The organism is Crossiella sp. CA198, assembly GCF_052078295.1.
Classification (GTDB): Bacteria; Actinomycetota; Actinomycetes; order Mycobacteriales; family Pseudonocardiaceae; genus Crossiella.
Map to the genome: position 1 here is coordinate 113,689 of NZ_JBQJIM010000011.1, position 55,200 is coordinate 168,888.

The 55,200-nt window shown below is 70.7% G+C and carries 56 protein-coding genes (2 of these 56 cut by a window edge); 28 read left to right on the forward strand and 28 right to left on the reverse strand.

All coding sequences use genetic code 11. From position 1 onward, the window contains the following. On the forward strand, positions 1-479 hold the 3' end of the coding sequence (locus ACTOWY_RS19685) for an FAD-dependent monooxygenase (protein ID WP_441311101.1). The gene continues 991 nt to the left of window position 1, outside the view; the window shows 479 of its 1,470 coding nt (coding positions 992-1,470); its start codon lies off the left edge, out of view; the stop codon is at positions 477-479. Positions 480-588: 109 nt separating this feature from the next. On the opposite strand, the gene ACTOWY_RS19690 is transcribed toward ACTOWY_RS19685, so the two are convergent. Next, positions 589-1,152 carry a CGNR zinc finger domain-containing protein gene (locus ACTOWY_RS19690; RefSeq protein ID WP_441311102.1) on the reverse strand — a complete coding sequence of 188 codons (564 nt, stop codon included), beginning with the start codon at positions 1,150-1,152 and terminating at the stop codon, positions 589-591. A gap of 98 nt (positions 1,153-1,250) precedes the next feature. On the opposite strand from ACTOWY_RS19690, the gene ACTOWY_RS19695 reads away from it, so the two are divergent. After that, a complete protein-coding gene (locus ACTOWY_RS19695) occupies positions 1,251-1,706 on the forward strand; it encodes a DUF1348 family protein (RefSeq protein ID WP_441311103.1) in 456 nt (151 codons plus the stop codon). Positions 1,707-1,754: 48 nt separating this feature from the next. On the opposite strand, the gene ACTOWY_RS19700 is transcribed toward ACTOWY_RS19695, so the two are convergent. From ACTOWY_RS19700 to mptB, 3 genes are read right to left on the reverse strand one after another with little or no spacing between them, the layout of a single operon-like run. After that, positions 1,755-2,540, reverse strand: coding sequence for an ABC transporter permease (locus ACTOWY_RS19700; protein WP_441311104.1), 786 nt, complete (start codon positions 2,538-2,540; stop codon positions 1,755-1,757). Next, on the reverse strand, positions 2,537-3,475 hold the full coding sequence (locus tag ACTOWY_RS19705) for an ABC transporter ATP-binding protein (protein ID WP_441311105.1): 939 nt from the start codon (positions 3,473-3,475) through the stop codon (positions 2,537-2,539). The genes ACTOWY_RS19700 and ACTOWY_RS19705 overlap by 4 nt, the downstream gene beginning before the upstream one ends. 46 nt (positions 3,476-3,521) lie before the next feature. Beyond that, a complete protein-coding gene (gene mptB / locus ACTOWY_RS19710) occupies positions 3,522-5,063 on the reverse strand; it encodes a polyprenol phosphomannose-dependent alpha 1,6 mannosyltransferase MptB (protein ID WP_441311106.1) in 1,542 nt (513 codons plus the stop codon). A 138-nt stretch (positions 5,064-5,201) separates the two neighbouring features. Here mptB and ACTOWY_RS19715 point away from each other — a divergent pair, with 138 nt between their 5' ends. The 9 genes from ACTOWY_RS19715 to ACTOWY_RS19755 all read left to right on the forward strand — a co-directional run bounded on the left by ACTOWY_RS19715 (position 5,202) and on the right by ACTOWY_RS19755 (position 13,190). Beyond that, complete coding sequence (locus ACTOWY_RS19715; RefSeq protein WP_441311107.1) at positions 5,202-6,005, forward strand: helix-turn-helix transcriptional regulator; 804 nt, start codon at positions 5,202-5,204, stop codon at positions 6,003-6,005. Then, positions 6,002-7,447, forward strand: coding sequence for a Fe-S cluster assembly protein SufB (sufB, locus tag ACTOWY_RS19720; RefSeq protein WP_185003645.1), 1,446 nt, complete (start codon positions 6,002-6,004; stop codon positions 7,445-7,447). Before ACTOWY_RS19715 ends, sufB begins: the two co-directional genes overlap by 4 nt. Next, the gene (gene sufD / locus ACTOWY_RS19725) at positions 7,447-8,622 is read left to right on the forward strand and encodes a Fe-S cluster assembly protein SufD (RefSeq protein WP_441311108.1); all 1,176 of its coding nucleotides are present in this window, start codon (positions 7,447-7,449) and stop codon (positions 8,620-8,622) included. The genes sufB and sufD overlap by 1 nt, the downstream gene beginning before the upstream one ends. After that, positions 8,619-8,945, forward strand: a complete 327-nt coding sequence (locus tag ACTOWY_RS19730; protein ID WP_247763442.1) for a Rieske (2Fe-2S) protein — start codon at positions 8,619-8,621, stop codon at positions 8,943-8,945. Before sufD ends, ACTOWY_RS19730 begins: the two co-directional genes overlap by 4 nt. Positions 8,946-8,973: 28 nt before the next feature. Then, on the forward strand, positions 8,974-9,744 hold the full coding sequence (gene sufC / locus ACTOWY_RS19735; protein ID WP_247763443.1) for a Fe-S cluster assembly ATPase SufC: 771 nt from the start codon (positions 8,974-8,976) through the stop codon (positions 9,742-9,744). Between the two features lie 84 nt (positions 9,745-9,828). Next, the gene (locus ACTOWY_RS19740) at positions 9,829-11,106 is read left to right on the forward strand and encodes a cysteine desulfurase (RefSeq protein WP_441311109.1); all 1,278 of its coding nucleotides are present in this window, start codon (positions 9,829-9,831) and stop codon (positions 11,104-11,106) included. Beyond that, positions 11,106-11,570, forward strand: a complete 465-nt coding sequence (gene sufU, locus ACTOWY_RS19745; RefSeq protein ID WP_441311110.1) for a Fe-S cluster assembly sulfur transfer protein SufU — start codon at positions 11,106-11,108, stop codon at positions 11,568-11,570. The genes ACTOWY_RS19740 and sufU overlap by 1 nt, the downstream gene beginning before the upstream one ends. Next, on the forward strand, positions 11,567-11,959 hold the full coding sequence (locus ACTOWY_RS19750) for a metal-sulfur cluster assembly factor (RefSeq protein WP_185003651.1): 393 nt from the start codon (positions 11,567-11,569) through the stop codon (positions 11,957-11,959). The genes sufU and ACTOWY_RS19750 overlap by 4 nt, the downstream gene beginning before the upstream one ends. Before the next feature lie 100 nt (positions 11,960-12,059). Beyond that, positions 12,060-13,190 (forward strand): hypothetical protein, encoded by a 1,131-nt coding sequence (locus tag ACTOWY_RS19755; protein WP_441311111.1) that lies wholly within the window; start codon positions 12,060-12,062, stop codon positions 13,188-13,190. Here ACTOWY_RS19755 and ACTOWY_RS19760 read toward each other — a convergent pair. Further along, positions 13,187-13,708: an EF-hand domain-containing protein gene (locus tag ACTOWY_RS19760; RefSeq protein ID WP_441311112.1), complete on the reverse strand. Its 522-nt coding sequence runs from the start codon at positions 13,706-13,708 to the stop codon at positions 13,187-13,189. The two genes, ACTOWY_RS19755 and ACTOWY_RS19760, sit on opposite strands and share 4 nt — an antisense overlap. Positions 13,709-13,778: 70 nt before the next feature. After that, on the reverse strand, positions 13,779-14,567 hold the full coding sequence (locus ACTOWY_RS19765; protein ID WP_441311113.1) for an alpha/beta fold hydrolase: 789 nt from the start codon (positions 14,565-14,567) through the stop codon (positions 13,779-13,781). Positions 14,568-14,652: 85 nt separating this feature from the next. On the opposite strand from ACTOWY_RS19765, the gene ACTOWY_RS19770 reads away from it, so the two are divergent. From ACTOWY_RS19770 to ACTOWY_RS19780, 3 genes are all read left to right on the forward strand, one after another. Continuing rightward, positions 14,653-15,972, forward strand: a complete 1,320-nt coding sequence (locus ACTOWY_RS19770; protein WP_441311277.1) for an aminotransferase-like domain-containing protein — start codon at positions 14,653-14,655, stop codon at positions 15,970-15,972. A gap of 55 nt (positions 15,973-16,027) precedes the next feature. Continuing rightward, positions 16,028-17,134, forward strand: a complete 1,107-nt coding sequence (locus ACTOWY_RS19775) for a calcium:proton antiporter (RefSeq protein WP_441311114.1) — start codon at positions 16,028-16,030, stop codon at positions 17,132-17,134. A gap of 672 nt (positions 17,135-17,806) precedes the next feature. After that, complete coding sequence (locus tag ACTOWY_RS19780; protein WP_441311115.1) at positions 17,807-18,319, forward strand: DUF4232 domain-containing protein; 513 nt, start codon at positions 17,807-17,809, stop codon at positions 18,317-18,319. Between the two features lie 30 nt (positions 18,320-18,349). Here the strand turns inward: ACTOWY_RS19780 and ACTOWY_RS19785 are convergent, their stop codons facing one another. Beyond that, entirely contained in the window at positions 18,350-18,877 is a 528-nt protein-coding gene (locus tag ACTOWY_RS19785; protein ID WP_441311116.1) for a hypothetical protein, read from the reverse strand. Between the two features lie 180 nt (positions 18,878-19,057). Between ACTOWY_RS19785 and ACTOWY_RS19790 the strand changes: the two genes are divergently transcribed. The 4 genes from ACTOWY_RS19790 (at position 19,058) to ACTOWY_RS19805 (ending at position 22,300) form a co-directional block, all read left to right on the forward strand. Further along, positions 19,058-19,504 carry a nitroreductase family deazaflavin-dependent oxidoreductase gene (locus ACTOWY_RS19790; RefSeq protein ID WP_441311117.1) on the forward strand — a complete coding sequence of 149 codons (447 nt, stop codon included), beginning with the start codon at positions 19,058-19,060 and terminating at the stop codon, positions 19,502-19,504. Positions 19,505-19,550: 46 nt separating this feature from the next. Further along, complete coding sequence (locus tag ACTOWY_RS19795; RefSeq protein ID WP_441311118.1) at positions 19,551-20,129, forward strand: TetR/AcrR family transcriptional regulator; 579 nt, start codon at positions 19,551-19,553, stop codon at positions 20,127-20,129. An 82-nt stretch (positions 20,130-20,211) separates the two neighbouring features. Continuing rightward, positions 20,212-21,114: an alpha/beta fold hydrolase gene (locus tag ACTOWY_RS19800; protein WP_441311119.1), complete on the forward strand. Its 903-nt coding sequence runs from the start codon at positions 20,212-20,214 to the stop codon at positions 21,112-21,114. Between the two features lie 163 nt (positions 21,115-21,277). After that, positions 21,278-22,300 (forward strand): helix-turn-helix domain-containing protein, encoded by a 1,023-nt coding sequence (locus ACTOWY_RS19805; protein ID WP_441311120.1) that lies wholly within the window; start codon positions 21,278-21,280, stop codon positions 22,298-22,300. A gap of 24 nt (positions 22,301-22,324) precedes the next feature. On the opposite strand, the gene ACTOWY_RS19810 is transcribed toward ACTOWY_RS19805, so the two are convergent. After that, on the reverse strand, positions 22,325-22,549 hold the full coding sequence (locus tag ACTOWY_RS19810; protein ID WP_441311121.1) for a hypothetical protein: 225 nt from the start codon (positions 22,547-22,549) through the stop codon (positions 22,325-22,327). A gap of 164 nt (positions 22,550-22,713) precedes the next feature. On the opposite strand from ACTOWY_RS19810, the gene ACTOWY_RS19815 reads away from it, so the two are divergent. Next, positions 22,714-23,577, forward strand: coding sequence for a glycoside hydrolase family 16 protein (locus ACTOWY_RS19815; protein ID WP_441311122.1), 864 nt, complete (start codon positions 22,714-22,716; stop codon positions 23,575-23,577). A gap of 71 nt (positions 23,578-23,648) precedes the next feature. Here the strand turns inward: ACTOWY_RS19815 and ACTOWY_RS19820 are convergent, their stop codons facing one another. The 5 genes from ACTOWY_RS19820 to ACTOWY_RS19840 all read right to left on the reverse strand — a co-directional run bounded on the left by ACTOWY_RS19820 (position 23,649) and on the right by ACTOWY_RS19840 (position 27,625). Further along, entirely contained in the window at positions 23,649-24,743 is a 1,095-nt protein-coding gene (locus ACTOWY_RS19820) for a hypothetical protein (RefSeq protein ID WP_441311123.1), read from the reverse strand. Further along, complete coding sequence (locus tag ACTOWY_RS19825; protein ID WP_185003666.1) at positions 24,731-25,351, reverse strand: hypothetical protein; 621 nt, start codon at positions 25,349-25,351, stop codon at positions 24,731-24,733. The genes ACTOWY_RS19820 and ACTOWY_RS19825 overlap by 13 nt, the downstream gene beginning before the upstream one ends. Positions 25,352-25,437: 86 nt before the next feature. Continuing rightward, on the reverse strand, positions 25,438-25,962 hold the full coding sequence (locus tag ACTOWY_RS19830) for an SLATT domain-containing protein (protein ID WP_441311124.1): 525 nt from the start codon (positions 25,960-25,962) through the stop codon (positions 25,438-25,440). A 16-nt stretch (positions 25,963-25,978) separates the two neighbouring features. After that, positions 25,979-26,722, reverse strand: coding sequence for a glycerophosphodiester phosphodiesterase family protein (locus ACTOWY_RS19835; RefSeq protein WP_441311125.1), 744 nt, complete (start codon positions 26,720-26,722; stop codon positions 25,979-25,981). 9 nt (positions 26,723-26,731) lie between these two features. Beyond that, entirely contained in the window at positions 26,732-27,625 is an 894-nt protein-coding gene (locus ACTOWY_RS19840; RefSeq protein WP_441311126.1) for a LysR family transcriptional regulator, read from the reverse strand. Between the two features lie 84 nt (positions 27,626-27,709). On the opposite strand from ACTOWY_RS19840, the gene ACTOWY_RS19845 reads away from it, so the two are divergent. Together ACTOWY_RS19845 and ACTOWY_RS19850 are read left to right on the forward strand one after the other, a co-directional pair. Beyond that, positions 27,710-28,558: a PhzF family phenazine biosynthesis protein gene (locus tag ACTOWY_RS19845; protein WP_441311127.1), complete on the forward strand. Its 849-nt coding sequence runs from the start codon at positions 27,710-27,712 to the stop codon at positions 28,556-28,558. A gap of 5 nt (positions 28,559-28,563) precedes the next feature. Further along, a complete protein-coding gene (locus tag ACTOWY_RS19850; RefSeq protein WP_441311128.1) occupies positions 28,564-29,181 on the forward strand; it encodes an N-acetyltransferase in 618 nt (205 codons plus the stop codon). A 22-nt stretch (positions 29,182-29,203) separates the two neighbouring features. On the opposite strand, the gene ACTOWY_RS19855 is transcribed toward ACTOWY_RS19850, so the two are convergent. From ACTOWY_RS19855 to ACTOWY_RS19885, 7 genes are all read right to left on the reverse strand, one after another. After that, positions 29,204-29,350 (reverse strand): hypothetical protein, encoded by a 147-nt coding sequence (locus ACTOWY_RS19855; RefSeq protein ID WP_185003671.1) that lies wholly within the window; start codon positions 29,348-29,350, stop codon positions 29,204-29,206. 148 nt (positions 29,351-29,498) lie between these two features. Next, positions 29,499-31,205: a GGDEF domain-containing protein gene (locus tag ACTOWY_RS19860; protein WP_441311129.1), complete on the reverse strand. Its 1,707-nt coding sequence runs from the start codon at positions 31,203-31,205 to the stop codon at positions 29,499-29,501. A gap of 98 nt (positions 31,206-31,303) precedes the next feature. Further along, complete coding sequence (locus ACTOWY_RS19865; protein ID WP_441311130.1) at positions 31,304-32,473, reverse strand: lycopene cyclase family protein; 1,170 nt, start codon at positions 32,471-32,473, stop codon at positions 31,304-31,306. A 14-nt stretch (positions 32,474-32,487) separates the two neighbouring features. Next, a complete protein-coding gene (locus ACTOWY_RS19870; protein ID WP_441311131.1) occupies positions 32,488-33,402 on the reverse strand; it encodes a ribonuclease Z in 915 nt (304 codons plus the stop codon). A 38-nt stretch (positions 33,403-33,440) separates the two neighbouring features. Continuing rightward, positions 33,441-33,677 (reverse strand): response regulator transcription factor, encoded by a 237-nt coding sequence (locus ACTOWY_RS19875; RefSeq protein WP_441311132.1) that lies wholly within the window; start codon positions 33,675-33,677, stop codon positions 33,441-33,443. A gap of 42 nt (positions 33,678-33,719) precedes the next feature. Further along, positions 33,720-34,388: a response regulator gene (locus ACTOWY_RS19880; protein WP_441311133.1), complete on the reverse strand. Its 669-nt coding sequence runs from the start codon at positions 34,386-34,388 to the stop codon at positions 33,720-33,722. Then, positions 34,381-36,456: a GAF domain-containing sensor histidine kinase gene (locus tag ACTOWY_RS19885; RefSeq protein ID WP_441311134.1), complete on the reverse strand. Its 2,076-nt coding sequence runs from the start codon at positions 36,454-36,456 to the stop codon at positions 34,381-34,383. Before ACTOWY_RS19885 ends, ACTOWY_RS19880 begins: the two co-directional genes overlap by 8 nt. Before the next feature lie 511 nt (positions 36,457-36,967). Between ACTOWY_RS19885 and ACTOWY_RS19890 the strand changes: the two genes are divergently transcribed. After that, positions 36,968-40,837, forward strand: a complete 3,870-nt coding sequence (locus ACTOWY_RS19890) for a hypothetical protein (RefSeq protein WP_441311135.1) — start codon at positions 36,968-36,970, stop codon at positions 40,835-40,837. A 52-nt stretch (positions 40,838-40,889) separates the two neighbouring features. On the opposite strand, the gene ACTOWY_RS19895 is transcribed toward ACTOWY_RS19890, so the two are convergent. The 5 genes from ACTOWY_RS19895 to ACTOWY_RS19915 form a co-directional block, all read right to left on the reverse strand. After that, positions 40,890-41,894: a LacI family DNA-binding transcriptional regulator gene (locus tag ACTOWY_RS19895; protein WP_441311136.1), complete on the reverse strand. Its 1,005-nt coding sequence runs from the start codon at positions 41,892-41,894 to the stop codon at positions 40,890-40,892. Between the two features lie 93 nt (positions 41,895-41,987). Beyond that, positions 41,988-43,394 (reverse strand): Gfo/Idh/MocA family protein, encoded by a 1,407-nt coding sequence (locus ACTOWY_RS19900; protein WP_441311137.1) that lies wholly within the window; start codon positions 43,392-43,394, stop codon positions 41,988-41,990. A gap of 182 nt (positions 43,395-43,576) precedes the next feature. Further along, positions 43,577-44,482: a 1-phosphofructokinase family hexose kinase gene (locus ACTOWY_RS19905; protein ID WP_441311138.1), complete on the reverse strand. Its 906-nt coding sequence runs from the start codon at positions 44,480-44,482 to the stop codon at positions 43,577-43,579. Next, on the reverse strand, positions 44,479-45,318 hold the full coding sequence (locus ACTOWY_RS19910) for a class II fructose-bisphosphate aldolase (RefSeq protein ID WP_441311139.1): 840 nt from the start codon (positions 45,316-45,318) through the stop codon (positions 44,479-44,481). Before ACTOWY_RS19910 ends, ACTOWY_RS19905 begins: the two co-directional genes overlap by 4 nt. A gap of 16 nt (positions 45,319-45,334) precedes the next feature. Beyond that, positions 45,335-46,222, reverse strand: a complete 888-nt coding sequence (locus tag ACTOWY_RS19915; protein WP_441311140.1) for an SIS domain-containing protein — start codon at positions 46,220-46,222, stop codon at positions 45,335-45,337. A gap of 149 nt (positions 46,223-46,371) precedes the next feature. Between ACTOWY_RS19915 and ACTOWY_RS19920 the strand changes: the two genes are divergently transcribed. From ACTOWY_RS19920 to ACTOWY_RS19940, 5 genes are all read left to right on the forward strand, one after another. Then, entirely contained in the window at positions 46,372-47,157 is a 786-nt protein-coding gene (locus tag ACTOWY_RS19920; RefSeq protein WP_185003687.1) for a DeoR/GlpR family DNA-binding transcription regulator, read from the forward strand. A gap of 141 nt (positions 47,158-47,298) precedes the next feature. Next, positions 47,299-48,594, forward strand: coding sequence for an ABC transporter substrate-binding protein (locus ACTOWY_RS19925; protein ID WP_441311141.1), 1,296 nt, complete (start codon positions 47,299-47,301; stop codon positions 48,592-48,594). Further along, positions 48,594-49,553 (forward strand): carbohydrate ABC transporter permease, encoded by a 960-nt coding sequence (locus ACTOWY_RS19930; protein WP_441311142.1) that lies wholly within the window; start codon positions 48,594-48,596, stop codon positions 49,551-49,553. Before ACTOWY_RS19925 ends, ACTOWY_RS19930 begins: the two co-directional genes overlap by 1 nt. Before the next feature lie 16 nt (positions 49,554-49,569). Further along, positions 49,570-50,448: a carbohydrate ABC transporter permease gene (locus ACTOWY_RS19935; protein WP_441311143.1), complete on the forward strand. Its 879-nt coding sequence runs from the start codon at positions 49,570-49,572 to the stop codon at positions 50,446-50,448. Continuing rightward, on the forward strand, positions 50,445-52,388 hold the full coding sequence (locus tag ACTOWY_RS19940) for a DUF5107 domain-containing protein (protein ID WP_441311144.1): 1,944 nt from the start codon (positions 50,445-50,447) through the stop codon (positions 52,386-52,388). Before ACTOWY_RS19935 ends, ACTOWY_RS19940 begins: the two co-directional genes overlap by 4 nt. Here ACTOWY_RS19940 and ACTOWY_RS19945 read toward each other — a convergent pair. Both ACTOWY_RS19945 and ACTOWY_RS19950 read right to left on the reverse strand, forming a co-directional pair. After that, complete coding sequence (locus tag ACTOWY_RS19945) at positions 52,385-52,780, reverse strand: VOC family protein (protein WP_441311145.1); 396 nt, start codon at positions 52,778-52,780, stop codon at positions 52,385-52,387. The two genes, ACTOWY_RS19940 and ACTOWY_RS19945, sit on opposite strands and share 4 nt — an antisense overlap. Before the next feature lie 52 nt (positions 52,781-52,832). After that, positions 52,833-53,597 carry an alpha/beta fold hydrolase gene (locus tag ACTOWY_RS19950; protein ID WP_441311146.1) on the reverse strand — a complete coding sequence of 255 codons (765 nt, stop codon included), beginning with the start codon at positions 53,595-53,597 and terminating at the stop codon, positions 52,833-52,835. 47 nt (positions 53,598-53,644) lie between these two features. Here ACTOWY_RS19950 and ACTOWY_RS19955 point away from each other — a divergent pair, with 47 nt between their 5' ends. Beyond that, on the forward strand, positions 53,645-54,958 hold the full coding sequence (locus ACTOWY_RS19955) for a cytochrome P450 (protein ID WP_441311147.1): 1,314 nt from the start codon (positions 53,645-53,647) through the stop codon (positions 54,956-54,958). Here ACTOWY_RS19955 and ACTOWY_RS19960 read toward each other — a convergent pair. Beyond that, positions 54,939-55,200 carry the 3' portion of a hypothetical protein gene (locus tag ACTOWY_RS19960; RefSeq protein ID WP_441311148.1) on the reverse strand. The gene runs 116 nt beyond the window's last position, so the window shows 262 of its 378 coding nt (coding positions 117-378); its start codon lies beyond the right edge, outside the window; the stop codon is at positions 54,939-54,941. The two genes, ACTOWY_RS19955 and ACTOWY_RS19960, sit on opposite strands and share 20 nt — an antisense overlap.

Here is a 55,200-nt window from a genome sequence, read left to right on the forward strand (position 1 = left end):
ACAACACGATGGCCCAGACGCTGCTGCTGGAACTGATGCTGATGCCCGAGTACCGGCGGCCGGTGGCGGCGTTGCGGGCGGTGCTGGACGACCTGCTCGGGATCGAGGAGGTCAACCTCCGGCTGGCGGGAGGGATCTCGGCGCTGGACACCCGGTACGGGACGGCGGCGGAGCCGTTGGTGGGCGCGCGGATGCCGGATGTCGTGGTGGGGGAGGGCCGCCGGGTCTACGAGCTGGTGCGGGACGGGCGGTTCGTGTTGCTGGACTTCGCCGGAGACGGGGAGGTCGCCGGGTGGGCGGATCGGGTGCGCGGGGTGCGGGCGCGGATGCCTGCCGGACATCCGGCCCTGGCCGGGGTGCGCGCGGTGCTCGTGCGACCGGATGGACACGTGGCCTGGGTGTCGCGAGCCGAGACGGGCGCCGGGCGGGAGCAGGCGCTGCGCGAGTGGGTGGGCGCGCCCGCCGCGGTGGTGGCCTGAGATGGAGCGAGCCTGGCCGCGGGTTGGGTGTGGTGGGCTGCTGGCTCGCTGACTGGTCGGGCGGTCTGCCTGGCTGGGGCCCCGGGGCGGGCAGTCGGTGGTTGGTGCGTCAGGGCGTGGGCTTGTGGCGGTTGTAGTGGCGGGCGGCCCGGGCCCGGTTGCCACAGGTGGTGGAGCACCACTCGCGGCGGGGGTGGTCCTTGGTGAAGTAGACGACGCAGGCGGGGGCCAGGCAGGCCTGCAGCGGGGCGGTGGTGAGCACCGGGATGGCCTGGGTGGCGACGCAGGCCAGGACGCGGGCGGCGGGGCTGCCCTTGCTGGTGGTGGTGCTGCCCAGGGTGTGGCCGGTCAGGGTCAGTTGAGGACTGGCCGGGGACTGGGTGATGGCGCGGTTGACGGCGGCCACGGCCTGGCCCGGGGTGAGCGGGCTGGCGGTGGCGCGGGCGCGGGGGTCCTCGGTGCGGTGTGCGGCGAGGCGGCGCAGGGCGGCGCGCAGGGTGTAGAAGTGCGGGATATCGTTCTCGGTGATCCGTTGGGCTGTGGCGTCGTCGTGCACGGCAGCGAGCCAGCCACGGAGTGAGTCCAGGGTGGCCAGGGTGTCGTGCACACCGGCGCGGTCGGCCCAGACGGTGTTCATCAGGTGTACCGGGAGCGGCTCACCGGGAAGTAGCACGTTCTCACGGTAGCAGTGGGTTGATTCCGTGAGAAGTTCGTGGTTCTGTTCTCACGTCAGCAACGTGGTCTATCCGTTAGAAGTGTTGGGAGTGTTCGATGACGCGTGCACCGGTTCCCCCGTTCGACGAGGCCAGCGCCCGGCAGAAGGTGCAGGCCGCCGAGGATGCCTGGAACACCAGGGAACCCGCTCGGGTCGCGGCGGCGTACACGCCGGATTCGGTGTGGCGCAACCGCTCCGAGTTCGTCACGGGGCGGGCGGAGATCGAGGAGTTCCTGACCCACAAGTGGGAGCGGGAGCGGGACTACGCGTTGCGGAAGGACCTGTGGACCTTCGGCGGTGACCGGATCGCGGTGCGCTTCCAGTACGAGTGGCGGGACGCCGACGGGCAGTGGTGGCGCAGCTACGGCAATGAGAACTGGGAGTTCGACGAAGAGGGATACATGCGGCGGCGGGAGGCCAGCATCAACGACGTGGCCATCGCCGAGGGAGAGCGGCGGATCTTCGGGCCGCGGCCGGAGAGCGAGCGGGGGCAAGGGATCCCGTTGCGCTGACGGCGTTCCGCCAGGGCGCGGGTGTCGCGATGGTGCGCCGGTGGGGCGTCAGCTGAGTTTGGTGGTGCGGCAGGCCAGGGCGGTGGCCGCCGCTCCCCAGCCCAGCAGGACCAGCACGGGCTGGGCGCCGGGCCAGGAGCCGGTGGCGGTCACCGTGTGCAGGCTGTCGGCCAGTGCTGCGGTAGGGAGGTAGGCGGCGATGTCGGCCCAGGCGCCGGGGAGCTGTGCGGTCGGGAGGGCCACGCCACCGCCCAGGAGCAGGGCGAACCAGATGATGTTGGCCAGGGCCAGCACGATGTCGGCGCGGAGAGCGCCGCCCAGCAGGACGCCCAGGGCGGCGAAGCTCAGGGCGCCCAGGATGACCAGCAGCAGGGCCGGGAGCAGGCCGGGCAAGGCGGGGCGCCAGCCGAGGGCGACGGCCACGACGGTGATCAGCACCAGCTGCACGGCGACCACGCCCAGGACGGCGAGGATCCGGCCTGCCAGCAGCATCCAGCGGGGGACGCCGGTGGCGGCCAGGCGTTTGACCACGCCGTAGCGGCGGTCGAAGCCCAGGGCGATGGCCTGGCCGGTGAAGGCGGAGGACATGACGGCCAGGGCGATGATCCTGGGGGCGATGACGTCCAGGCGGGGTTCGGGCAGCGGCAGGATCGGCAGCAGGGCCAGGCCCACCAGCAGCGCGATCGGGATGAGCAGGGTGAGCAGGACCTGTTCGCCGTGGCGCAGGTGCAGGCGCAGTTCGGTGCCCGCCTGGGCGGCCAGCATCCGCAGCGGGGCGCCCGGCTGGGGGTTGGGGCGGAAGGTGCCGGGCGCGAAGCGGATGGTGGCGGTCATGAGCGCAGGTCCCGTCCGGTCAGGTCGAGGAAGACGTCCTCCAGGCTGCGGCGGGCCACCGACAGCTCGTGCGCCAGCACCCCGTGTTGCGCGCACCACGAGGTCACGGTGGACACCACCTGCGGGTCGATGTGTCCCTCCACCAGGTAGTCGCCGGGACGGGGTTCGCTGGTCCGGCAGCCCTCGGGCAGGGCCGCGGTCAGCAGTGCCAGGTTCAACCCCGGCAAGGAACGGAAACGCAGCTGCTGGTGGTCTGGTTCACCGCTGGTCAGTTCGGCGGGCGTGCCTTCGGCGACCAGCCGGCCGTGGTCGACGATGGCGACCCGGTCGGCCAGGCTCTCCGCCTCGTCCATCAGGTGGGTGGTCAGCAGCACGGTGACGCCGTCGGCGCGCAGGGCGCCGATGAGTTCCCAGACCAGGCGGCGGGCCTGCGGGTCCATGCCGGCGGTGGGTTCGTCCAGGAAGACCAGTTCGGGGCGGCCGACGATGGCGCAGGCCAGTGCGAGACGCTGCTGCTGGCCGCCGGAGAGGCGCTTGAACGGGGTGCGGCGGGATTCGGCCAGGCCCAGCACGTCGAGCAGCCATTCCACGTCGAGGGGCTCGGCGGCGCAGGCGGCGACCAAACGGAGCATCTCGTCGGCGCGGACCGACGGGTAGGCGCCGCCGCCCTGGGGCATCACGCCGATGCGCGGGCGCAGCCGGTCGGCTTCGGTGGCCGGGTCGAGGCCGAGCACCCGCACCGTGCCGGCGTCCGGGCGCAGGAAGCCCTCGCACAGTTCGACGGTGGTGGTCTTGCCCGCGCCGTTGGGGCCCAGCAGGGCCAGCACCTGGCCGCGCTGGACGGTCAGGTCGAGGCCGTCGACGGCGACCGTCGAGCCGTATCGCTTGACCAGCCCGGTGATCGCCACTGCTGGGTCGTCGAGATCCGGGCGCACGAGAGCCAAGGGTAGGCCGAGAGCGGGGTCACCCGGACGGCGGGCTTCAGAACAGGACACGCTTCTTGCCGTTGTTGGGTTCGGGCATGTGTTTGCGCACCGCCCAGACCAGCAGGGCGCACGCGATCAGGCCGGCCGCCACCGACAGCGGGATGACGTAGGCGCGACCCTCATAGGTCATGCCGGGCGGCGGGTCGGGCACCGCGAGCACGATGCTGAGCACGATCGCGGCGGTGCGGAACCGGCGCGAGTTGGTCGCCGCGGCCAGCGGGATGGCGGCCCAGATCATGTACCAGGGGTGCACCACCGCGCCCAGCAGCAGCACGCAGCCCAGCGCGATGCCCAGCGCGGTGAGCGAGTTGCGGCCGGGCACCCTGGTGCGGAAGGCGATCCAGAGCAGCGCCACGCAGATCACCGCGATGATCACGTAGCCAAGGCCGCGGCCGATCAGGATGGCCGAGTCCATGTGGTTGCCGACGCCGAGCAGGATGCCGATGCCACCGGCGGCCATGCCCAGCGCGGTGGTCGGGGACTTGAACGTCTTGACGATGTTGGGCACGTCCAGCGCGCCTATCCAGCCGAAGCCGATGCCGGTGACCAGTGTCAGCGCCGCCAGGGTGAGCGCGAAGACGATCACCAGCTTGACCGTGACCCGGAGCAGGTCGCGGAGGTCCCCGCCCATCCGGCGGGCCAGCACCGCGCCCAGGAAGCCCAGCGCGAGCACCGCGGGCAGTTTGACCAGCGCCGCGGTGGTGATGATCACAGTGCCCAGGATGACCGAGCGGGACAGCGCCAGCTCGAAGCCCGCCAGCATCAGGCCGATCGCCAGCGCCTCGTTGTGCACCCCACTGACCAGGTGGAACAGCACCAGCGGGTTGGCGGCGCCGAGCCAGAGCGCGGCCACCGGCGGCACCCCGAACCGGCGGGCCAGCCTGGGCAGCGCCCACACGATCATCGCGATGCCGGCCAGCGCGAGCAGCCGGTGCAACAGGATGCCGACCATCAGATGGTCGCCGACCAGGGCCGCGATCCCGCGCCCGATGGCCAGTCCGACCTGCCCGTACGGCGAGGGCGTGTCCCGCCAGATATTGGGCACGCCCCTGGTCAGCGGGTGGTCCACGCCGAGGGTCTCGGCTGGTCCCTGGGTGTAGGGGTCGAAGCCGCGGGCGGCCATCTCGCCGATGGCCAGGTAGCTGTAGACGTCCCGGCTGAACATCGGCAGCGACAGGCTGAGCGGGACCAGCCACATCATCAGCGTGCGGTCCATCTGCGAGCGCGAGACCAGCCGCGGCCGCCCTGGGCTGGCGAAACGGCCCAGCCACAGCCAGGACACGATCAGCAGGCCCATGCCGGTGTAGACCGCGGCCATGGACACCGTGCCCACCCGGATGAACAGGTTGAGCACCGGGAAGTCCTGGAACGGGTTGACCACCGGGGAGGCGCCCGCGCCGATCGCGCCGACCGCCATCAGCAGCGAGCCCAGCGTGCCGAAGCGGCGCACCAGGTCGAGCTGCCGTTGCTCGGCCTCGTTCAGCCCGGCCGCGCGGCCGTTGCCGGAGCGGCCTAGTTCTGCCGGTCGCCCTTCCACCACAGATCCACTGACACCACTGCCTACCTCGCCGGACGCCACGTCAGGAAGGGTAGTGCGTAGGTGTGCGGGGTGAGTCGGGTCACCTCCCCGGACCCTGCCTTTGCCGCTCGCGAGTAAATAAGCAACACTTGTGTTGTGAAAAACACCGGGACCCCCCAGCGGTCAGCCGTAGAGGCTGAACGCGCTGATGGGCGTACCCGGCAGGCGGTCGCCCGGCTGCTGCTGGAGCAGGGGCCGATGACCGCCGTGAGCGTTGCCGAGGAACTCGGCCTCAGCCCGGCCGCGGTGCGCAGGCACCTGGACGCGCTGCTGGCCGACAAGGAAGTGAGCACCAGGGAGGCCTCCCGGCTCCAGCCGAGGGGACGAGGCCGCCCGGCCAAGCTTTTCCTGCTCACCGAGAGCGGCCGCGCCCAGTTCGGGCACGCCTACGACGACCTCGCCGTGGCCGCGTTGCGTTACCTCGCCGAATGCGGCGGGGAGGAAGCGGTACGCGCCTTCGCCGAACGCCGGGTCGCCACCCTGGTGGACCGGCACCGGGCGAGCGTGCTGTCCGTTTCCGACCCGGTGCGGCGGGCCGAGGCCCTCGCGCAGGCGCTGAGCAGCGAAGGCTACGCTGCCTCGACGCGGCGCGTCGGCCACGGTGAGCAGCTTTGCCAGCACCACTGCCCGGTCGCGCACGTCGCTGCCGAGTTCCCGCAGCTCTGCGAGGCCGAGACCACGGCATTCGCCGAGCTGCTCGGATCTCATGTGCAGCGCCTGGCGACCATCGCCAGGGGTGACGCGGTGTGCACAACGCACCTGCCGCTGATCCCCGTGGCGGTTTCCCAGAACGACCCGGTCCCGCCGACGGCGGGCACCACCACCACGCGTCCGGAACCGGCCGAGAATCCGGTGCCGGGCCAGACCGCACGGATCCCGGACGGAGGGGAGCCCGCATGACTGCCGCTGCCGAGCAGCGTCCCACCACGGAGCCCATGACCCAGGAGGAGACGCTCGCCACCCTTGGTCGTTACGAGTACGGCTGGGCCGACTCGGACACGGCCGGCGAGACCGCTCGACGTGGCCTGAGCGAGGACGTCGTCCGCGACATCTCCGCGCGCAAGGGCGAGCCCGAGTGGATGCTGGAGTCCCGGCTCAAGGGCCTTAAGTTGTTCGAGCGCAAGCCGATGCCGCACTGGGGCGCCGACCTCACCGGGATCAACTTCGACTCGATCAAGTACTTCGTGCGCTCCACGGAGAAGCAGGCCACCAGCTGGGAGGACCTGCCAGAGGACATCAAGAACACCTACGACCGGCTGGGCATCCCGGAGGCGGAGAAGCAGCGCCTGGTCGCCGGTGTCGCCGCGCAGTACGAGTCCGAGGTCGTCTACCACCAGATCCGCGAGGACCTGGAGGAGCAGGGCGTCATCTTCCTGGACACCGACACCGCGCTCAAGGAACACCCTGAGCTGTTCATGGAGTACTACGGCTCGGTGATCCCGCACGGGGACAACAAGTTCTCCGCGCTCAACGGCGCCGTGTGGTCGGGTGGCTCGTTCATCTACGTGCCCAAGGGCGTCAAGGTCGACATCCCGCTGCAGGCCTACTTCCGGATCAACACCGAGAACATGGGCCAGTTCGAGCGGACGCTGATCATCGTCGACGAGGGTGCCTACGTGCACTACGTCGAGGGCTGCACCGCCCCGATCTACTCCTCCGACTCGCTGCACTCCGCGGTCGTGGAGATCATCGTGAAGAAGGGCGGCCGCTGCCGCTACACGACCATCCAGAACTGGTCGAACAACGTCTACAACCTGGTCACCAAGCGCGCCAAGGCCGAAGAGGGCGCGACCATGGAGTGGATCGACGGCAACATCGGTTCCAAGGTCACCATGAAGTACCCGGCCGTCATGCTGATGGGCCCGCACGCCAAGGGCGAGGTGCTCTCCATCGCCTTCGCCGGTGAGGGTCAGCACCAGGACGCCGGCGCCAAGATGACCCACCTCGCCCCGTACACCTCCTCGACCATCGTGTCGAAGTCGGTGGCCCGTGGCGGCGGCCGCACCTCCTACCGCGGCCTGGTCCGGGTCAACAAGGGCGCGCACCACTCCGCCTCCACCGTGAAGTGCGACGCGCTGCTGGTCGACCAGATCAGCCGCTCGGACACCTACCCCTACGTCGACGTCCGCGAGGACGACGTGTCGATGGGGCACGAGGCCACGGTGTCCAAGGTCAGCGAGGACCAGCTTTTCTACCTGATGTCGCGCGGCCTGACCGAGGACGAGGCCATGGCGATGGTCGTGCGCGGGTTCGTCGAGCCCATCGCGCGCGAGCTGCCGATGGAGTACGCCCTCGAGCTGAACCGCCTGATCGAGCTGCAGATGGAAGGGGCAGTCGGCTGATGACTGCGATTGTGGAAGGGGTGAAGCCGCACTCGCACGGCGCGGGCGCGGTTGTTCCGGACGCCTCCCGCGCGGAGTGGTTCTCCTCGTTCGACGTCACCGCGTTCGAGGTGCCCACCGGGCGCGAGGAACTGTGGCGATTCACCCCGCTCAAGCGGTTGCGCAACCTGCACGACGGTTCGGCCCCGGCCAACGGGACCACCACGGTCGAGGTCAGCGCCGCGCCCGAGGTGAACGTGGAGACCATCGAGCGCGGGGACACCCGGCTCGGCGTGGCCGGTGTGCCCGCCGACCGGGTCGCCGCGCAGGCGTGGTGCGCCTACCCGTCGGCGACCCTGGTGACCTTCCCGAAGGACACCAAGGCCACCGCGGCCACCGTGGTGACGGTGACCGGCGCGGGTCTGGACAAGACCGCGTACGGGCACATCCAGCTGCGTGCCGAGGCCTTCGCCGAAGGCATCGTGGTGCTGGACTACCGCGGCTCCGGCGCCTACGCGGAGAACGTGGAGATCGTCGTCGGTGACGGCGCCAAGCTGACCGTGGTCTCGGTGCAGGACTGGGCCGACGACGCGGTGCACGTGGCCAGCCACCACGCCAAGCTCGGCCGGGACGCCGTGCTCCGGCACACCGCGGTCACCCTGGGCGGCGACCTGGTCCGGCTGTCCCCGACGGTGACCTACGACGGTCCCGGCGGCGACGCGGAGATGCTCGGCGTCTACTTCGCCGACGCGGGCCAGCACCTGGAGCACCGGCTCTTCGTCGACCACTCGGCCTCGCACTGCCGGTCCAACGTGGTCTACAAGGGCGCGCTGCAGGGCGAGGGCGCGCACACGGTGTGGATCGGCGATGTGCTGATCCGGGCCAGCGCGGAGGCGACCAACACCTACGAGCTGAACCGGAACCTGCTGCTCACCGACGGCGCCCGCGCCGACTCGGTGCCGAACCTGGAGATCGAGACCGGCGAGATCGAGGGCGCGGGTCACGCGTCGGCGACCGGCCGTTTCGACGATGAGCAGCTGTTCTACCTCCAGGCACGGGGCATCCCGGTCGAGCAGGCGCGGCGACTGGTGGTGCGCGGGTTCTTCAGCGAGATCCTCGCCAAGATCACCGTGCCCGAGGTCCGCGAGCGCCTTGAGGCCGCCATCGAGGCAGAACTCGAGGCGGTCGGCGCATGACCGAGTTCAGGGTGTGCCCGCTGGCCGAACTGGCCGAGGGCAAACCGCACGGCACCGAGGTGGACGGCACGCCGGTCGTGCTCGTCCGCCTCGGCGAGCGGGTGCACGCGCTGCGTGATGTCTGCTCGCACGCCGAGGTCACCCTGAGCGACGGTGGCGAGGTCAGTGACGGCGCCATCGAGTGCTGGCTGCACGGTGCGGGTTTCGACCTGTGCACCGGCGAGCCGCTGACCCCGCCGGCCAGCGACCCGATCGACGTGTACGCGGTGAGCGTGCGCGAGGGCGAGGTCTACGTGGACCCGGCCACCCCCACGAACCGCTGACTGCTTTCACCAGGAGAAACGAAAGACCATGGCTACTCTGGAGATCAAGGACCTGCACGCCGAGGTCGTCACCAATGAGGGCAACAAGGAGATCCTCAAGGGTGTCAACCTCACCGTGAAGGCCGGTGAGACCCACGCGATCATGGGGCCCAACGGCTCCGGCAAGTCCACCCTGGCCTACGCCATCGCCGGGCACCCCAAGTACGCGATCACCAGCGGCTCGGTGCTGCTCGACGGTGAGGACGTGCTGGAGCTGAGCGTGGACGAGCGCGCCCGCGCCGGCCTGTTCCTCGCCATGCAGTACCCGGTGGAGGTGCCGGGCGTGTCCATGTCCAACTTCCTCCGCACCGCGGCCACCGCGGTCCGTGGCGAGGCTCCGGCCGTGCGCCACTGGGTCAAGGAGGTCAAGGCGGCCATGACCGACCTGGACATCGACCCCACCTTCGCCGAGCGCTCGGTGAACGAGGGCTTCTCCGGCGGTGAGAAGAAGCGCCACGAGATCCTGCAGCTGGCGCTGCTCAAGCCGAAGATCGCGGTGCTGGACGAGACCGACTCCGGTCTGGACGTCGACGCGCTGCGTGTGGTGTCCGAGGGCGTCAACCGCTACAAGGCCGACGGCGAGGTGGGCGTGCTGCTGATCACCCACTACACCCGGATCCTCAAGCACATCAGCCCCGACTTCGTGCACGTCTTCGCCGGTGGCCGCATCGTCGAGTCCGGCGGCGCGGAGCTGGCCGAGCGCCTGGAGAACGAGGGCTACGTCCGCTACGCGGGCAAGCCGGAGGCCGCGGCCGTCTGAGGGAATTTCCCTTGATCGGCAACGGTTTCCCGTACTGAGAAGCACCCACCACCACATGCGGACAGCGAAAGGAGGCGGCTCCCTGTGACCACTGTTGCCGCACCTTTGGACGTCGCCGCCATCCGGGCCGACTTCCCCATCCTGGGCCGGACCGTGCGCGACGGCAAACGGCTGGTCTATCTCGACTCGGGAGCCACCTCCCAACGTCCGCGCCAGGTGCTGGACGCGGAACGGCATTTCCTGGAGACCAGCAACGCCGCCGTGCACCGCGGCGCGCACCAGCTGGCCGAGGAGGCCACCGACGCCTATGAGGAGGCGCGGGCCAAGATCGCCGCGTTCATCGGCGTCGGCGCGGACGAGGTGGTGTTCACCAAGAACGCCACCGAGGGCGTCAACCTGGTGGCCTACGCGATGAGCAACGCGGCCACCGCGGGCGAGCTGGCCTCCCGGTTCCAGGTGGGCCCCGGTCACGAGATCCTGGTGACCGAGATGGAACACCACGCGAACCTGGTGCCGTGGCAGGAACTCTGCCGCCGCACCGGCGCGACCCTGCGCTGGTGCGGGGTCACCCCGGACGGCAGGCTCGATCTGTCCAACGTGGACGAACTGATCAACGACAACACGAAGGTGGTCGCGTTCGCGCACCAGTCCAACGTGTTGGGCACGGTCAACCCGGTGCGGTCCATCGTGGACAAGGCGCGGGCGGTCGGCGCGTTCACCGTGCTGGACGCCTGTCAGTCGGTGCCGCACGCCCCGGTTGACTTCGAGGCGCTCGGAGTGGATTTCGCGGTCTTCTCCGGGCACAAGATGCTCGGGCCGTCCGGAGTGGGTGTGCTCTACGGACGGCACGAGCTTCTTTCCGCGATGCCCCCCTTCATCACCGGCGGCTCGATGATCGAGCTGGTCAAGATGGAGGGCTCCACCTACGCCCCGCCGCCGCAGCGGTTCGAGGCCGGGGTGCCGATGACCTCGCAGGTGATCGGGCTGGGCGCGGCCGTGGACTACCTCACCGAACTGGGCATGGACCGGGTGGCCGCGCACGAGCACCACCTCACCGAGCTGGCGCTGGCCGGACTCAAGGAGATCCCGGGCGTGCGGATCATCGGCCCGGACGTGCCGGTGGACCGCGGCGGCGCGGTGTCCTTCGTCATCGACGGCGTGCACGCGCACGACGCCGGGCAGGTGCTGGACAGCCTGGGCGTGGAGGTCCGCGTCGGGCACCACTGCGCGTGGCCGCTGCACCGCGCCCTGGGCGTGGCCGCGACCGTGCGCGCCAGTTTCTACGTCTACAACGAGCCCGCCGAGGTCCAGGCCCTGCTGGACGGGGTGCGCGAGGCCCAGCGGTTCTTCGGGGTGAGCTGATGAAACTGGAGCAGATGTACCAGGAGATCATCCTGGACCACTACAAGAATCCGCACCTGCGCGGCCTGCGGGAGCCGTTCCAGGCCGAGGTGCACCACGTCAACCCGACCTGCGGGGACGAGGTGACGCTGCGCGTGCAGCTGGAGGGTGACGGGCGGGACGCCAAGATCGTCGACGTCTCCTACGACGCCCAGGGCTGCTCGATCAGCCAGGCCGCCACCTCGGTGCTGACCGACCTGGTCGTGGGCACCACGGTGGAGCAGGCGCTGACCACACACGAGGCGTTCCGCGAGCTGATGCAGGGCCGTGGCAAGGTGGAACCCGACGAGGACGTGCTGGAGGACGGCATCGCCTTCGCCGGAGTGGCCAAGTACCCGGCGCGCGTCAAATGCGCGCTGCTGGGCTGGATGGCATTCAAGGACGCGGTGGCGCAGGTCGTCGGGGAAGGAGCCGGTGCGCGATGAGCACCGAAGAGCAGCAGGAAGTGCAGCGCGGGGTCGCCGGGATGCCGGAGTTGCCCGCTGAGCCCAAGGTCGAGCTGGCCCTGGTCGCCGACGTCGAGGAGGCCATGCGGGATGTGGTCGACCCCGAGCTGGGCATCAACGTGGTCGACCTGGGCCTGGTGTACGGCATCCACGTCGAGGAGGACAACGTCTGCATCCTGGACATGACGCTGACCTCCGCGGCCTGCCCGTTGACCGATGTCATCGAGGACCAGACCCGCGCCGTGCTGACCGGCCCCGGCCTGGTCGACGAGGTCCGGATCAACTGGGTCTGGATGCCGCCGTGGGGCCCGGACAAGATCACTGACGACGGTCGCGAGCAGCTCCGCGCGCTCGGTTTCACCGTCTGAGAAACGCTTGTCGCACCGCCCGGCACGGGATCACCGTGCCGGGCGGTTTGTGTTGGGAGGATGAGCCCGGCCGTTCGGCCGGCTGAATGGACGGGGTGGGATGACACAGCGACCGCGCTGGCTGGGGATCGTGGCGGCGCCACTGCTGCTGACCGGGCTGCTCGCACAGCCGGCGGCGGCGGACGTGAGCACCGTGGCCAAGATCATTCAGGAGCCGGGGGAGTACGAGGCGCGGTTCCCGGACGTGCTGACACTGCGGGACGGCAGGCTGATGGCGGTGTGGCACCGGGCCACCGCGCATGCTGGGTCGGTGGGCACCATCCAGCTGTCCTTCGGCAGCGCGGACGGCCGGAAGTGGAGCGAGAATCCCACCCCCGCGCTGGCCAACCCGGGCACCATGGCCGGGATCGACACCCGCGATCCCAAGCTGGGCATGATGCCGGACGGCAGCGTCCTGATGACCTTCTTCGTGCCGGGCGGCAAGGTCTACTACTCGGTGTGGAAGCCCGGCTGGACCCGGTTCACCGACCCGGTGCGGCTGACCGCGCCCGGCATCGACGTCGGGATCTACAGCCACGGCGGCCCGCTCGCGCTGGCCGACAACGGCTCCCAGACCGGCCAGGTGCTCATCCCGGTCTACACCGTCGACAACGACCAGACCGGGTACAAGGGCGGCGCGCACTTCATCCGGGCCACCTACCGGCCCACCGGCGACCCCCGCCTAGAAGTGAGTTCGGCGCACCAGATCATCGGCAACGCCAACCCGCCTGGCCGGAAGTACTTCGAGCCGAGCTTCGTGCAGTACGGAAACACGGTGGTCACGGTGGTGCGGTCGGAGCAGAACGGCGGCGGGTCACCGGCGATCGTGGTGCGCTGGAACCCGTACACCGCCACCCCGGCCTATGAGTACCAGAGCTTCAGCGATGTGCACGCCAACTCCCACCACCTGCTCACAACCGCCGGCGGCAGGCTGCTGTTCACCTACGGCGACCGGGCCCGCGCGGGTCGCCCCACCGTCGGCATGATGATCGGCGACCCCACCGCGGACTGGACCAAGGGCAAGGTGCTGCCGATCTATGACTCCGGCGCGCAGGATCAGGCCAACCCGTCCAGCGTGGAGATCGGCACCGGGACCTTCCTGACCCTGGCCTACAACGCCAAACCGAAGACGAGCGATCCGAAGTACGGCGGCACGCTCTGGGTTGTGCAGAGCCAGGCCGCCGACTACTAGAGCGGCCCGAACACCAGGGTGCCGGGGGCGTCGGCGTCGTCCCCGGCCCAGAACTCGTACCAGAGGTCGCTGAACTCCTCGTGGGACAGGCGGCCGTCGCCGTCGGCGTCCAGCGCCGGGAAGATCGCGTCGGTGTCGGTGGGGCGGCCGTTCCAGACCTCGATGAGCTGCCGGTACTCCGCGGCGGAGATCAGCCCGTCCTGGTTCTCGTCGATGGCCTCGAAGATCGCCGCCGCGGTGCCGGTGACCGCCTCCGGCATGCCGGGCAGCTCATCGACCACCAGCAGCACCTCGTCCAGGGTGACTTTGTTGTCACGATCCAGGTCGGAGGCGGCGAGCAGGGTGGCCCACCAGCCGAGCATGATCTGCTCCAGCAACTGGTGATCACCCGGCCCGCGCAGCTGGATCCAGCGCGCGGCCAGCGCCGCGAAGTCGCTTTCCTCCAGGAACCCGTCGCCGTTGGCGTCCAGTGCCGCGAACACCCGGCTGATCTTGCGTCGTTGCAGGTCAGTGGCCATGGCAACCACGGTAGGTCGACGGGTGGGGTGGGCCTAGCGGCCATCCAGGTCAGCGCGCCACCGGACCGGGTTACCCCGGGTGCCGGGCCAGCGCCACGGACAGGAGTCGGTCCAGGGCGGCGTTGAACTCGGCCGGGCGTTCCAGGTTCGGCAGGTGCCCGGCGCCGTCGATGATCGTCAGGCTCGCGTCGAGGATGCCCTGCTGGATGGTGCGGGCGTCGCGGACCGGGGTGAACTCGTCCGCGCTGCCGACCACCACCAGCGTCGGCACCGTGATGGTGGGCAGCAGCGGCAGGTAGTCCGGGCGCTCGGCCCGGCCGCGCAGCGCCGCGGCCGCGCCCTCCGGCGGGGCGGCGCGCATCATCCGCAGCACGTGCGCGGCGACCTCGGGCTGTTCCTCGATCGTCCGCGGCGCCACCATTCTCGCCAGCACCTCGGTCGCGTAGCCGTCCATGCCCTCGCGCAGTAGCCGGTCGGCTTGGGCGTTGCGATCGGCCCTGCCCTCGACGGTCTCGGCCTCGGCGAAGGTGTCGGCCAGCAGCAGCCCGCGGATGCGGTGCGGGAACTGGCGGTAGCACTCCAGCACGATCTGGCCGCCCATGGACAGGCCGCCGAGCACGAAGCGCTCGACGCCGAGCCGGTCGAGCAGCTCGGCGAGGTCGGCGGCGAAGACGTCCAGGCCGGTCACGCCGGGCACGACCGGGCTCTGGCCGTAGCCGCGCAGGTCCGGCGTGATCACCCGCAGACCGCCCGCGGTGAGATGCTCGACCTGCGGGCGCCACATCGAGCGGTCGAACGGGTGGCCGTGTACGAGCACCACCGGCTCGCCTGCGCCCTGGTCGTCGAAACTGAGTTCCATGTCGTTCTCCCTGGTCACGGTTGACGACTCGACGCTAAGCGGTGCACTATCCCGGTGCAATGAAAACAATGTGCTCGGAGCAATGATGCGTGACTACCGGGTGATCGCGGACCGGATCGCGGCCGAGATCGCCGCCGGGCGGTTGCGGCCGGGGGACCGGCTGCCGCCGCAACGCCAGTTCGCCCGCCGCCGCGGCATCGCCGGGTCCACCGCGGCCCGGGTGTACAGCGAGCTGGTGCGGCGCGGCCTGGTGGTCGGCGAGGTCGGTCGCGGCACCTTCGTGCGCGCCGCCGAACCCGCGCCGAGTCTCGCGCTGGCCGAACCCGCCGCCGCGCCGGTCGACCTGGAACTGAACTTCCCGGTCCTGCCCGGCCAGCCCGAGCAACTCGCCGCCGCGCTGGCCGGCCTGACCCGCCCCGACGTGCTCGCCGCCGCCCTGCGCCCGCTCGGCGTGACCGGCGATCCGGACCTGCGCGCCGCCGCCGCGATCGCCCTGCGACGCGGCGGCTGGGCTCCCGAGCCCAGCCGGATCCTGTTCTCCGGCAACGGAAGACAGGGCCTGGCCGCCGCGATCTCCGCACTGGTGCCCACCGGCGGACGGCTCGGCGTGGAGGCGCTGACCTACCCGGTGATCAAGGGCATCGCGGCCCGGCTCGGCATCACCCTGGTGCCGCTGCCGATGGACGAGCACGGCGTGCTGCCCGCCGCGCTGGACACCGTGCCCGCGGCCTATCTCCAGCCCACCCTGCACAACCCGCTCGGCGTCACCATGCCGGAGCAGCGTCGGGTGGAGGTGGTGGAAGCCTTGCGCCGCAACGACATCCCGCTCATCGAGGACGGTGTCTACGGTTTCCTGCGGCCGGAACTGCCACCGCTGGCCGCCCTCGCCCCGGAACGCACCGTGCTGGTGGACAGCCTGTCCAAACGCCTGGCCCCCGGCCTGACCCTGGGTTTCGTCGTATCCGCACCGGAATCTACCGATCGGTTGGCAGCCGCGCTGCGCTCGGGCGCGTGGGCCGCGCCCGCCTTCGCCATGGCCGCGGCCCGGCACTGGCTCACCGACGGCACCGCCTGCGCGATCGAGTCCGCCAAACGCGCCGACGCCACCGCCCGGCAAACCCTTGCCGCCCAACACCTCGCCGGTTTCACCCGGCGCGCCGACCCCGCCGCGTACCACTGCTGGTGGGAGTTGCCCGCGCCGTGGCGGGCGGAGACCTTCGTCGCCGCCGCGGCCCGCCGGGGCATCGCGGTCACCCCCGCCGCCGCGTTCGCCGTGGTGCCCGGCCACGCCCCGAACGCCGTCCGCCTCGCCCTGTCCGCACCACCGATGGGCACCCTGGCCGCGGCGTTGCGGGTACTGGCCGAGCTGGCCCGCGGTGTGCCCGAGGACACCACAATGGACTGATCATCGGGCCGCTGTCCGCGCGCGTGAACGGAATCCGGACATTAGGGTCGCGGGTGTGAACCCGCCGACCGACACCGCCCCGGACACCTCGGCCGCGTTGCCCAGGTGGAGTCTGCTCGTCCCGCCACTGGCCCTGGTGCTGCTGGTCGCCTCCTGGGGCCGCGGCCTCAACGTGGTGCTGCTGATACTCGTCTGCGCAGGCCTGGCCGGCGGCGTGATCGCCGCGGTGCACCACGCCGAGGTGGTCGCGCACCGCGTCGGCGAACCCTTCGGCACCCTGATCCTGGCCATCGCCGTGACGGTGATCGAAGTGGCCCTGATCGTCACCCTGATGTCCTCCGGCGGCCCCGACAGCGCCTCCCTGGCCCGCGACACCGTCTTCGCCGCCATCATGATCACCTGCAACGGCATCGTCGGCGTCGCCCTGCTGGCCGGTTCACTACGCCACCGCGTCCAGGAATTCCGCGCCCACGCCTCCGGCGGTGCCCTGGCCGTCACCCTGGCCCTGGTCACGGTGAGCCTGGTCCTGCCCACCTTCACCATCAGTTCCGCGGGCCCCACCTTCACCGGCCCGCAACTGGCCTTCGCCGGCGTCGCCTCGCTGGTGATGTACGCGGTCTTCGTCTTCGTCCAGACCAAACGCCACCGCGACTACTTCCTGCCTAAAGGCGACTGCACCCCCGACGACCACGCCCCCGCCCCCACCGCCCGCACCGCCTGGCTAAGCCTCGCCCTGCTGGTGATCTGCCTGGTCAGCGTCGTCGGCCTGGCCAAAACAGTCTCCCCAGCCCTGGAATCCGCGGTCGAGGCGGCAGGCGCCCCAAGATCGCTGGTAGGCCTCCTGATCGCGCTGCTGGTCCTGCTCCCCGAAACCGTCGCCGCCGTCCGAGCCGCCCTCCGCGACCGCCTCCAGACAAGCCTCAACCTGGCACTGGGTTCGGCCCTGGCGAGCATCGGGCTGACCATCCCGGTGATCGCGGTGGCCTCGATCTGGTTGACGGGGCCGTTGGTGCTGGGGCTGGGGGCGAAGGAGATGGTGCTGCTCGCGCTGACCGGGGTGGTCGGGACGCTGACGATCGTGTCGGGGCGGGCGACGGTGTTGCAGGGGGCGGTGCACTTGATGGTGTTCAGCGCGTTTGTGTTTTTGGCTGTGACGCCGTGAGCTGGGATGATGTGGTTGGCGTTGGATGAGGATCACCCGGTTGGGGGAGATGATCCAGACGGCGAGGCAACCTAAACGCGGGTTTCTGCGTTCCGCAGAGGGACGGTGGCGGCGGCGGATCCCGTCAGGGCGGGGTGGCGGGCGGGCGTGGGGTTGGGTTGAGGCCCGGTCGGGTCGGGTCGGGTCGGCTCGGGCTGGGCTGGCTGGCTGAGTGGGACTTGGGGCCGGGGCTGAGCCGGATAGGGCTGGCCGAGCCGAGGCAGGCTGGCCAGGGCCAGGGCCAGGGCCAGGGCCAGGGCGGGGCGGGGGCTGGGCCAGGGGCGCGGGCTGGGCTGGTGAGGCCGGAGCCGGAGCCGGAGCTCGGGCCCGGGGCTGGGCCGGACCTCGGGCGGGCTCGGACGCGCAGTGAGCCTGCCGGCGTGGCCAGGGCGTGGAGCCGCCTGGTGCGTCCAAGCGTGTGTCAGGTGTTGAGCGTGGGGCGGGTTGTGCGCGGGGCCGAGTGGGGCGTGCGCGGGAAGCGCGAGTGCGGCTGGGGGCGGGAAGGTAGTCGGGTTTGGGGGGAGCAGTCCCGGGGTGTCCGGGTTGGGTGTCTCGCGGGTCACGTTGGGGGCACCTTGATCGGGGTGGTGCGTCTTTCTTGGTGTACAGCGCGTTCTACCAAGGGAGATCGCCATGAATCACAACCTTCGGCGGGGGCTTGCCGCCGTTGCCGTGCTTGCCGCCACCGCCACTGGCGGGGCGTTGTGGACTGGGTCGGCTGTGGCCAATCCGACTGATCAGCCTTGCCGGGCCGGGCAGCTTGACGCGACGTTGGTCGCCGGGTCGCCTGGGGCGGGGCAGCGGTATGCCTCCGTGCAGTTCACCGCGAAGCGGGGGACTGCCTGCAAGCTGGCCGGTGCGTTGCCGGTGACGTTGCGGGGGGCTCCTGGGGTGACTGTGGTCGCGGACAACGCGGGGGCGCCGCCGGTGTACCTCGCGGGAGGCAAGTCGGCGCACATTGTGTTGCACTGGACCGGGATTGGGGCGCCGGAGCAGCAGCAGACTCCCGGCAGTGTCACCGTTGGGCTGCCTGGGCGTGGGTCTGGGGTGAGCACGCTGCGTTGGGATCAGGGTGCGGTGGACGCGTTCCCGGAGGCGCACACCTTGTCTGTCGGGGCAGTGCGACCGGGGCCCGCGGAGTACTGATTTTCGCTGCTGGCCGGGTCCCTGCCCCGGTCAGAGCGTCAGTAGGGCGAGGGCCAGGATTGAGCCCGCGGTGGCTGTCGCCAAGCGGATGGCGACCACGGTGGGGAACCAGGCGGGGTAGGTTTTCCTTGCCGCTGTGACGAAAGCGGCCACGTTCAGGTCGTGGGTGGCTGGGTCGGCTGACTTGCGGAAGGCCGCTTCGACGTAGCGGGTGGTGAAGACCTCGCCGGGCATGATGACCAGGCCCAGGACCAGCATGATCGGCTGAGCGATCCAGGTCAGCGGGCGGGCCAGCTCGGGGGCGGCCAGGGTGAGGGCGCCCAGGGCCGCGAAGCACAGGGCGATGGTCAGGGCGAGGACGAGGCTGGTCCTGGTCGCGCCGAAGTTGATGCCGTGCTGGGCGAGCGATCCGGCTGGAAACCCTTGGTGGGTCACGTTTTTCTCGGCGGCTTGCTGGGCGGCGGCGCCGTGGCGGGCGCCGACGTAGGGGATGAGCACGAATGTCGCGGCCAGGAGGAACTGCACGGCCGAGATGGTGATCTGGGTGGTTGTGGACATGGGGCTCCCTCGGTGGACTTGTACTTTGTTCAAGTTGGACCGTAGCGGGTGGGTTGAACTAAGTGCAAGCTGGGTTTGTGGAGTGGTCGCGGGGTGATCGGAATACTGGGGATTGGGTGGGGTGTTGCTTGGTCAGGTGCTTTGACAGGCAGAGCGCGGTGCACGGAGAGGACCGGTGGCATGCCACTGACCGGCGAGTACGAGCCCAGCCCGACCGAGTGGGTGCGCAACCAGGTGGAGCTGTTCGAAAGCTCGGATGGCGCGCGGGGCAACACGGTGCTGGATGACCGGCTCGTGGTCGTGCTGACCACCAAGGGCGGCAAGTCCGGCAAGCTGCGCAAGTCCCCGGTGATGCGGGTGGAGCACGACGGGGTCTACGCCGCGGTCGCCTCGCTCGGCGGCGCGCCCAAGCACCCGGTCTGGTACTTCAACCTCAAGTCCACGCCGCTGGTGGAACTCCAGGACGGCGCGGAGCGCAAGGACTACCTGGCGCGGGAGATCACCGGCGAGGAGAAGGCGGTGTGGTGGGAGCGGGCGGTCGCCGCCTTCCCGAACTACGCCGAGTACCAGACGAAGACCGACCGGGTGATCCCGGTGTTCCTGCTGGAGCCGGTGCAGGGCTCCTGAGAAGTTAACTGGACCGAGCGTTCTGGAATCTGTTAGGGTTCGGTCCATGGGCAGGGCCAAGGAGTTCGATCCGGACGTGGCGCTGCGGGCCGCGATGGAACTGTTCTGGCGGCAGGGTTACGAGAGCACGTCCATGCAGGATCTCGTCGACCACCTCGGCGTCAACCGGGCCAGCATCTACGCCACCTTCGGCGGCAAGCACGAGCTGTACCTGCGCGCGCTGGACCACTACGCCGAACTGACCGACGTGCTGGTGCTCAGTGGACTGTCCAAGGCCGGTCCGGTGCTGCCCGAGGTGCGTGCGCTGGTCCGCCGCTATGTGCGGGAATCCTTGCAGGATGAGGAAAAACGTGGCTGCCTGGTCACCAACACGGTGGTGGAGTTGCTGCCGGCCGACACGGTGGCCGGGCGCCGCGCCGAACTCAGCCTCGACGGGCTGGAAATGGTGCTCGCCAGCGCGCTGACCCGCGCGCAAGCCCAGGGCGAACTGCCGGAAGACCGCGATCCGCGGGCGCTGGCCCGGTTCCTGGTGACCTTCCTGCAGGGGGTCCGGGTGATCGCCAAGACGCCGGATCCGCGTCGGCTGCTGGATGCCGAGCGGCAGGCGTTGTCCCTGCTCGACTGAGCCGACCGCGCCCTCCCTGGGGGTGGCGCGGTTGTTTTGTGCCCTTTTATTGGAATGTTTGTTCTGGAAAATGGAGACTGTTGTGACCGATCAGCACACCGACGCCGACCTCGCCGCCTCGCTGCCGGGGGACTTCCGCAGTGCGCACGCCGAGGTCAACGGCACCCGCCTGCACTACGTCATCGGCGGCGCGGGCAGCCCGCTGGTGCTGCTGCCCGGCTGGCCGCAGACCTGGTGGCAGTTCCGCAAGATCATGCCCGCGCTCGCCGAAGAACACCGGGTCATCGCGGTCGACCTGCGCGGCATGGGCGGCTCGGCCAAACCCGCCGCGGGCTATGACAAGAAGACCATGGCCAAGGACATCCACGAGCTGCTCCGGCACCTGGGCATCGAGCAGGCCGACGTGGCCGGGCACGACATCGGCGCCATGGTCACGCACAGCTTCGCCGCCAACCACCCCGGGACCGCCCGCCGGATCGCGCTCATCGACGTGCCGCACCCCGACGACAGCCTCGACGAGATCCCCATGCTGCCGCCGCGCCCCGACCGCGTGCACCCCTGGTGGTTCGCCTTCAACCACCTCCACGGCCTGCCCGAACAGCTGGTCGCCGGCCGTTCCCGGCACCTCATCGACTGGCTCTACCGGGCGATGCTGCTGGACCAGAGCAAGATCGACGAACACGCGCGGGCCGTCTATGCCCGCGCCTACGATCAGCCGGAGGCCATCCGGGCGGGCAACGGCTGGTACCAGACCTGGCGACAGGACATCGAGGACAACCGCGGCTACGCCAAGCTGGACACCCCGGTGCTCGGTGTCGGCGGCGACCAGGGCTACCACCACGCCACCGCCCGCGCGCTGCCCAAGCAGGCCAACGACTACGAGCTGGTGGAGATCCCGGACAGCGGGCACTACGTGGCCGAGGAACAGCCCGAAGCGCTCATCGCCGAACTGCGCCGGTTCTTCGCCGCGGCCAAGGCCGGCTGAGCGGCTCCGCGCGGGTCCCGCCCGGTACTCGATTACCGGGCGGGACCCGCCCGGACCGACCGGATTCAGCCAGGGGTGAAGTGATCCGCCCGTGGCCGGGGTGTGACAGCGGGGCGGTCAGGGTCTGCTGGAATTGACCCAGCCGGTGAACGGAGGACTGCCTGTGACCCTGTCGGACGAACCCTTCTCTGCCAGCAGGCGCAAGGCGTTCCTCGACGGCGCCGACTTCGAGGCCATGTACGCGATGTACGTCGACTACTGCGCGCCCGACCCGGTCCGGCTCAGCTCGGCCGACCGGCGCACCGGCCGGTTCTGGACCACCCACCTCACCGGCCTGCCCGACCCGGACCGGCTGGGCGGCATCGGCACCGCGCTCAGCGAGGTGGCCAGCGACTCCGCCTACGAACTGGGCGGGCAGGGCAGACCGGACGGGTACGTGGTGCGGGTGCAGGTCCGGGGCACCGTCCGGACCGACCTGGAAGGCCAGGACCTGGCCGCCGGCCACACCATCCAGGGCCCGGAACAACGCCTCACCCAGGCGATCTCGCCCGGCAGCGTGATGCGCTACCTGGTCGTCCCACCGGCCAAGATCGCCGACGCGCTGCGGGTCCGGCTGGGCGAGGAACCCCGCGGCCTGCTGCACTTCGACCCGGAGATCCGGCACCAGGCGCCGGCCGCCGCGGCCTGGCTCGCCCTGGTCAACAGCTGGGCCGACCCCCGGCACGCCCAGCTGCTCGCCCAGTCCCCACTGGCGCTGCGCCACTTCGAGCAACTCCTCATCCAGGCCCTCCTGGACGCCCAGCCGCACGCGCTGACCACCGCGCTGACCCGGCACACCGCGGCCGCCCCGCCCGGCTCGATGCGCCGGGCCATGGCCTACTGCGAGGAACACGCGCACGAACCGATCTCGGTGGCGCACATGGCCGCCGCGGCCGGACTCAGCGTGCGCCAGCTGCAACGCGGCTTCCGCGAACACCTCGGCATCAGCCCACTGGAACACCTGCGCCGGGTCCGCCTCGACCAGGTGCACCAGGAACTCCTGGAGATCGCCGCGGGACGGGCCACCGGAACGATCACCGAGATCGCCACCCGGTGGGGATTCGCGCACCTGGGGCGGTTCTCCGAGTACTACCGCGGCACCTACGGGCGACCGCCCTCGCACACCCTGCGCGCCGGGGCCGCCTGACCGGGCCGGGATCCTGGGCGGGGCTCAGCTGGCCGGGTGCACCTCAAGGCAGTTGTCACTGCCCAGCACCACCCGGCGGCCCGGATAGGCCCGCGCCGCGATCTGCACATCCCGCTCGTCGAACAGGCCCTGGAAGACCAGCACCCCGTCGTACAGCTCGGCCTTCTCCACCCCGGTCGGCCACCGGTGCTGGTAGACGTCGACGTCGATGGGTTCCGACGGCGGTGGCAGGTCAGGACCACGTTGCATTCACCCAGTATCAACCCTGTGTCCAGCCATCGGCCAGACAACGCAGCCACAGACCTCCGAGGGATTGACACCAGGATGCCCCAACCGTTGTCATGGGTGTCCGCCGCCATGTTGAGAGCGCTCTCTCGTTTCCGGGGAGTGCCCTGACCTCAACTGGAGGCTGCATGTCAACGAGGACGAGCCGACGGCTGCGTGTCACCGTCGCGCTGGCCACCCTCCTGGCCGCGGTCGGCGTCTCCGCTCCGGTGGCACCCGCGAGTGCCGCGCCCGCGGCCTGGGTGCAGGTGTGGAACGACGAGTTCAACGGGCCCAACGGGGCCGGGGTGGACCGCGGGAAGTGGAACTTCGACATCGGCAACGCCCAGGCCAACGGCTGGGGCAACAACGAGCTGCAGTACTACACCGACCGGACCTCCAACGCGGCCACCGACGGCGCGGGCAACCTGGTGATCACCGCCCGGCGGGAGACGCACGGGCAGTGCTGGAACGGGCGGGCCTGCGACTACACCTCGGCGCGGCTGCTCACCAAGGGCAAGTTCGAGCGGGCCTACGGGCGGTTCGAGGCACGGATGAAACTGCCCTACGGCCAGGGCATCTGGCCGGCGTTCTGGATGCTGGGCAACAACTTCCCCGGCACTCGCTGGCCGGACTGCGGCGAGATCGACATCATGGAGAACATCGGCAGGGAGCCCACCACCGTGCACGGCACCCTGCACGGGCCCGGCTACTCCGGCTCCGGCGGCATCGGGGCGTCCAAGGCCTCGCCGGACGGGCGGCCGTACTCGCAGAACTTCCACACCTTCGCCATCGAGTGGTCGCCGACCGACATCAAGTGGTTCGTCGACGGCCAGCAGTTCCAGCGGCGCACCCCTGCCGACCTTGGTGGGCGGCGCTGGGTGTTCGACCACCCGTTCTTCATGATCCTCAACCTCGCGGTGGGCGGGAACTGGCCGGGCAACCCGGACGGCAGCACCGTGTTCCCGCAGCGGTTGAGCGTGGACTACGTGCGGGTGTTCGAGTGGCGTTGATCAGCTGAGGACACACGTCAGGGGCCTGCCGCGGATGTCGCGGCAGGCCCCTGACGTCAGGTCCGGATGGATCAGTGGCCGAGCTTCGGGTGGCCGTTGGCCTGGCCGAAGCCGTTGGGGCCGGTGATCTCCATCGGGGTGGGGCCCGCCACCTGCCACGGGCCCGGTTTGGTCGCCTTGGGCTTCTGCTCGCGTTCGGCCAGTTCCTGGTGCAGCTGGCGGAGCAGGCCGCGTTCCCGGTCGGTCAGCTTGGCCTCGGCCGAGCTGGTGGCCGGTTCGCTCGCCGGGAGCGGCGGGAGTTCGGCCATGGCGGGGGTGGACAGCGGGGCGTCCAGGTCCGGGTCGGCCGGGATGGGGTCCATCGCGTGGATGGTGGTGGTGGCCACCGGGTCCTCGTCCGGGCGGATCATCGGCGGCGGGACCGGGGACAGTTCGGTGTCGGCCATGGCCGGGGGATCGGGGGTGACCACGATCTGGGTGACGTCGGGGGACGGGGCTGGCGGGGGCGGCGGAGGTTCCGAGCGGGCGCGGCGGGCGACCGGGCGCTCCCGGATCGGCTCCGCCTCGTAGCCGGGCACGTCGATCCGGCGGGCGGTGGCCAGGGCCTTCTCGTGGTACTCGGGCAGTTCCTCGCCGGTGCGGAAGACCTCGATCGAGGAGCGCACGCCAGCCTGCTGCATGGCCCGGTTGAGCTGGTAGACCACGGCCGAGGGGAAGCCCTCGGAACCGATCTCCATCAGCAGCACCTGGTGCGGCACCGCGCCCGCGGCCGCGCCGGCCGGGGTGGTCCGCCAGGTGCCCCACACCGAGCGCAGCGCGGGCAGCCTGCGCAGCACGCCGGAGAGCACCCGCTCCAGGCCGGGGATCGGGTCGTTGCCGCTGTTGAACCGGTGGCCGTCGCCAAGGCGGACCTCGGAGACCACCACCTGGTCGGCCAGCGCCGGGTCGATGCGCACCTCGTCGAGCACGTGCCGCAGCCGGTACTGCTCGGCCGGGGTGATCGAGATCCGCCCGGCCAGCAGCGCGCCCAGCATCAGCTCGGCGGCGCGCTCGTACTCCAGCAGCGCGGCGTGCTCGCGGGCGGCCAGCACCGCGTCGTCGTCGATCCGGCCCGCCAGCTCCAGCAGCAGCTGGTGGATCCGGTCGGCCAGGGTCATGCCGTCCATGCCACGCCTCCCTCGACCCCGACACACACCAGTTCCGCGGCCTCCCAGGCCGCGTGGTGGTAGTCGGGAAGCTCCATCCCCGATGGCAGCACCTCGACGCACGGTTCGTGCTCGCCGAGTGCGCGCAGCACCCGCTGCACCTCACCAGCCAGGCCGGCCAGATCGGCCGAGGCGGTGACCAGGACAACCCGTTTGCCCACCTCACCGGGGCGCTGACCGCGCCGCCAGGTGCAGCGGACCTCGCGTACCCCGGCCCGGCTGCGCAGCGCGGCGGCCAGCACCACGGCCACCGCGTCGCTGCCGCTGGGCGTTTCCGGGTGGTCCAGGCTGAACTTGTGCCCGCTGCGGCCCACCTCGTCCACGACCATGATCGCGGCCAGCGCCGCGCGGTCCGCGCCGTAGGGGGTCAGCGAGTCCGACAGCAGCCGGTGTTCGCGTTCGGTCAGGGCGATCCGGTGTTGCAGCAGGCTGGCCGGCAGCGACCTAGCCAGCACCACCTGCGCTCCGCTGGCGAGCCAGTCCCGGAATCGCCACAGTTGGGCGTCGGGGAGCCGGCCGGCCAGCCGGAGGAGCAGCTCGTGACAGTCGAGCTCGGCAACCTCATGCATGGCCCGCAGCCTAGACCGAAGGGGGCAGCCTTTCAGTCCTTCGGGGGGTCAAGTTGGAGAAAGTATCGACTGATCGAGGGTCAGCGTTACTGTCCGTCCGGCTTTTTCTCCGCTGAGGGACCAGGCTTTTGGGGGAACTGGAGGGCGTCGAAGTAACTCTCCGATTCCTTGCCGCGGATCACGCTGGCCTTGTCGAGCAGGGCCTTCGTCGCGTCGTAGCGGCGCTGCTCCTTGTTCGGCCCGTCCACCAGTGACTGTGCGTGGTGCATCTCCAGCTCCCAGGCCGAGTAGGCCTCGGTGAGCTTGAAGTCGCTGCGGCGCAGCAGGCCCCAGTTCTTGTCCCACTGGTAGAAGGAGTGCAGGCCGGTGCTCAGCGCGATGGCCACGCCGATGATCGCGATGGTCAGGTCCTTGCGCGGGAAGGAGATGACCGTGATCAGCGGCAGGCTGATGCTGAGCACGGTGACCAGGATGCCGGTGAACCGGAAGAACCGGCGGTTCCACCGGGACCGGAACCGGTAGCGGTCCCGCAGGTCGATCACATACTGCCGGGCCACCCGCCCGTACTCGCCGTGGTCGGGATTAGCCGCGGACTTGTCTTTGCCGGCCACCGGTACCGCCCTGGTGTCAATGCTCGCTGGAGGGGACGAACCCGGAGAATATGATGTTGTCGGCCAGTTGTTGAGCCCTTCTCGCCTGAGCGGCCGAACCGACCGGCCAGGCGAGCAGCGGCCGCCCGCGGTCCCGCCAGTAGGTCGCGGCCCTCGAAGGCAGGGCGGCCAGTTCGAGGCTGAGGAAGTCCGGCCTGGTCACGAAGTTGCCGAGGAGGCTGCGGCCGAGGAACCGGCTGACCGGATCGGCGCTGGGCAGCAGTCCGGAGATCTGCCCGAGCGGAACGCGGACACCCAGACGGCGTAACCGGAACACGGCCACCGGGTCGAAGGAGTGCACCGCGACCTCGCCGCGATAACCACGCAGCTGGCGCAGCAGCGCGGCCTCGATGCCGCGGTCGTCGAGCGGGTGCGCGTGTTTGGTCTCGATGAGCAGCGGGACCCGGCCGTCGACCAGGTCGAGGACCTCGGTGAGCCGGGGGATGCCGTGGTCGGTGCCGTTGAGGCGGAGCGCGGCGAGTTGTGCCGCGGTCTTCGCGCGGACCGGGCCGGGCACGCCGGTGAGGCGGGGCAGGTCGGCGTCGTGGCTGACCACCAGGTGGTCGTCGGCGCTGAACCGGACGTCGAGTTCGCAGGGGAAGCCCTGGCGCAGGGCGGCCTCGAAGGCGGGCAGTGAGTTCTCCGGGATGCCGGTGGCGAGGTCGTAGAGGCCGCGGTGCGCGATGGGCACGGCGGTGAGCCACTTCGGGAGGTCGCCCATCGGTTCAGGCTAGGGCGTGGACCTGCCGCGGGCCCAGTGGGCGCGCAGGGCGGCCGCGACGGCGTGCGTAGCCGGGCTGGGGGAGCGGCGGGGGTCGTGGGCGAGCAGCACGGGGGCCTCGGCGTGCGCCGGGAGCGGCAGGGCGAGCAGGCGGCCGGTGGCGAGCAGGTCGTGCACGGCGATGGTGGGGAACAGGCCCAGGCCCAGACCGCCCGCGACGCAGGATCTGGCCGCCTCGATGCTGCCGAAGCGGGTCAGCCGGGGCGTCGCGTCCTGGACGGAGAGGAGCCGGTGGGCGAGGCGGTCGCTGTAGAAACAGCCCTGCTCCAGGAGGAAGAAGCTTTCGCGCGCCAGCTGGGACCAGCGCGGGGTACGGCCGGCGAGGCGGTGTTCCGGGGCGCACACCAGGGTCAGCGGTTCCTGGCCGAGGGGTTCGGTGGTCAGTTCGGGGGCGGGGGTGGCGTCCAGGGTGAGGGCGAGCTGGGCCTGGCCGGTGTGCAGCAGCCGGGCGCCCAGTGCGGTGCCCGCGGGCAGGAGGTGGATCTCGATCCGCGGTTGGTCCCGGCGCAGGGCGGTGATCAGTTCCGGCAGTCGGTAGGCGCACAGGGATTCGGTGGCGGCCAGGGTGACCTCGCCGCTGGGCGGGCCGTCCGCGCCGGCGGCGGTGCGCAGGGCGGCCTCGGCGGTGAGCAGGTCCTCGGCGGGGCGGAGCAGTCGCCGACCGGCCGCGGTGAGTTCGGCTCCGCCGGGCAGCCGGTCGAACAGGCGGGTGCCGAGCTGTTTCTCCAGGGTGCGGATCTGCACGGTGACCGTGGACTGGGCCAGATGCAGTTCGGTGGCAGTGGCGGTGAAGTTCCCGTTGCGGCTCAACGAGAGGAAGGTGCTCAACAGCCGGGTGTCCACCCCGGAAGACTATCGCGAAACTCGATCGGCACAATGAGAAACGATCGTTGGACAGCATGACGAACCGGGACGAGGCTGAACGCCATGACCGACGAAGTGTTGCGCTACACCGCCTTCACCGCCGACCCGGCCGGCGGCAACCCGGCCGGGGTCGTGCTCGACGCCAGGGGCTGGACCGACGCGCGGATGCAGGCCACCGCCGCCCGGCTGGGCTACTCCGAGACCGCGTTCGTGCTGCCCGGTACCGACCCGTGGCGGGCGGAGGTCCGCTACTTCAGCCCCCTGGCCGAGGTGCCCTTCTGCGGGCACGCCACCGTGGCCACCGCGGTCGCGCTCACCGAACGCCAGGGCCCAGGCGACTACACCTTCGCCACCCCGGTGGGCGAGGTGCCGGTGCACACCCGGATCACCGACGGCGTCGCCAGCGCCACCCTGACCAGCGTGCCCACCCGGTTCGCGCCGGTGGCGCCCGCGCTGCTCACCGAAACCCTGACCTACCTCAACTGGCATCCCCGGGACCTGGACCCGGCGCACCCGCCGGTGGTCGCCTACGGCGGCGGCCACCACCTGGTGCTGGCCGCGCGCACCCGCAAACGTCTGGCGAGCCTGTCGTATGAGTTCGAGCCGCTGGCCGCGCTGATGCGGCAGGAGGACTGGGTGACGTTGCAGCTGGTGTACTTCGCCCCGGACGGCACCATCCACTCCCGCAACCCGTTCCCGGTCGGCGGCGTGGTGGAGGATCCGGCCACCGGCGCGGCCGCCGCGGCGCTGGGCGGCTACCTGCGGCCGAACCTGGACCGGCCGACCCTGCTGACCATCCGGCAGGGCGAGGACCTGGGGCGGCCGAGCCTGTTGATCGTGGAGATCGATCCGGCCGATCCGCGGATCCGGGTCACCGGTCAGGCCGTGCCGCTGCCCGATCCGGTTCACTAGGCACCGTGCTGAGCGAACTGCTGACCCGCGCCGCGCACGGCGATCCGCCCCCGCCCGACGGCGGGGTGACCGTGCTGCCGCAGGGCGCCGAACGGGTGCCCGCGGTGCTGGCCTTCACCGCGCACCACGTGGTCCTGGCCGATGTGGACCCGGACTGGGTGCGGGTCGAACTGCCCGCCGATGACCTGTCCGCGCCGTTGAACCCGCCGTTCCTGACCGCGTTGTGCGGCCGGATCGGCAGGCAGGTCAACAACATCGACGCGGTGCTGTGCGCGCCACCGGTCCGCGGGAGGCCGGAACTGGAGCTGCGGCCCGCCGATACGCGCACGCACGATCGGGTACGGCTGGCCGAGGAGTTCCGCGCCGAGGTCCGGGTGTGGACCTGCCCTGGCGGACTGGTGCTGCTGGGACGCGGGCTCGGCGGACGCTGGGAGGTCGCGGCCGAGGTGGATCCGGCGTTCCGGGGCAAAGGCCTGGGGCGGGCGCTGTTCGCGGCGGCCCGGACGTTGACCCCGGCGGGTGAGCCGGTGTGGGCGCAGGTGGCGCCGGGGAACGCGGCCTCGCTGCGTGCGGTGCTGGCCGCGGGCTACCTGCCGCTGGGCGCGGAGGCGCTGCTCACATAAGCGCTGGTCAGGTAGGTGTTGATCAGGAGTTGTGCTCGGTGTTCTGGGCGGGGATCACCGGCTCGTGGAACAGGGTGTCGTGCGCCCACTGGCCGGACTCGGCCAGGTTCACCGCGATGTGCGGCTGGTCCGTGGTCGGGTGGCTGAACAGGGTGTGCTGAACTGACATGGAGTTTCCGATCTGTCCCGCGCTCCTCGGCCACGGCCCCTGAATGGGCTCACGCTGGCTCGGCGCGGATGACGTGAAGAAGGGGAGTTGCTACTCCCGACATCCACCACGGTACACGACCACGGCGTCGCGGTGGGTGAATATCGGGTCAACCGGTGCGTTGCATGGTCGGGGCGGGGGCCGGGGGCTGGCCGCGGAGCACGTCGGTGCGGGTGGAGCCGGGGCGGCCGAGCACCCAGCTGGATCCGCGCAACGACTTGGCCTGTTGCTTGAGTGGGGCGAGCAGGCGGGAGGTTTCCCGATGGTCCAGCACACTGCCGGCCGCGCAGACCAGGGTGGCCATGGACACGGTGATGGAGCGGCCGTTGACCCGGCGGTCCGGGTCCAGCACCGCGCCGGCCAGGCGGACCAGGTCGTCGAGTTCGCAGACGACCAGGAAGTCGTCGCCGCCGACGTGGCCGACGCAGGCCTGGCGCAGGCTCGCGGCCACGTCGGTGAGGCCGCGGCCCAGGTGCCGGATCAGGTCGTCGCCCGCGGCGAAGCCCGCGTTGTCGTTGACCCACTTGAAGTTGTCCACGTCCAGCCAGCTGACCGCGAAGATCTGGCCGGTGGTGATGCGCTGGCGCAGGTCCCTGGCGATGGCGTCGCTGCCGGGCAGCCGGGTCAGCGGGTTGAGCGCGGCGGCGTGTTCGACCTTCATCTCGGCCATGCCGCGGAACAGGTCGGAGAGCCGGACCACGCCCAGGCAGCGGCCTGCCTCGTCGAGGACCACCAGGTCGTCGTACATCCGGTCGGAGGCGCCGCCGGACATCAGGTTCAGCGCTTCCATCGCGGTGGCGTTGGTGCCCATCGCGCGGGGTTCGTCGGCCAGCCGGGAGGCCGGGCGTTTGGCGTGCAGCGCGTGGCCGTAGGGGCCGGTGACGGCGAGCAGGAACCGGTTCCGGTCGATTGTCCACAGTGGACGTTCTTCGGTGTCGACCAGGACGATGCTGGTGATGTCAGGGCGATCGGCGAAGATCTTGCGGGCCGCGTCCGCGGTGGCGTCCTCGGCGAGCATGGTGGCCGGGCACAGGTACTCGGTGATCCGCGGGCCCGCCGTGGCCACCGGGAGTTGCACCACGCCGACGTCGGAGAGTTCGTTGAGCGCGGCGGAGAGGGTGACCCTGGTGTTGGGGCGGCGGCTGGGCGGGGCGATCAGGTCGCCCTGGACCAGGTGGATACCGGCCGCGCGCACCGCCTGGAGCTGTTCGCGGGTTTCCACGCCCTGGGCGATGACGGTGGCGCCCGCCTGTGTGCAGGTGTGCGCCAGTCCTTCCAGGAGCGCCTGTTTGCGGCTGTCCTCTGGCAGGCCGGCCAGTACCGCGCGGTCCAGTTTGACCAGGTTGGGCGCCACGTCGAGCAGGAAGGTGAGCGGGATGTCGCCGCCGCCGATGCCGTCGAGGGCGACCAGGAAGCCGATGGTGCGCAGCCGCCGCAGCCGTTCCAGGAGCAGGTCCTGGTCCAGGTGCGAGATCGGGTCGCCGATCTCCAGGATGACCTCGCGCGGACGGCGGCCGGTGGCGCGCAGCGCGCCGAAGAGCGCTTCCATGCCCGCCGGGTCCTCGACCACGGTGTCGGCCAGGATGTTGAGGTGCAACGGGAGCAGGGTCTCGTGCTCGGAGGCGAACTGGACCGCGAGCACGGCCAGTTCGATGTCGAGTTCGGTGAGACGGCCGGCTTCGGCCGCCGAGCGGAACAGATCGTGCACGTGACCTCGCAGCGGCCGGGCTAGCGCCTCGACCGCGACCACACCGCCGGTGTTGGTATTGACCAGCGGCTGGAAGGCGACATGCACTTGGTCCAGCAGCGTGGGCACATCGCAGATCGTGCCCGGAAAATCACTGGACTTGGAGCCCGTTCACCACAAGTTCACAGAGTCTGTGTCACTTCGTCTCATAGCGTGAGCAGACTCGCTCACAACCGCCCAAGAAACGCCATTCGCGTGCGCGTTCCCCACGGCGCGTGCTTGAAGAGCCCGGCCATGGCCGCCGCGGTGCCGCGCACGTCCTCCCGGCCGGAGAGGTAGTGCGCCTGGTCGGATTCGGGCATGGCGAAGAACAACTCGAAGAACCTGGGTAGATCGGCCGGGGGCAGCGCGAGCAGCACGCGCAAGCCGCTGCGGCGCAACGCGTGCACCGCCTTGGCCGCGGGGGACCACAGCACCCGCCAGCCGGCGGCGGCCGCGGCGTGCGGTCCGGCGGGCAGCGCGGTGCGCACCGCCTCGGCCAACCTGGGCGCCAGGGCCAGGGCGGTTGCCACGCTGAACCCGGTGGCCGGGTGGACGAGTCCGGCGGCGGCGCCGAAGGGCAGCAGGCCGCGCACGCTGGGCGGCGGATCGTCCACTCTGAACCGGACGCGTTCCTGGGTTTCGTTGCCGGACAAGGAGATCCCGTACTGGCCGAGCCGGTCGGCGAGTTTGCGGCGCAGTTCCGGGTAGCCGAGCCCCGGGCGGCGGGCGAGGGAGGTTTCCTCGATCAGGGTGCGGCCGTCGCCGAGGGGCTGGGCGTAGAGGAAGGTGGGCCAGTCGGCGGGTCCGTTGCTGGCGTGCCGCCAGTCCATGAACACCGCTTCCTCCGCGGGCACGAGGGCGGTGACCGCCTCGCTGGGCAGCAGCACGCCGTAGGCGGTCTGTTCGGCCGCCGGCCGCCGGGGCCGTCCGCCGCAGAGGGTGCGCCGGTCGCCGGTGGCGTCCACGACCAGGCGGGCGGCGAGCGTGCCGCCGTCGGTGAGCTGGACCAGGCTGCCGTCGTGGGTGTGCGCGACGGTGATGGCCGAGCCCTGGCACACGGTCAGCGCCGGGTGCTGGAGGTAGTCGCGCAGCGCGGTGTTGTCCAGCAGCGCGTACCGGCGGCTCAGCTCGTGCCTGGTCTCGGCGATGGCCACGGTGCGCGCGGGGCAGTTGCGCACGGCGGCGCCGGGCAGGTCGATGGGCAGCTCGTCGGTCCAGGCCGCGTAGGTCTGCCGCCACGGCCGTCCGGGCGCGGGGTCGAGCACCGTGGTGCTCAGGCCGAGCCGGGCACAGGCTCCGGCCAGCGCGAATCCCGCCGGACCGCCACCGACCACCACTACGTCCTGCACGTGCATCAGCGAATCATGCGCTACCGCCGCGGGGGAACCGCGATCCGGTCGAGATCGGCGGCGACCACCAGTTCGCCGTCGAAGTGCTTGGCCGCCTCGGCCCGGAACAGCTCAAGATCGGGATAGCGCTGGGAGAAGTGGGTCAGGACCAGCTTGCGGACCCCGCATTCGGCGGCGACGAGTCCGGCCTGACCGGCGGTGAGGTGCCCGACCTGGGCGGCCAGTTCGGCCTCGGTGTCCAGGAAGGTGGACTCGATGACCAGCAGGTCGACGTCCTTGGCCAGCGCGAACACGTTCTCGCACAGTCCGGTGTCCATCACGAAGGCGAATTTCTGCCCGGGTCTGGGCACACTGACCTCGGCCAGTTCGACCCGGCGGCCCTCGACGTCGAGGTGGCCTTCCCTGCGGAGTTTCCGGACCTGGAGGCCGCTGATCCCGGCCGCGGCCAGTTTGTCCGGGAGCATGCGCAGTCCGTCGGGTTCGACCAGGCGGTAGCCGTAGGCCTCGACCGGGTGGGCCAGGCGGCGGGCTGCCAGGGCGCCGAAGCTACCGGTGGCCAGCACGCCGTCGCCGGTGATGGGTTCCTCGCGCAGGTCGGCGGTCTCGTGGAAGGCGGCGGCGTAGCGCAGCCGGTGGAAGTAGGCGGCGCCGGAGGCCGGGTAGTGCGCGTGCACCGGGTGCGGGACCTTGTCCAGGGACAGTCGTTGCACGACGCCGGGCACGCCGAGGCAGTGGTCGCCGTGGAAGTGGGTCAGGCAGAGCCGGGTGATCGCGCTGGCCGGGACTCCACTGTGGACCATCTGCCGCTGGGTGCCCTCGCCGGGGTCGAACAGGAAGCCCTGGTCGTCCCAGCGCAGCAGGTAGCCGTTGTGGTTGCGGGCCCGGGTGGGCACCTGGCTGGCGGTGCCCAGGACGATCAGCTCGCGGTTCGACACGGTGGCGACTGTAGGCGGGCGATCCGGCGTGGGCACGTCTATTCGCGGCCGGGGCGGACGATGCCGTGCTCGTAGGCGAAGACGATCACCTGGGCCCGGTCGCGCAGGCCCAGTGTGGTCAGGATGCGGCCCACGTGCACCTTGACGGTCAGTTCGGACAGGTGCATCCGGGCGCCGATCTCCCGGTTGGACAGTCCCTTGGCCAGCGCGCGCAGCACGGTGGCCTCGGCGGCGAAGGCCTGGTGGGCTCCGGGCCGGTCACCGTCGTCTGCCACCGGTCGGCGGGTGCGGCGGTCAGGCTAGGACCAAGGTCGTACTCAGGAGTGCCGCAGGTAGGTCAGCACCGCGCTGACCCGACGGTGCACCTGGGGTTCCTCGGCCAGGCCGAGTTTGGCGAAGGTGGAGTTGACGTGTTTCTCGATGGTCGACTCGGACAGCGTCAGGTACTCCGCGATGGCCCGGTTGGTCTTGCCCTGGGCCATGTGCCGCAACACTTCCAGCTCGCGCGGGCTCAACCGGGTCAGTGGCGCGTCGGCGGCCTTGGCCCGGCTGCCCAGCAGCACCTCCACGATCCGCGGGTCGATCACCGAGCGGCCCGCGCGGACCTCGTGCAGGGCGCGCAGCAGTTCGTCGACCTCGCCGATGCGTTCCTTGAGCAGGTAGGCCAGGCCGTCGGTGCCGTGCTGGAACAGGTCGAAGGCGTACTGCTCGTTGGCGTGCTGGGACAGCACCACCACGCCGATGTCCTGGTGGTGCACCCGGATGTGGTGCGCGGCGGTGATGCCCTCGGTGTTGTGGCCCGGCGGCATCCGGATGTCGGTGATCACCGCGTCCAGGCGGAACCGGCGGACCGCGTCCAGGAGTTCCTCCGCGGTGCCCACCGCCGCGACCACCCGCACCTCGCCGCTGTCTTCGAGCAGGCGCCGGGTGCCCTCGCGCACCAGGTAGTGGTCTTCGGCGATGACGATCCGCAGCGGCTCAGGCATCAGCGGTGTTCTCCACGATCTCGATAGGACAGTCCGAAGTGGACGGTTCGCGGGCCGCGGCCGGTAGCCGGGCGGTGATGGTGGTGCCCGCGCCGGGGGTGCTGGCGATGGTGAGCGCGCCGCCGACCGCCTCGGCCCGGTCGCGCATGCCGGTCAGGCCGAGTCCGCCGCCGCCGTGCCGGAAGCCGCGGCCGTCATCGCGCACGGCCACGACCAGTTCGCCGTCGTGGTGTCCGAACTGGACGGTCACGGCACTGGCCCCGGCGTGTTTGAGCACGTTGGTCAGTGCCTCGGAGATGAGGAAGAACGCCGATTCCTCCACATCGACGCCGAAGCGGGCGGCGCGCAGTTCGGGCGGGCAGTCCACGGTGACCGGGATCGGCAGCCGCCGGGCCCGCGAGGTGACCGCGGCGATCAGGCCCTGGTCGGTGAGCACCGGCGGGTGGATGCCGTGGGCGAGTTCGCGGAGTTCGTCGATGACCCGGTAGGCGTCGTCCTGCACCTCGGTGAGGGTGTTCCCGGCCGCCTCGGCACCGCGGTTGACCTGGTTACGGGCCAGCCGCAGTTTGGCCACCAGGGCGACCAGTTCCTGCTGGATGCCGTCGTGCAGCTGCCGTTCGATCCGCCGCCGTTCGGTGTCCTGGGCCTGCACGATCCGGGTCCGGGACGCCTCCAGCTCACTGGCCTGCCGGGACACCTGTTCGACCTGGACGCCCAGGGCCTTGGCCAGGTTGGCGTTGTGCACGGCCAGCGCGGCCTGCCGGGCCAGGCTCTCCACCAGGGCGTGGTCCTCCGGGGTGAACCGGCCTTCGACCTTGGGCCCGTACTCGATCACGCCGAGTCGTTCCTCGGCGTGCCGCAGCGGGAACCGGGTGGCCGCCTCGCCGGTGACCGTGCCCGCCACGCTGACCACCGGCGGGCTGCACGGATGCGCGGCGCCGCCGAGTTCGACCCTGGCCCACTTGAGGTTCAGTCCGCTCTGCAGGCTGCTGGCCAGGTGCGGGGCCAGCCGGGGCAGGTCGTAGGCGTGTTCCAGGGTGGTGCCGAACTGCACCAGCAGCTCGAACCCGGTCAGCCGTGGCCCGTACACCCGGCGCGCGGCGGCCTGGTTGAGCTGCGCGCGCAACGGCTGGAACAGCAGCATCGCGGCCGCGGTGACCAGCGCGACCAGTCCGACCGGCAGGTACTGACCGGCGGTCCAGCCGAGCATGGTCGCGGTGCCCAGGTACCAGCCGCCGATGACCAGCCACAACAGGCCGTAGACCACCGAGCGCGGCACCACGATGTCCACGCCGAGCAGTTGCCTGCGCAGCGCGGCGACCACCACGATCACCGGGACCAGGGAGTACGGCAGGGTGCCGATCAACCGGCCGATGACGTAGTACCAGCCCTCGTCGACGTCGACCCGCCAGTTGCGGGTGAGCAGCAGCACCGCCCTGGCCAGCATGATCGTGATGGTGAGGATGGCCAGTGAGGTCACCCAGGGCTGCGGCCGTCCGTCCCGGCGGGCCAGTAGGCAGCGGATCAGCAGCATGATCCCGGCGCCCACGTGCAGCCAGGCGAAGGGTTTCTGCGACCACAGGTACATCATCTCGATCGGCAGCCCGGCCAGCGCGGCGATCAGCGGGGCGGGCAGCAGGAACCACAGCGAGCGCAGCAGGATCCGCTCGTAGCGGTGCCGGTAGCGGCCGTCGGGCAGCAGCGCGACCAGGTAGATGATCAGGATGTTGAAGACGAACTCGAGGATCTCGTTGCCGGTGGCGCCGAACCACACCCAGAAGCCCGCGGGCAGCCAGTCCTCGGGCGCGGTGAGGAAGTGCAGCGGGTAGTTGGTGACCAGCCCGATCGCCAGCAGCGAGCCGAAGACCATCAGCCTTCGCCCGACCGGGTGACTGGGGGCGGCCCGCCAGACCAGCAGCCCGGCCGCGTAGCAGGGCAGCACCGCGGTCAGCGCCCAGGACAGGGTCAGCCGCGCGGGCAGCACGAACAGCGTCACCGGGATCGTGATCAGCAGACTCAGCCCGGCGGCGGTAGCCAGCAGCCGAATGGGCCAGTCCTTCCCCGTCACCCGCTCATTCTGCGGGCTGCGGCCCCCGCGCGTACAGGAAGGTCGCACTACACCGCTATGGCGGAAAACCTCCATCGCGATTCAAGGCGGGCCTGGTTACCCGCGGCCGCGCGTCCCGGAAGACTTCGACGGGCAAGAGGATGACGGAAGGGCCCCCTTTCGACGCGGGTTCCTGGAGCACCTGGGGGTGTCCAGGAGCCCGCGTCTCGGCGTTGGGAACCGTGATGGGCGTTCGGATCAGTCACCGCGACTCGGTGTGTGCCCGGGTCGGCCCGCGGATCGAGCAGCCGCCACCGCGTTCACCGGCCGGGCCGCGCCCGCCCGCACCGGCCGGCGCACCAGCTGGATCGGTGGCCCGCCGCCGCAGCTGACCACTCGCTGCGCATGAAGTGGTTTTCCCAGGTCAGCCGCTTTCCGCCCGTGTTCACCCGGCGCTGGATACGGCCTGCCCCTGCCGGTCCCCGGTGCCCGCGATCAAGACTCGCGGCGCCCGCAGACCACGGAGGGGACCATGAGACCACCACAACGACGAAGAATCACCGCCATCCTGCTCGGCGCCGCGCTGCTGGCGGGCACGGCCGGTGTGGCGCCCGCCGCGCACGCCGAGGTGCCCACCGATCCGGCGGGCCTGGCCAACACGCTCTTCGGTAGCCACATGCGCATCGCCGACCGCGATGACGGCGTCGCCCGGCACCTGGTGGCCAGCGCCGAACTGGCCGACTGGCGGGCGCGCAATCCCCAAGCCGACGGCACCGCGGTCAGCGCGCACTTCACCGCCGTCCGCGCGCACCTGGACGCCGCCGTGCCGGATCGCACCTGGGCCAGGGACTCCCACGAGGCGGTGGGCGCGGCGCTCAACGCGGCCCGCAGCGCACCCGGCGCGGCCACCGGCGGTCCGCAGATCACCACGCTGAACACCGCCATGCTCGGCCTCAACGTCGTGCCGGTCTCCGGCAAGCCGGAGGACCGGGTCAGCGGCGCGCAGCCGCAGTTCGCCTGGCGGCAGGACTACGCGGTGGCGCAGGCCCAGGTGTGGGGCGGGGTCGCGACCGCCGCGCGCGCCGACAACGCCTTCCGCACCGCCTGGAACGCCGGGCTGGGCAACTCGCTCCAGGTCGACGCCGGCGCGGACGCCACCCAGCTGGGGCAGAGCGAGAAGCTGCGCACCGTCCTGAACGTGGACAAGATCCTGGCCGCCGGGAAGATCGGCCCGGTCGAGTTCCAGGCCGAGGCCACCAGCCAGTTCCGCGACCTGACCACCAAGCTCTACAACCAGCGCAAGGTCTGGACCGAGGAACTCGGCCGCGCGGCCAAGGAGAACCCGCCGGATGTCACCCCGCGCGAGCCCACCGAGGCGCAGAAGGAGACCGCCCGCGCCGAGGAGGCCAAGCGCCAGGACTTCATCGACGGCGCCGAGGCGGGTCTGAACGCGATGGCCTGGCTGGTCGGCCGGGTCAACCCCGACCTGAGCAGGCAGATCAGCAAGTTCACCGCCGGGGCCGTGCAGGTGGCCGCCGCGGTGAACAAGGCGATCACCGCCTTCCGGGTGATCAACTCGGTGTTCTCGCTGGCCACGGTCGCCTTCACCGGCAACGTGATCGGCGCGATCAGCACCCTGGTCTCGGTCTTCGGCGGCGCTGGTCCGGATGTGAACCAGCAGATCCTGGACGAGATCAAGGCCATGCGGGAGCAACTGGCCTCGATCCAGCAGAACATGAACGAGCGCTTCGACAAGGTCGACGCCAAGCTCACCCAGATCTATGACCGGATGCTCGGCGAGTTCAAGCGGCTGGAATCGGGCGTGGCCTACGTCCGGGCGAACACCGAGTCCATCCTGGCCGGGCTGACCTCGCTCAGCGCGCAGAACCAGATCATCGGCTCCACCCTGCTCAAGGCGGTGGCCGGGCTCTACGAGCTGAACAAGTGGGAGATGGTCGACGCCACCATCGACTACAAGCGCAAGCGCGGTGGCGCGGAGCTGCCCCATGCCAAGTTCACCGACGCGGAGAGCGCCTTCTACACGATGGGCGTGCAGGCGCCGACGAACAACCTCTTCGTGGTGCCGCAGGCCAACTACTCCATCGTGCCCGCCAAGGTCGCGGAGAACCTCAACCTGCACGGCGAGGGCGGCATCGCAAACTACCTGGCCTGGTACGCGGCCAACGCCGGACTCGACCCCGGGTTCAGCACCCCGGAGGGCGGCAACGCCGCGGTGTGGGGCATCGGCGCGAGCGCCTACACGCTGCTGCGCGCGCAGAACCCGGCCTACCGCATCGAAGAGGATCGCGGCAGGGTGTTGCTGGACAAGGGCAAGAACATCCGGGATCAGGCGCTGGCGTTCAGCCGTCCTGGTGTGAACGGGACCACGAACAAGCTGTTCACCGGGTTGCTGGAGGACTACCGGCGCAAGTACGAGTCGCTACTGGCCGAGGCGCCCGGTCGTGAGGGCGATGTCAAGGGTGGCAAGGACTTCCACCTGTGGCGAGGTGCGGACCAGGGCACGCCCAACCCGGCGCTCGCCCCGGCCGCGATCGAGGGGTGCAACCCGCACGCGACCAGGTTCTCACTGTCCAGGCCGGGCAACATCGACGGCAGGCACCTGCGTCCCGGCTTCCAGTTCCTCCGGCACGTGCTCGACCTGCCCTACACCCAGTGCTGGCGGGTGCAGAGCGTCGGTGTGCCAGGACGGCCGGGTGCGGCGGGCCTGCACGTGAAGATCGACGAGTACCTGCACCTGCCCGGCGATGCGCAACCGGTGGAGGTGCGGACGACCGCGGCCGTCGTGCACGAGTTCCCCAGCAATCCCGCCGGCGACGGGCTCTGGACCTACCTCCGGGACAACTGGGACTCGCGCCTGCGGGCCGTCTTCGAGCGCATCGGCAAGGACGAGACCTTCATCGACGTGCAGCCACGCGCGCTCGCCAAGGGCGAGGAGTTCCTCAAGAACAAGCGGGTCGAGTACTACGGCAAACTCGCCCAGTACCTCAACAACGGCAACCGGGCCTTCGAGACCAACCTGTCCGCCCAGCTGATCCGCCGCTACACCGAACTGGGCTTCCCGCAGGCGCTCAACACCGACGAGCACCTGCGTGGGCTGCTGCGCGGCGGCAAACAGCTCTACGGTGTCAACGCGGAGAACAGCGCCTACCTGGCGTATGAGTTCCAGCTCGCCGCGAAGAACACCACCGAGGGCAAACCCGCCTGGGACCCGGCCCGCGCCGACGCGCCCAGCCTGTGCGCGAACAACGCCGCGATGGGCAACTCGGACCCGGTGGTGTCCTGCCTGGCCGAGCAGTTCAAGCAGCGCAAGGACCGCCTGGCCGCGCGGTTCGCCGAGCAGTTCAAGCAGCGCTGGGAAGGCGCGGACCAGACCCTGCCCGGCATCCAGGGCCAGCTCCGTTCGCTGTGGCTGGCGATGAAGGAGCTGCACCCGGACAAGGACTTCGGCCCGCCGATCACCGGTCCGGAGGCCCAGGCCCCGGCCTCGGCGATCTGGAGCACGCCGGTGTCGGTGGACGTCGGCGTGTCTCAGATGGCAACCCCGTCGATCACCACCTTCCGCGGTGGCCGGTTCGCCGCCTGGGCAGGTGCGGACGGGCACATCTACTCCTCGGTCAGCGATGGCAGGGGCTGGTCGCCGAAGGTGAAGATCGCCGAGGGGAGTCCCCAGTTCTACGCGGCGCCCAGCGCGGTGGAGTTCAACGGGAAACTGGTCGTGGTGTGGCGTGGCTTCACCAGGGGACAGGTGTTCACCGAGCACCGGGCGATGAGCGCGGACGGCAAGGACTGGGCCATCACCAGCACCAGCGAGCTGCCGGATCCGGTGCGGCACACTGACTCTCCGGCGCTGACCGTGTTCAACGGCAAGCTGTACGGCCTGTACCTGGGCAAGGACCAGAAGCAGTACCTGACCACCAGCGCCGACGGGCTGATCTGGACTCCGGCCACGGTGACCCTGCCAGGGCACCAGACCAACGCCCGGCCCGCGCTGACGGTGTTCAACGGCAAGCTGCACGCGGCCTGGAAGGCGTTCAACAGCAGCTGGATGTTCCTGGCCAGCTCGCCGGACGGGGTGAACTGGACTCTGGTCAGCCGGGTGGCCCCGGACGGGGGAACTGGCAGCAGCCCGGCACTGGCGGCCACTGGCGGCAAGCTGTACGCGGCGTGGCGGGGTATCAGCCCCGACGGGAACCTGTACGGCTCCTACAGCTCCGACGGGGCGACCTGGGCACCACAGCACTACGTGGCGCGGGGCTCGCAGAGCGGCACCTCGCCGAGCCTCACCGCGGCCGACGGCAGGCTGGAGGTGGCGTGGGGACCGCAGTGGTTGGCCAATCCCGCCCACCTGACCACCGCGAGCAGCATGGTGGCGCCGAAGTAATCCGATGATCAGGCGGCGGTCGCCCGGCACACCGGGCGGCCGCCGTTCGTCGTCAGCGGGGCGGGGCGGTGGTGGCGCGCACGACCAGCTTGGTGTCCAGCCACTCCTGGCGCACCGGCGCGCCGTCCTCGCCCGGACCGGCCAGCAGCAGTTCCACCGCGAGCCGCCCGGCCTCGCGCACCGGCATCGCCACCGTGGTCATCGCCGGATCGCACAGCCCGGCGAAGACCAGGTCGTCGAAGCCGGTCAGGCTCATGTCCTCGGGCACGCGCACGCCCTCCTCGCGCAGCCGGGCCAGCACGCCAAGGGCCATCACGTCGTTGTAGGCGATGACCGCGGTGTAGCCACGGCCGAGCACGTCCTCGGCCGCGGCCACGCCGCCCTCATAGCGGGGCGGGTACGGGCCGAGTTCGGTGACGGTCAGGCCGTGCTTCGGCGCGGCGGCGCGCAGGCCGGTGCGGCGCTGGGTGTTGGACCAGGAGGTGTCCGGGCCGCTGAGGAAGGCGATCCGCCGGTGCCCGAGTTCGGCCAGGTGCGCGACCAGCTGTTCGATCCCATTGGCCGCGTTCATCAGGGCCGCCGGGACCTCGGGCAGCATCCGGTTGAGCAGCACCAGGCTGGACTTGGCCGCGACCTCCAGCAGCGGGGCGTCGGACAGGCCGGGGGAGCACACGATCAGCCCGTCCACCTGCTGGGCCATGGTGCGCACCAGCTTCTCCTCGACCACCGGGTCCTCGTCGCTGTCGGCGACGAACACCGAGTAGTCGGCCTGCACCGCCGCGGCCTGCACCGCCTTGAGCACCCCGGTGAAGAACGGGTTGTCCAGGTCGGGCACCACGATGCCCAGGTTCCCGGTGCGTCCGGTGATCAGCCCGCGGGCGGCCCGGTTGGGCTGGTAGCCCAGTTCGGCCGCGGCGCTGAGCACCCGCTCCCTGGTCTCCTCCCGCACCAGGTTCGGCGAGCTGAGCGCCCGCGAGACGGTGGCCACCGACACCTGCGCCTGGCGGGCGACATCGCGGATGGTCGCCGGCGCTCCCGTACTACCCCGTTGTCGCACTCGATCATCCTACCCAGCGTCACCACACGGATCGGGGACGCGCAGGTAACAGCGATGCGACCGTTTACATCGGCCGCACCGCCGTCGCCCGCTTTATGCCGGTTTGGTCGAATCCAGCGTGGGCCGGGACTTGTCCCGCCACTTACCCCTGGTGAAGTCCGGGATGGCCACCGCGGCGCCCTTGCGCCGGATGGACTCCGCGCTCAACGGCACCGGCGCGCTCCACGCGGCCGAGTCGTAGACGTCGACCTCCGGTGGCAGGCCCAGGCGCATGGTCTGCATGGTCCGGTAGATCATCAGGTAGTCCATGCCGCCGTGCCCGCCGGGGCCGGGGCCGATATCGGTCCACAGCCAGTGGTCGAAGGACTTGAAGTCGTCGAAGGACCCCCACTTGTGCCCGGAGTGCTTGGGCTCGACGTAGATCCGCGGCGGGTAGTCCTCGAACACGCCCTTGGTGCCGGCGACCTGGTTGAGCCTGCTGTACGGGTAGGGATTGGACACGTTGTGCTGCAACCGGATCACCTTGCCGTTGGCGGTCTGCAGCAGGCTCATCGTGGTGTCGCCCTTGACGTAGTGCTCCTTCCATGAGGAGTCGCCCGGCTCCTCGTGCGCCTGCCGGTACTCGGCCATGCCGACCGCGGGGGTGGCCATCGAGGTGATCCGGGTCAGCCGGTCGCCGCGGTGGATGCCGAAGTACCCGGCCACCGGCCCGAGGCCGTGGGTGGGGTAGTGGTCGGCGTTGAGCTTGGTGTGCCAGCCCCGCCGCCACTCGGCCGCGTAGTAGGTGTCGGAGAGCAGCAGTTCGCGCAGGTCGTGGATGTAGGCCCCGGCGCCGTGCAGCACCTCGCCGAACACCCCGGCCCGCACCATCCGCAGCAGCCGCAGCTCGTTGCGGCCGTAGCAGCAGTTCTCCAGCTGGATGCAGTGCCGCCGGGTGCGCTCGGAGGCGTCCACCAGCTGCCAGAGTTCGTCCAGGGTCAGCGCCATCGGGCACTCCACCCCGACGTGCTTGCCGCCGTAGAGCGCGGCCAGGGACATCGGCACGTGCCATTCCCAGGGCGTGGCGATGTAGACGAAGTCCACGTCGTCCCGCCCGCACAGCTGCTCGTAGGCCCGTTCGCCCTTGCCGTAGACCGCGGGCTCGGGCTGCCCCGCGTCCCGCACGGCCTTGGCCGCCTTCTGCAACGCCGCCGGGTTGGTGTCGCACAACGCGGTCACCCGCACCCCTGGCGTGGCCAGGAACATCGCGATCATCGACCCGCCGCGGTTGCCCAGGCCGATGATGCCCACCCGCACCGTCTCGTGCCGGGCGAACGGCACCCCGATCATCGTCTTCCCGCGCGCGGCGGGCGCCCGCTCGGTGTCCGCCGCGCCCGCCCCTGGCGCCGCCCCGGCCACCCCCGCGCCCAGCCCGGTTAGCCCGAGCCCGGCCACCGCGGCACTGGTGCCCAGTAGCGAGCGCCGGGAGATCGACGACGTGGGCCGGTCCTGCTCCGTCATGACGCCTCCTGATCGAACCTGACTGAAACCTCGTCGTTCCAAGCAGTAATACGCAGTAAAGGCAGGTTTACACAGCTCGGCGATCAGCGGGACCCGACGATCGGAGGGTGTCCTGATCGGTTGGCCGGGCAAGTCAACAAGGACGCACAACGGTCAACACGGGGCGGCCCGCCGTCCGTGGCTCAGGCGATCTCGACCATCACCGTCGGCAGGAAACGCTCATAGGCCCCGGCGTCGAAACTGCCCGCCAGCGGGTGCAGCACCGCCGCCGCCGACAACGCCGCCGCCTCGCGCAGGATCCGCGGCCACTCCCGCCCCGCCGCCAGTCCGGCCGCCAGGGCCGCCACGCAGGCGTCCCCGGCCCCGGTCGGGTTCCCGGCCAGTCGCCGCGGTGGCCGGGCCCGCCAGGACCCGTCCGCGGTGATCGCCAGCAACCCGGCGGGCCCACCGGAAGCCAGTACCGCCGACGCGCCGCCGTGCACCAGTTTCCGGGCCGCCGCCGCGGGATCGGCCACCCCGGTCACCGCGCGCAACTCCGCCGCGTTGGGTTTCACCGCCGTCGGGTTGCCTGCCACGCCCAGCCGCAACGCCTCCCCGTCGGCGTCCAGCACCGTGGGCACCCGCCCGGCCACGATGTCCAGGAGTTCCCGGTAGACCCCCGCCGGTAAGCCGGGTGGCAGGCTGCCGGAGAGCACTACTAGGTCGGCCTGGCCTGCCAGGGTGGTGAAGCGGTCCAGGAAGACCGCCCACTCGGCCTCGGTGACGGCCGGGCCGGGCTCGCTGAACAGGGTGGCGTCGCCGTCGCTGACCACCGCGACGGTGCGGCGGGACTCGGCCTTGATCTCGGTGAGTTCGGCGGCCAGGCCAGCCTCGGCGAGTTCGGCACGGATGGCCTGGCCGGTGGCGCCGCCGACGAAGCCGGTCACGACCGTGTTGTGCCCCAGCGCGTTGAGCACCCGGGACACGTTCACGCCCTTGCCGCCCGCCCTGGTCCGCACGGTGCGGACGCGGTGGGTGGTGTGCGGTTGCAGGTTGTCCACGCCGTAGGTGACGTCCAGGGCCGCGTTCAGTGTGACGGTCAGGATCACGGGGCGGCTCGCAGCACACCGAGCAGGCGTTCGGCTTCGGCGGCCACGGCTTCCCGGCCGGCGGCGAAGTACTTGCGGGTGTCCACTGTGGACGGATTGGCGGCCAGGAAGTCGCGCACCGCCTTGGTGAAGGTCTTGTTCAGGTGGGTGGCGATGTTGATTTTGGTCATGCCGGCGGTGACCGCGGTGGTGAGGTCGGCGTCGGGCACGCCGGAGGATCCGTGTAGCACCAACGGAACCGGGACTCGCGCGCGTAGCCGGGCGATCAGCTCGAAGTCCAGGCTGGCGTCCCTGGTGAGCATCGCGTGCGAGCTGCCCACGGCTACGGCCAGCGCGTCCACCCCGGTCGCGGCGACGAAGGCCGCGGCCTCCGCCGGGTCGGTGCGCACGCCGGGCGCGTGCACGCCGTCCTTGCCGCCGACCTCGCCCAGTTCGGCCTCCACGTACACCCCGTGCGCGTGGCAGTGCGCGGTGATCTCCTTGGTGGCCGCGACATTGTCCGCGTAGTCCAATGTGGACGCGTCGAACATGACGCTGGTGAAGCCCAGTGTCACCGCCTCGCGCACCAGGTCCGGGTCCTCGGCGTGGTCCAGGTGCACCGCCACCGGGACCGTGGCGGCGCGGGCCACCGCCAGGGTGGCCAGGCCGATGGGGGCCAGCGCGCCGTGGTACTTCACGCAGTTCTGGCTGATCTGCAGCACCACGGGCGCGCCGGCTCGTTCGGCGCCGGTGACCAGGGCCTCGGCGTGTTCGAGCTGGATGACGTTGAAGGCGGCCACGCCGCGGCCGGCCGCGACGGCCGCCGCGACGATCTCTCCGGTGGGACGCAACGGCACGGCGCGGGGCCTTTCGTCAGGAGTGGTCGAGGATGACGGAGCGGGTCAGGTGCCTTGGCTGGTCCGGGTCCAGGCCCTTGGCCGCGGCGATGGCCACCGCCAGGCGCTGCACCACGATCAGGTCGGCCATCGCGTCCCTGGTGTGCTGCCGGAAGGTGCCGCCGGTGGCGGCCACGTCCTCGGCCAGGCCCTCCGGCGCGGGGCCGAACATCCAGGCCACCCGGTTCGGGCCGGTGATGCTGATCGGGCCGTGCCGGTACTCCATCGCCGGGTAGGACTCGGTCCAGGCGCAGGCGGCCTCGCGCATCTTCAGCCCGGCCTCCTGGGCGATGCCGCAGGTCCAGCCCCGGCCCAGGAAGGTGAACTGCTCGGCGTGCACCAGTTCCGGCGGCAGCGGTTCGGCCAGCGCGGCCTCGGCGTCGGCGATCGCGGCCTCCAGTGACTCGCCGAGGCTGGCCCGCAGCAGGGCCAGCGCGGAGGTGGCGAAGCGGGTCTGCACCACCGAACGCTCGTCGGCGAAGTCCAGCAGCACCAGCGCGTCCGCGGCGGTGCGGATCGGCGTGTCCGCGTCCCCGGTGATCGCCACCGTCGGATCGCTCACCCGGCCGGCCAGGTCGAGCACCTCGGTGGTGGTGCCGGAGCGGGTGATCAGCACGATCCGGTCATAGCGGCGGCCGGCCGGGTACTCCGAGGCGGCGAAGGCGTCGGTGTGCCCGCGCCCCGCCGACTCGCGCAGTGCCGCGTAGGCCTGTGCGATGAACCAGGACGTGCCGCAGCCCACCACCGCGACCCGTTCACCGTCTCTAGGCAAAACCTCGGCATGGTGTCCGGCCAGCGCCGCGGCCCTGCGCCAGCACTCGGGCTGGCTGCCCAGTTCGGTCACCACGAACGGCTGCTCCGTCATGGCGCGCCTCCTTGTGTCCCCTGTGGTCCCCAGATTGCGCCAACTGTGCGCGTTGCTGCGTGTAAGTGCGCACAATACGCAACAATAGTGCACGATCGACCATTCGCAGTCGAGGGCGTCATGAGCGATCATGGTCGCGGAGGTGCGTGGTGAACCGGTACGAGCGACTGAACACCCTGTTGGAGATCCTGGCCGAGCGCGGACGGGTGGAGGTCGACGAGATCGCCGCCGAGCTGGACGCCTCGGCCGCGACCATCCGAAGGGACCTTGACCACCTGGCCGGTCAGCAGCTGCTGACCAGGACCAGGGGCGGCGCGGTCGCGCACGCGGTCTCCTACGACCTGCCGTTGCGCTACAAGTCCGTGCGGCACGCCGATGAGAAACAACGCATCGGCAAGGAGGCCGCCGCGCTGGTCGCGCGCGGCTCGGTGGTGGGCCTCAACGGCGGCACCACCACCACCGAGGTGGCCCGCGCGCTGGCCACCCGCGGCGACCTGCCGCACGTGGAGGGCGAGACCGCGATCACCGTGGTCACCAACGCGCTCAACATCGGCAACGAACTCGCGGTGCGCCCGCAGGTGAAACTGGTGCTCACCGGCGGGGTGGCCCGGCCGCAGTCCTACGAGCTGATCGGCCCGCTTGGCACCAAGATCCTGGACGAGCTGACCCTGGACATCACCTTCCTCGGCGTGGACGCCATCGACCCGGTCAGCGGCGCCGCCGCCCACCACGAGGGCGAGGCCAGCATCAACCGGCTGCTCGCCGCCCGCGCCCGGAAAGTGGTCGTGGTCGCGGACTCCTCGAAGATCGGCGGTAGTGCCTTCGCCCGCATCTGCGGTATCGAGGACGTGGACGTGTTGGTCACCGACGTCGACGCGAGCGAGGAGGACGTTCGCCGCTTCACCGAACGCGGGGTGGACGTGGTTCGGGTCTAGGCAGCGCATGTCACGCACGGCAGGCATGCGGTTACGGTTCGCGCAGCAGTGTTGACTACTGCGCATTTCACCGCGAGCATGAGCGAAATCACGCAAGTCGTGACCATCCTTCGCTCACTGGCGAGAATCAGGGGAGAAGTCATGATCCTGTCCAAGAAGGCCAGGCGCGGGCTGTCCGTGCTGCTGGCCGCGGGTCTCGGCCTGACGGTGGCGGCGTGCGGTTCGGGGGGAGCGGGCGGCGACGGCAAAGCGCTGACCTACTGGTCGATGTGGAAGGAGAACGAGCCGCAGGCCCAGGTCCTCAAGGAGGCCGCGGCGGCGTTCAAGGCGAGCAGCGGCATCGAGGTCAAGATCGAGTGGCAGGGCCGCGACGTGCTCAAGAAGGTGGTTCCCGCGCTCCGTAGCGGTGAGCTGCCGGACCTGGTGGACCAGGACGAGAACACCGTCCGGGCCAACCTGGTGACCAACAACGCCCAGCGTGACCTCACCGGCCTCTACGGCTCGGCCACGCCGGCGGGCGCCAAGGTCTCCGAGGTCGTGCCGGACCGCTACCTGACCAACGCCAAGAAGGACGGCAAGCTGTTCATGCTGCCGTACACCCTGCTCGGCTTCGGTCTGTTCTACAACGGGGCCACCTTGCCCGAGGTCGCGGGCAAGCCGCTGACACAGTGGAACGACTTCACCCAGTTGCTGGCCAAGCGCAAGGCCGAGGGCGTGAGCCCGCTCGCGCTCGACGGCGACATCGGCGACTACAACGCCTACTGGACCATCTCGCTGCTCCAGGGCCTGCTCGGCCCCGGGAAGGTCAACGAGCTGGCCAAGGACCGGGCGGGCACCGGGTGGAACACCGCCGCGGTGAAGAACGCGGTCGGCGAGATCCGCAAGCTGGCGCAGGCCGGTTACTTCATCCCGGGCTACGACGGCAGCAAGTTCCCGGCCGTGCAGGAGAAGTGGGCCCAGGGCGAGGCGGACTTCGTCAACTGCGGCAGCTGGATCCCCAGTGAGGTCGGCAAGAAGGCCAAGCCGGGCTTCCAGTTCAAGTTCATGCCGATGCCCTCGTTGAGCGGCAAGGTGAACGTGCCCGCCTCCACCATCGGCTTCGCCATCCCGCAGCGGGCCAAGAACCCGGAGAACGCGGAGAAGTTCATCGCGTTCTTCCTCGGTGACGAGCACCTGGGCAAGATCTCCAGCGTCGCCAAGAACCTCACGCCGAACGCGAAGCTGCCCGCACCGCCGGAGCTGGCCGAGGTTGGCAAGGCCCTCGCCGAGAACGAGTTGTCCCGCCCGCTCGACGGGGTGGACGCCGACTTCGTCAACTACAACATCGAGGTGTTCAACCCGGTCAACGACCAGCTCATCAAGGGCAAGATCGACGTTGAGCAGTTCCTGACCCAGCTGGCCACCGCGCAGGTCAACTACTGGAAGAAGAACGGCTGATGGCCGCCCCCGCCGTGCCGGTGGCCGTAGCCGCGCCGGCACGGCGGGCCGGCGCCGGCGCGGCCGCGTCCGGACCGCTGGCCCGCCGCCGCCGTCAGATCTTCTGGCCGTTCCTGCTGCCCGCGCTGCTGCTGTACCTGGTCTTCTTCATCGGCCCGACGATCGCCTCGGTGTGGATCTCCTTCCATCGCTGGGACGGCGTCAGCGAGATGAAGCCGCGCGGCTTCGACAACTACCTGGTGCTGCTGGACGACGCCATCTTCCTGACCTCCTTCACCAACACCATGCTGATCCTGGTGGGGGTCGGGGTCACCACCTTCGCGGTCAGCTTCGCCTTCACCATGGTGCTACGGGAGATGCGCGGCCGGAAGTTCGTCCGCTCGGTGCTGTTCTTCCCCTACATCGTCGCGCCGCTGGTGCTCTCCATCCTGTGGGGCTTCCTGTTCTCCAGCGACGGCCTGGTGAACAAGGCGTGGCAGGCGATCCTGGGCGGCACCGGCCCGAACTGGATCGCCGACCACCTGTTCCTGATCGTGGCGATTGGGCTGGTGTGGATCAACACCGGCTTCTACACCACGGTGATCATGGCTGGGGTGGACCAGATCCCGACCGAGTTGTACGAGGACTGCTCGCTGGCCGGAGCCAACGCCTGGCAGCGGTTCCGGTTCGTCACGCTGCCGCTGTCCTGGGATGTGGTGGCCACCGCGGCGGTGATCTGGACCATCTCCTCGTTGAAGATCTTCGAGTTCATCTACGCCTTCGGCGGTACCAGCAACGACATGCCGACACCCGGCATCTGGAACAGCGCGTTGTTCGTCTACGGCCAGACTTTCGGTGGCCGGGTGCCGGCGTATCAGTTCGGCTACGCCTCGGCCGCCGCGGTGGCCACCTTGGCCGTGGTCATCGTGCTCGTGGTGTTGCTGCGCCGGTTGATGCGGCGCGAGGCCGTCCAGTTCTGAGCGGGAAGGGTCCGCCATGACATCGACCATGACTCCGGCCGAGGAGGCCGTGCCGAAGCTCCGCCGGGAACGGCAGCCGGCGCGCGCCGTCGGGCTCGCCCTGGCGTGGCTGCTGGTGGCCTTCAACATCGGCGTGCTGCTGTGGATGCTGCTGGCCGCGCTGCGCGAGCACACCTCGATCTTCCGGCAGCCCTGGGGCCTGGACACCTTCGGCGAGTTCGGCAACTTCGTCCGCGCCTGGGTGGACAGCAACTTCGGCCAGGCCGCGCTCAACACGATCATCGTGGTGGCCACGGCCTCGGTGGTGGTGGTCGCGGTGTGCGCGCCGGCCTCCTACGTGCTGGCCAAGACCCGCAGCCGGATCTCCAGCACGACCGCGGTGTTCTTCGCGATCGGCATCGGGATTCCGGTGCAGGTCATCGTGATCCCGCTGTACGTGCTCATGCAGGAGCTGGGGCTGATCAACAGCCTGTTCGGCCTGTTCGTGCTCTACGTGGCGCTGTCGGTGCCGTTCACCGTGTTCCTGCTGACCGGGTTCTTCGCCTCGCTGCCCGATGAGATCGAGGAGGCCGCGGCCATCGACGGCGCGGGATCGGTGCGCACGTTCGTGCGGATCGTGTTGCCGCTGGCGCGCAACGGGCTGCTGACCGCGTTGATGCTCAACGTGATCGGGCTGTGGAACGAGACCTTCATCGCGCTGGTGTTCATCCAGAACACCAGTAAGAACACGTTGTCGTTGTCGCTGCTGGGTTTCCTGCAGACGCAGCAGTACGCGGGCCTGGACTACGGCACGCTGTTCGCCGGGGTGAGCATCCTGGTGCTGCCGATGGTGGCGGTGTATGTGTGGCTGGGCAGGCGGATCATCGAGGGCCTCACCGTGGGGGCGGTCAAATGACATCCATCCAGCGGGGCAGCCTGACGCTGCCGATGTCGGCGGTCGGCCCGGAGAATCCGTTGCCGCCACTGGCCGGGCTGCCCGACGGCGCCGGTGCGGTGGACCTGTCCGAGGTGCCAGCGGACCTGGCCGCGGCCGCGCGCTACGGCCATGTCCGCAGCATGCTGCCCTACCTGACCCAGGACGACTACCGGCGTGCGCCGGAGGAGTCCACTGTGGACACGGTGGTGCTGGACAACGGTCTGCTGCGGGCGGTGTTCGTGCCCGCGCTGGGCGGCCGGTTGTGGTCGCTGACCGACCTGGTCGCCGCCCGCGAGCTGCTGCACGTGCCGACCCTGCTGCAACCGGCCAACCTGGCCCTGCGCAACGCCTGGTTCGCCGGTGGCGTGGAGTGGAACATCGGCACCCGCGGGCACAGCCCGTTCACCTGCGCGCCACTGCACGCCGCCCAGGTGCGCGGCCCCGGCGGGGTGCCCGCGTTGCGGTTGTGGGAGTGGGAACGGTTGCGCGGCCTGGTGTTCCAGGTGGACGCCTGGCTGGCCGAGGACTCGCCGGTGCTGCACGTGGGAGTGCGGGTGCACAACCCACAGCCGCGTGAGGTGCCGCTGTACTGGTGGTCCAACACCGCGGTCGCCGAGACCTCGCGCACCCGGGTGCTGGCCCCGTCCACCAGTGCCTTCCGCACGCACTACAGCGGCAAACTGTCCAGAGTGGACGTTCCGGTGCACCGTGAGCTGGAAACCACCTATCCGGCCGGGATCCCGGACGCGGCCGACTTCTTCCACGACCTGCCCGAGGACCTGGACGGCCGCCCGTGGATCGCCGCCCTGGACGAGACCGGCTACGGCCTGGCCCAGGCCTCCACCGGGCGGTTGCGTGGGCGGAAGCTGTTCTGCTGGGGTGAATCCGTCGGCGGGCGGCACTGGCAGGAGTGGCTGGGCGGTCCGGACACCGGGCCGTACTGCGAGATCCAGGCCGGACTGGCCCGCACCCAGTACGAGCACCTGCCGATGCCCGCGGGCGCGGACTGGACCTGGGTGGAGACCTACGGTCCACTCAGGACCGATCCGGCGCTCGTGCACGGTGACTGGCCGGCCGCGGTGGCCGAGGTGACCCGCGCCCTGGACCAGACCAGCCCGGCCGCCTGCCTGCACGCGGCCCTGCACGAGTACACCGAGGTGACCGCCACACTGCCCCCGGTCGCGTCGCTGTCCGCCGGAAGTGGCTGGGGCGCGGTGGAACGCCACCGCCGGGCGCTGGCCAAGGAGAACCCGCTGCCACCGGAGTCGACCCCGTTCGCCGAGGACACCCTCGGTCCGGACCAGGTCCCCTGGCTGCACCTGCTGCGCACCGGCGAACTACCCGAACCCGATCCCGCGCTGCCACCACTGTCTTATGTGGACGGTGCGGACTGGTCGGCGCGCCTGGCCGCCGCGCCGGAACACTGGGCCACCGCCTACCACCGCGGCGTGCTGGCCCACGGCGCGGGCGCCCTGGACGAGGCGGCCGACCACTATCGCCGCTCCCTCGCGCTGAACTCCTCGCCGTGGGCCTTGCGCGCCTTGGCTTTGGTGGCCGCGGAACAACAGGACCTGACCGCCGCGGCCCGGCTGCTCCGGCAGGCCCTGGCGGCCGCGCCGGAGGTGTGGCAGCTCGCGGTGGAGACCGTGGCCATCCTGCTCCAGGCCGGTGATCCCTGCCTGGCCCTGGAAGTGCTGGCCGGGTTGCCGCCGTCAGTGGCCGGGCACGGCCGGTTGCAGTTGCTGCGGGTGCAGGCGCACCTGGCGGCCGGGCAACCGGAACGGGCGGCCGAACTACTGCGCGCCGGGATCGAGGTGCCGGACCTGCGGGAGGGCGAGATCAGCCTGGACCACCTGTGGGCCCAGGCCTGCCCGGACACCCCGCTGCCAGCGCACTACGACTTCCGCATGCACGTTTAGGACGCGGTGGCGATCTTCCACAGGTAGCCGTCGGGGTCGGCGAAGTAGCCGGAGTAGCCACCCCAGCCGGCCGCCACCGCCGCGCTGACCACGGTGCCGCCCGCGGCCGCCGCGGCCTGCATGATCTCGTCCACCACCTCCCGCGAGCCGGCGAGGAAGTGGAACGAGGAACCCCGGAACCCGGAGCCCTCGGCGGAGACACCGGCGTCCTGGGCCGCGGCCGCCCACTCGTAGAGCGCCAGCGCCGGGGACCCCGCACCCAGGGCGATCTTGACGAATCCGCCGAAGTCCTGCTCGACCTCCCCGCCCAGCCCCTCGGCGTAGAACTTCTTCGCCCGGTCCATGTCCCGCACACCCAGCATGATGGCGCTCACCTGCAACTTCGTCGTCATGCCGGCAACGATAGGACCGGCCGCCGGGCTTCGCTTCTCGATTCCTGACCGGCTAGATCCGCAGTCGATCCAGCACCGGCAGCAGTGACTCCGGGGCCTCCACATGCGCGTTGTGACCCCGGCCCGGCAGCATCAGCGGCTCGATCACCAGGGCTCTGAGGTGCTCGGCCGGGCTCATCGGATCGTGCTCGCCGGCGGCCAGCACGGTCGGGCACTTGGCCGCGGCGAGCAGACCGGGCAAGTCGGGCGCGCCGACGCCGAAGGCCCGCTGGTCCAGGGCCAGCCGCCAGGAACCGTCGGATTGGACCAGGCCGGTGCTGACCGCGGCGGAGTCCTCGGCGACCAGGCCAAGCAGTCCGGAGACCTTGAGGTGCCGGTCGGCGGCCTCGGCGCGGGTAGCGAACTCGCGGGCGGGCTTGTCCGCCAGCGCGGCGGCCTTGGCCAGCTCTTCCTCGGTCCAGCGCACCTTGATGCCCAGCCCGGCCGCGGCGGTCACCTGGACGCCGAACCAGCCGGAGGCCAGGGTCAGCGCCAGCACCCCGCCCAGGGAGTGACCCAGCACGGCGATCGGGCGGCCGGTGGGCAGGTGGGCGGCGATCCTGGCGGCCAGGCCGCCGAAGGAGTACCGCGACAGCGGTGGCGCTGCCCCGTGTCCTCGCAGGTCAGGGGCCAGCCAGCCGCCCGGCCAGTGCGCGGGCAGCAGCTCGATCAGACCGTCCCAGACCGCGCCGGTCGCGCCGAGGCCGTGCAGCAGGACCAGCAGCGGGCCGTCCTCGGGACCGCCCTGCCGGAAACCCGGCGCCGAAGTGTCTCCCATGGCGATGATCCTGCCGTAACGGGCCGGGACGGGGTAAGAATCCATCCGTGGCAGACGCGACCGAGGTGATCTTCAACCCGGACACCTACCTGACCGGGGTGCCGCACGCCGAGCTGGCCGAGTTGCGCGAGCGGGCGGCCGTGGTGTGGATGCCCGAACCCGCGGTGGACACCTGGAACGCCGGACCTGGTTTCTGGGCGGTGTTGCGGCACGCCGAGGTCAAGGAGGTGCTGCGCACCCCGAAGATCTACTCCTCGCAACTGGGCGCCACCCAGATCCGCGATCCCGCCACCCCCGCCGACTTGGCCTACGTGCGGCGGATGATGCTCAACCTGGACCCGCCCGAACACGCCCGGCTACGCACCCTCCTCGCCAAGGCGTTCACCCCGCGCACCATCGCCCGCCTGGAGGACCGCATCCAGCAGTGGGCACACGACCTGGTCGCCGCCGTGGCCGGGCGCGGCGAATGCGATTTCGCCAAGGAGGTCGCCGCCGACCTGCCACTGCTCACCCTGGCCGAGGTGTTCGGGGTGCCACGCGAGGACCGCTGGCTGATGTTCGACTGGAGCAACCGGGCCATCGGCTACCAGGACCCCGAATACGCGGTGAGCAGCCAGGTCGACGGCAGCGGCTCCAGCCCGATGGCCCAGGCCGCGCTGGCCTTGCGACCGGCGCCCGATGAACACGGCCGGGTGCCGGATCCGCGGACCAGGGCCGGGATGCCGGACCTCTACGCCTACGCGCGGGCCCTCGGCGAGCACAAGCGGGCCCATCCCGGCGAGGACGTGATGAGCAACCTGATGCGGCAAGGCGAGGCCGTGAGCATCGAGGAGTTCGAGAACCTGTTCTGGCTGTTCTCGGTGGCGGGCAACGAAACCCTGCGCAACGGCATCCCCGGCGGACTCATCTCGCTCATGTCCACTGTGGACGACTATCGCCGGGTGCTGGCCGATCGGTCGCTGCTGCCGGGCATGGTGGAGGAGATGCTGCGCTGGTGGACGCCGGTGATGCACTTCCGGCGAACGGCCACAGTGGACACCCGGCTCGGCGGTGTGGACATCGCCGCCGGGGACAAGGTGGTGGTGTGGTTCAGCTCGGCCAACCGGGACGAACGCGCCTTCTCCGACCCGGACCGCTTCGACCCGGCCCGCCAGCCCAACGATCACCTCGGCTTCGGCCACGGCCCGCACTTCTGCCTGGGCGCGCACCTCGCGCGAGTGCAACTGCGGGCCATGTTCACCGCGGTCTTCGACCAGCTCGGCGAGGTCGAACCGAACGGTCCGGTGACCCGGCTGCGGTCCAACTTCCAGAACGGGGTGAAGCGGCTGCCGATCCGCTGGTCTAGTCGACCCGCTGGCTGACCGCGTTCGCCGCGCAGCTGTTCACCGACACCCGCGGCGTGTCCTTGGCCCCGGCCTGCACGCCGAGCTTGCAGCGCAACGCGCCGTCACCGGCCGGTAGCAGCTTGGCGTCGACCTGCAGCACGGTGCCGCTGGGCACCACCTGGGCGTGCTGGGCCTCACCGACCCGCAACGTTTCGGTCAGCCGGATCTCCACCTTGCCCTCGGTGGTCTGACCGGTCCGTTCGGCGTTGGCCTCGCCC

Excerpts from the sequence above, each read along its gene's own strand:
- ACTOWY_RS19695 (WP_441311103.1), top strand. The coding sequence starts at position 1,251 with ATGACGCGTGCACCGGTTCCCCCGTTCGACGAGGCCAGCGCCCGGCAG.
- ACTOWY_RS19700 (WP_441311104.1), bottom strand. The coding sequence starts at position 2,540 with ATGACCGCCACCATCCGCTTCGCGCCCGGCACCTTCCGCCCCAACCCC.
- sufB (WP_185003645.1), top strand. The coding sequence starts at position 6,002 with ATGACTGCCGCTGCCGAGCAGCGTCCCACCACGGAGCCCATGACCCAG.
- sufD (WP_441311108.1), top strand. The coding sequence starts at position 7,447 with ATGACTGCGATTGTGGAAGGGGTGAAGCCGCACTCGCACGGCGCGGGC.
- ACTOWY_RS19730 (WP_247763442.1), top strand. The coding sequence starts at position 8,619 with ATGACCGAGTTCAGGGTGTGCCCGCTGGCCGAACTGGCCGAGGGCAAA.
- sufC (WP_247763443.1), top strand. The coding sequence starts at position 8,974 with ATGGCTACTCTGGAGATCAAGGACCTGCACGCCGAGGTCGTCACCAAT.
- sufU (WP_441311110.1), top strand. The coding sequence starts at position 11,106 with ATGAAACTGGAGCAGATGTACCAGGAGATCATCCTGGACCACTACAAG.
- ACTOWY_RS19750 (WP_185003651.1), top strand. The coding sequence starts at position 11,567 with ATGAGCACCGAAGAGCAGCAGGAAGTGCAGCGCGGGGTCGCCGGGATG.
- ACTOWY_RS19755 (WP_441311111.1), top strand. The coding sequence starts at position 12,060 with ATGACACAGCGACCGCGCTGGCTGGGGATCGTGGCGGCGCCACTGCTG.
- ACTOWY_RS19760 (WP_441311112.1), bottom strand. The coding sequence starts at position 13,708 with ATGGCCACTGACCTGCAACGACGCAAGATCAGCCGGGTGTTCGCGGCA.
- ACTOWY_RS19765 (WP_441311113.1), bottom strand. The coding sequence starts at position 14,567 with ATGGAACTCAGTTTCGACGACCAGGGCGCAGGCGAGCCGGTGGTGCTC.
- ACTOWY_RS19770 (WP_441311277.1), top strand. The coding sequence starts at position 14,653 with ATGCGTGACTACCGGGTGATCGCGGACCGGATCGCGGCCGAGATCGCC.
- ACTOWY_RS19780 (WP_441311115.1), top strand. The coding sequence starts at position 17,807 with ATGAATCACAACCTTCGGCGGGGGCTTGCCGCCGTTGCCGTGCTTGCC.
- ACTOWY_RS19785 (WP_441311116.1), bottom strand. The coding sequence starts at position 18,877 with ATGTCCACAACCACCCAGATCACCATCTCGGCCGTGCAGTTCCTCCTG.
- ACTOWY_RS19790 (WP_441311117.1), top strand. The coding sequence starts at position 19,058 with ATGCCACTGACCGGCGAGTACGAGCCCAGCCCGACCGAGTGGGTGCGC.
- ACTOWY_RS19795 (WP_441311118.1), top strand. The coding sequence starts at position 19,551 with ATGGGCAGGGCCAAGGAGTTCGATCCGGACGTGGCGCTGCGGGCCGCG.
- ACTOWY_RS19810 (WP_441311121.1), bottom strand. The coding sequence starts at position 22,549 with ATGCAACGTGGTCCTGACCTGCCACCGCCGTCGGAACCCATCGACGTC.
- ACTOWY_RS19815 (WP_441311122.1), top strand. The coding sequence starts at position 22,714 with ATGTCAACGAGGACGAGCCGACGGCTGCGTGTCACCGTCGCGCTGGCC.
- ACTOWY_RS19820 (WP_441311123.1), bottom strand. The coding sequence starts at position 24,743 with ATGGACGGCATGACCCTGGCCGACCGGATCCACCAGCTGCTGCTGGAG.
- ACTOWY_RS19825 (WP_185003666.1), bottom strand. The coding sequence starts at position 25,351 with ATGCATGAGGTTGCCGAGCTCGACTGTCACGAGCTGCTCCTCCGGCTG.
- ACTOWY_RS19835 (WP_441311125.1), bottom strand. The coding sequence starts at position 26,722 with ATGGGCGACCTCCCGAAGTGGCTCACCGCCGTGCCCATCGCGCACCGC.
- ACTOWY_RS19845 (WP_441311127.1), top strand. The coding sequence starts at position 27,710 with ATGACCGACGAAGTGTTGCGCTACACCGCCTTCACCGCCGACCCGGCC.
- ACTOWY_RS19855 (WP_185003671.1), bottom strand. The coding sequence starts at position 29,350 with ATGTCAGTTCAGCACACCCTGTTCAGCCACCCGACCACGGACCAGCCG.
- ACTOWY_RS19865 (WP_441311130.1), bottom strand. The coding sequence starts at position 32,473 with ATGCACGTGCAGGACGTAGTGGTGGTCGGTGGCGGTCCGGCGGGATTC.
- ACTOWY_RS19880 (WP_441311133.1), bottom strand. The coding sequence starts at position 34,388 with ATGCCTGAGCCGCTGCGGATCGTCATCGCCGAAGACCACTACCTGGTG.
- ACTOWY_RS19890 (WP_441311135.1), top strand. The coding sequence starts at position 36,968 with ATGAGACCACCACAACGACGAAGAATCACCGCCATCCTGCTCGGCGCC.
- ACTOWY_RS19900 (WP_441311137.1), bottom strand. The coding sequence starts at position 43,394 with ATGACGGAGCAGGACCGGCCCACGTCGTCGATCTCCCGGCGCTCGCTA.
- ACTOWY_RS19915 (WP_441311140.1), bottom strand. The coding sequence starts at position 46,222 with ATGACGGAGCAGCCGTTCGTGGTGACCGAACTGGGCAGCCAGCCCGAG.
- ACTOWY_RS19925 (WP_441311141.1), top strand. The coding sequence starts at position 47,299 with ATGATCCTGTCCAAGAAGGCCAGGCGCGGGCTGTCCGTGCTGCTGGCC.
- ACTOWY_RS19930 (WP_441311142.1), top strand. The coding sequence starts at position 48,594 with ATGGCCGCCCCCGCCGTGCCGGTGGCCGTAGCCGCGCCGGCACGGCGG.
- ACTOWY_RS19935 (WP_441311143.1), top strand. The coding sequence starts at position 49,570 with ATGACATCGACCATGACTCCGGCCGAGGAGGCCGTGCCGAAGCTCCGC.
- ACTOWY_RS19940 (WP_441311144.1), top strand. The coding sequence starts at position 50,445 with ATGACATCCATCCAGCGGGGCAGCCTGACGCTGCCGATGTCGGCGGTC.
- ACTOWY_RS19945 (WP_441311145.1), bottom strand. The coding sequence starts at position 52,780 with ATGACGACGAAGTTGCAGGTGAGCGCCATCATGCTGGGTGTGCGGGAC.
- ACTOWY_RS19950 (WP_441311146.1), bottom strand. The coding sequence starts at position 53,597 with ATGGGAGACACTTCGGCGCCGGGTTTCCGGCAGGGCGGTCCCGAGGAC.